Raw genomic sequence first — 57,671 nt, 5'->3', positions numbered from 1 at the left:
CGCGCAACACGTGCAGAATGATCGCGCCCTGGCTCTGCCACGCCACGGTCTCGGCCAGCGGCGTCGCCCCGTGCTCGTCGAGCATGCTCGGCCCGCCGACGCTCACGCTGTGCCCGTCGACCAGGCCGGTCACGCCGATCGCCGCCGCAGTCTGAAACTCGCTTGCCCGCGGCACGGTCAGACCACGCCCGCGGGCAGACGTCACGATGGCGCGAGCCAGCGGATGTTCACTGTCACCTTCCACAGATGCCGCCCACGCGAGCACATCGTCGCTCGAAAACAGGTCAGCGCCCGGCGAGGCGTCCGGCGAGGCGCCCGGCGAAGCCGCGCCAGCCTCAGGGACGCGCGCCGCGGCATCCGCCTGGCTGCTTGCGACGGCTACATGACTGACCGTGGGCTCGCCCTTGGTGAGCGTGCCGGTCTTGTCGAACAATACCGAGGTGACCTGGCGCATGCTCTCCAGGGCGAGGCGATCCTTGATGAGCACGCCGCCCTTCGCTGCACGCTCGGTCGCGATCGACACCACGAGCGGAATCGCCAGCCCGAGCGCGTGCGGGCAGGCGATCACGAGCACGGTGATCGTGCGCACGACGGCATCCTGTGGCTGGCCGAGCAGCGTCCAGACGATCGCGGTCACGACGCCGGAGCCGAGAGCGAACCAGAACAGCCAGCCGGCGGCCCGGTCGGCGATGCGCTGCGCCCGTGACGATGAGTTCTGTGCCTCGGTGACGAGCCGCTGGATTCCAGCCAGCGCGGTGTCATCGCCAACGGCGCTCACGCGCACCCGGAGGGCGGAATCGGTCGCGACCGTCCCGGCCACGACCTGATCGCCGGGCGACCGCTGCACCGGCCGCGATTCGCCGGTGATCATGGATTCGTCGACATCGGCCGTGCCCTCGGTGACTTGCCCGTCGGCCGGCACGCGCCCGCCCGGCCGCACCACGACGAGGTCGCCCAGCACCAGGTCGCTCGGTGAGACCATGACACTGTGCTCGCTAACGAGGCCATCACCCTCGACTCGCTCGGCCTCATCGGGCAGCAGCGCAGCGAGCGATTCCAGTGCGGTGGATGTCTGCGCCAGCGAGCGCATTTCGATCCAGTGGCCGAGCAGCATGATCACGATCAGCAGCGCGAGTTCCCACCAGAAATCGAGCTCAGCATCGATGAGGCCGAGGCTGGCGCCCCAGGAGGCGAGAAACGCGACCGTGATCGCCAAGGCGATCAGCAGCATCATTCCGGGCTTGCGGGCCTTCAGCTCAGACACCGCTCCGCTCAGGAACGGTCGTCCACCCCAGACATACATGACGGTTCCGAGAACGGGGGAGATCCAGGTCACGCCGGCGATGTCCGGAAGGGCGTACCCGACGAGCGTCCCGAACATGTGGCTGAACGTCACCACGGGCACCGCGATGACGAGCATGGTCCAGAACAGGCGCCGGAACTGCCCGACGTGATCGCTGTGCCCGCTATGGTTCATAGCGCTGTGGTCCATGGTGTCGTGGTTCATGGCGCTGTGGTTCATGGCCGCGTGATCCGGCTCCAGGTGCGCCGTGCTGACGTGCGTGTCGTGGTTCGAGTTGGGCTGTGTCATAACGTTCCTCGATTTTCGAATCTGCAGATACTCTCGAAGTATACCCCCTTAGGGTATACCGTCCTCAGTTTCGCTACCGATGAGCACCATGCCCACTGCAGTGCTCGTCGCCGTGGGCATGGTGCCAATGCACAGCGTGGCCCCACGTATCGCATTCGCACGCGTCCGGGCGGAACACGCATGAATGAGCACCACTCTGCCGCGCAATCGGGCAGGCTTACGTCATGGCGCAGAGCATATATACGGCACCCCCCGCCGAATCCCCGAACGACACCGCCCGTCGCACCGCGCTCACCCGTATGAAGCGACTCGCGGCAGGCCTGCTCGCCCTCATGGCCATCATCTTCACCGTCTCGTTCGCCCTGCAAGAGCGCTACCCCTGGCTCGAATACGTGCGCGCCGCCGCCGAGGGCGGCATGGTCGGCGCCATCGCCGACTGGTTCGCCGTGACCGCCCTGTTTCGCTACCCGATGGGCCTGCGTATTCCGCATACCAACATCATCGCCAACCGCAAGGACGAGATCGGCGCGAGCCTCGGCGAGTTCGTCGAGACCAATTTTCTCTCCGAGGCCGTCATCCGCGGCAAACTCGAATCGGTAGGACCAGCCCGCCGCATCGGCGCCTGGCTCAGCGACGACAAGAACGCTGCAAGGCTCACCGACGAGCTCGCTATCGCCGGACAGGGCGTACTCAACCTGCTCGGCGACAACGCCATCAAGAACCTCATCGAATCCGTCGCGCGCGAACACCTGATCCAACCAGAGTGGGGCCCGAGCCTCGGCCGGGTGGGGGAACGGCTGGTCACGAGCGGGCAGCAGCACGCGGCCGTCGACCTGCTGCTCGACCGCGCCGACGGCTGGCTGCGCGACCACCCCGAAGCGTTCGGTCGCGTCGTGTCGCAGCGATTGCCCACCTGGCTGCCCGGATTCGTCGACAAGCTCGTCGACGACAAGGCCTACCGTGAAGTATTAGCTTTTGTGGCGTCCGCCCGCCAAGACCGGCAGCATCCGGTGCGGAAGGCACTGGATGGCTACCTGGACGAGGTCATGCATGACCTGCAATATGAGCCGGCCATGATCAACCGCGTCGAAAACCTCAAGGCCGAGGTTCTCGACAATGCCAAGCTGCGCGAATTTGCCGGCGACACCTGGCAAGCCATCAAGGCCTCCCTCACGCAGGCGCTCGACGACCCGACGAGCGCGCTGCTGGTGGGCATCCGCTCGACTCTGCGGGATATCGGTAACCGCCTCACAGCGGACGCCGCGCTCGGCTCCCGCATCGACCGCTGGCTCGCCGATACCGCCAGTCATGTCATCTCCGCTTATCGCCACGAGATCGCCGGGGTGATCACCGAAACCGTGGAGCGCTGGCCGGCCCGAGAAACGGCCGAGAAGATCGAACTGCAGGTGGGCCGCGATCTGCAGTTCATTCGCATCAATGGGACCGTGGTCGGCGCTCTCGCCGGCCTGGCCATTTTCACGTTCGCGCACGCGGTGGCCGCGCTGTTTTGAGCTGGTAGCCCGAGAAGTAGCTGAAAATTACCCTCGGGGTATTTGGGCTTCCCCCCATTCGGGGCAGAATAATCTTTTCTGCTATTCCCGAAAGGCGCCAAATGCACGACCTGACCAGGTGGGCCGTCCGGCCGCTGATGCGCGTGTGGGCGGCAGTCGCCGAGCGTCAAGATCGCCATTTGCCCCGGCCCAGCGATGTCCCGCAGGCGCATGCTCCCGGAATCGACAGCGATCGGGTGCTCATTCTGGGCTGCGGACCGGCCGTCGGTTGGGGTGTGCTCAGCCACCAACTCGCGCTGCCCGGATCGCTTGCCCGGGAGCTGTCGGCGCTCACCGGCCGCGGAGTAGACATCGACCTCGTAGCCAGTCGCACCATGACAGCGGCGAACGCGCTCCCCGCGCTGAACGTGCAAAGGCTCAGCCGCTTCGACGCCGTCGTGCTGACAATTGGCGTCAATGAGGCTTTGACACTGACGAGTCGTCGCGAATGGCGCACCCGACTCGGAAAACTACTCACGGTGCTCCAACGAGAGGCCTCGCAGAGTACCCACTTCTACATTCTTGGGATCGCACCGATTCGGAGCATCGAGATCTTCAACCTCCCGCTCGGATTCATCGCCGATCATTCCGCAGCAGACCTCAACCGGGTCAGCGCGCAGCTGGCTGCTGAGGCACCGCGCACCACCTTTCTGCCCTTTTCACCCGGCGCCACTCTCACGCCCGACCGCCATCGAAGCCCAGTCGACTACCGGGACTGGGCCCTGCTGCTGGCCGGTGCCATGGCCGACACCCTCGACGCGGCACGCCTCGGCATCAATGAGGAACACGTCGGTCAACGACCAGCGGATGCTGCCAGTGCGGAACGCACCCGGCAGGCGGCCGTCGATAGCCTCGGTATTGTCGACACCCCGCCGGAGGCCCGGTTCGATGAACTCGTCGCTCTGGCACAGCGACTGTTCGAAACCGAGTCGGCGGTCATCAGCGTCATCGACCACGATCGGCAGTGGCACAAGGCGAGGGTCGGAGTGGCCGCACCAGAGATTCCGCGCGCTGACTCGCTCTGTGCCTACACGATTGCCGGAGACGGACCCTTCGTGGTGGAAGACGCCCAAAAGGACCAGCGGTTCAGTCAGAACCCGCTCGTGCTCGGTGATTCGCTCATTCGCTTCTATGCCGGATTTCCGATCGAATCGTCGTCGGGGGAGCGCATCGGATCGCTGTGCGTCTTCGATCCGGCCCCGCGTTCGCTCGCCGAGGTTGACCTGGTGCTGTTGCGCGAACTTGCGCTGCTGGTGCAGCGCGAGTTGCGGATACCGCCGAGCGGGGGTCCCGCATACCCTCCGGCGTAATCGGTGGTGGTGCTCGAGGCGGTGCCAGCCAGGTAGATCACTCGCAGCGCTCTACCAGTCATTTTTGTCAGCTGCGGGTAAGCTCGCGGCGTGAGCGAATCCTTCAGTCAACGCCTCCGGGCCCTCCCGGATTTTCCGAACGATCTCCCGAAATTCGATCCAGCCACTGCACCGGCCGATTCCGTTGACCTGTTCCTCGAGTGGCTCGAAGCGGCGCTCGCGGATGGGGTATCGCAGCCGCACGCTTTCAGTCTCGCGACGACCACCACAACCGGTCAGGTATCCTCGCGCATGATGATTCTGAAGAACATCGACGAGGGAGCCTGGCACTTTGCCAGCACGGTAGGTTCCCGCAAAGGCCGGGAACTTACCGCAAACCCGCAAGCCGCCATGAATTTCTACTGGGCGAAATTTGGTCGCCAGGTGCGTGTCAGTGGCGCGGTCACCCTGCTTTCGGCCGAGGCATCCGCTCGCGACTGGGATGAGCGTCCCGGCGCCGACGGCCGTGACAACCCCGATTGGCAGCTTTTTGCCCTGCATCCCGCGGAAGTGGAGTTTTGGCAGGCGAGCAGTGATCGCCACCACATTCGCCACCGGTACGTGCTGTAGATCCGGGCTCACGACATCCGTTCGCCCGACCAGGCGTGATCGTGGTGGTTAACGAAGATGCGCACAGAATCTGAGGGATTCGGTGCGCATCTTCTGCGCAACCTGCGCGATTATTGTGGGCCCCGTCGGGCTCGAACCGACGACCCAAGGATTAAAAGTCCTTTGCTCTACCAACTGAGCTAGAGGCCCGTAGGCTCTAATCTACCGTGGATTCACACTCAGCTTTTCTCGGTAGCGTCAAGGGCGACAAAAACACCACCCGATTACGCACTGAAACGAGGAGAACCGCCATGGCCGACAACTTCCACAAGCCCACTCTGTTCTCCGCAAACAAATTCGAAGCCTTCCAGGGTGGTGACGATCCCGCCGCTATCAGCCGGGTCGCCCACGAGACCGCGCAGGCCCTGCTCAATCGCGTGCGCAGCGACCCCGACCCCGAGACGGTCGAGCGCCTCGTCGCCTACACCGACGAAAATGGCATCGACGCGGTCGCCGAGCTGTGGTCGCGGGCCGCTCCGCGCAGCCTGCCGGGCGCGCTCTGGCGTATGTATCTCATCCGCATGCTGATTCGGCAGGACCCCGAAGGCTGTGCCTACCTCTACCAACGAGGAACGGATGCTGTCGCCACGATCGATCCGCTGGTCGCGGGCGCTGCCCTGCCCACCGGTCCTGCCGAGATCATGACCCTCGCGGACGAGATTCTGCGCGGACTATTCACCGGGGACTTCGCGGTGGCGCTGGATCGCGGGGCCGCGTATTGCCGAGTCACGGCGGTCGGGGCCACGAGCATCGCCGACGATCTCGAGCTGACCGAACCGCACCGTTCCTCGGAGCTGACCACCCGCGCGCTGCGCTTCTCCACGACCGCCGCCGAATTCGCGGCCTGTGCGCGCCTCTGGCGCCGCGACGTGCTCGAGTAGTCCCGCACGGCCTGGGCCCGGGCTGCATCAGGTGGGCCGGGCGGGCGTTGCCACGGCGATGGCATTTTCCGTGTGCGCCCGCGGCGAACATTCGACGCCGACCGCTTCGTTCGAATACACTGGAATCTGGTCGGGCCGCAGTAATCCCGGGTTCCATTATTCGCCGCTTCGAGCGGCCTCGCGCCGAGAGGTGCTCTGCGGCCCGACCTTCTTAATCTCCTCTACCCGGTGGGCGACGCGCGGGCCCGGCTGCGAGCATTCTGTTTCGCTGAGTACTTGTCAGATAGACCAATCCGTTAGCAACTTCGTACCGAACCCTAGTCATGGAACGGGACGAGACCTGACATGCTAGGTCTTATGACTGTTGATTCCGCCGGAGACCTCGCGCCGCCAGCCCCTGCCAGCAAGGAGGAGCTGCTTGTTCAAGTAGCCCGGGGCGATCAATCGGCCTTCGGAGAACTATATGACCAGATTGCTCCGCGGGTGCTGGGCCTGGTCAAACGTCTGCTGGTCGACCACGCGCAGTCGGAAGAAGTGACTCAGGAGATTTTTCTGGAGATCTGGCAGTCGGCCGCACGGTATGAATCAACGCGTGGTGGTGCGAGCACCTGGATTCTCACCATGGCACACCGCCGAGCGGTTGATCGAATCCGCTCGTCACAGGCCGGACGTGACCGCGATACCAAAATTGGAATCCGTGACCTGGCCGTTGCCTACGATCACGTAGCCGAAACCGTTGAAGTACGAATCGAACATGAGAGGGTGGAAAGGGCGATGACCCGATTGACACAGCTGCAGCGTCAGGCTGTCAGCCTCGCGTACTACGGCGGGCTCAGTCACAGCGAGGTCGCCGATAAGCTCCAGATACCTTTGGGCACCGTGAAAACACGGCTTCGCGACGGGCTGATCCGCCTGCGCGACGAATTGGGCGTGGCATCATGAGCCGGCCTAATGAGCAGCACCCCGCCGATCTTGCCGGCGCTTACGCTCTGCACGCCCTCGACGCCGACGACATGGCTATCTTCGAAGCGCATCTCGCCGAATCCGAGGAGGCGCGCATCGAGGCTGCTGAGTTGAAGGACATCGCTGTGGCCCTCGGCCTCGCCGTGGCACCCGTGCAGCCCTCGGCCGCCGTCAAGGCCAACCTCATGGCAATGCTCTCGTCAACGCCGCAGCTTCCACCGCTGCCCGCATCGCGAGCCACGAGTCAGGCCGCAATGGACGCTGCCGCCGACCATCGCGGAGCAACTCCCGCCGGTCCGCCGGCCGGGACGGCGACCCCGGGGATCGAAGGTGCTGCCTCAACTGGTGCTGCGACCACCGGCGCACCGCGACCGAGCCCTGACATCCATTTTGGCGACACTGCCAGCACGCCGCGCCCATCGACGGCGATCGAGCGGGCCCAAACGCGCTGGTTCAAGCGTCCGGCGCAGTTCATTCTGGCCATCGCGGCTGCGGTCGCCCTGTTCGTCGGTGGAATATCCCTCGGCCAGTCGCTCAACAGCAACCAGTTCGAGTCGCAGCAGGCGGCCAGTCTCGCGCAGATCAACGCGGCCAATGACTCTCAGCGCGCTGCGACCACCACCGTTGACGGTCAGGAAGTCACTCTGGTCTGGTCTACCACGCTCGGAATCTCCGCGCTGTTGGTCGATAACCTGCCCGCGCTGCCCGGTGACCAGGACTACCAGCTGTGGTACATGAACAATGGCGCTGCGACCCCGGCGGGAACCTTCGATTCCAGCGGCGACGGCACTGTCTGGCGCGTACTCGATGGCACGATGCACACTGGTGATCAGGTGGGCGTCAGCGTCGAACCCACCGGTGGCTCGGACCAGCCCACCGGCGACCCGATCGTCGCCCTCCAGAGCTAGCTGGCTCGGCATCCGCTCACCAGAGTGCGGAATGCCGAGCGTGCTGGGGCTGCTTGGCGAAGTAGGCTCGGGACATGAGACTGCCCTTCACTCTTTTGATCGACCCCGTGCCCGCTGACTCCCTGCAGCAGGACTTCGACCTCACGTTCCATGAAATGGACTCGTCCGCCCCGGCGCTGCGCGTGGGGGAGCTCAGCACCCAGCGCGGCGACGGAATCTTCGAAACCCTCGCCGTCGTCAACGGCTACCCGCAGGAGGTTGAGCCGCACATCACCCGGTTGCGTAACTCCGCCCGCATCTGCGAGCTGCCGATGCCGAACGTGCAGCAGTGGCGCGCTGCGATCGCATACGCGGTCTCGCGCGTTCCTCAGCGGGGTGAAATCGCGCTCAGGTTCGTGCTCAGCCGCGGCGTCGAGCACGGTCCGGCACCGACAGCCTGGCTGCACGCGGTCGCCGCGGCGGACTTCAGTATCGTGCGGGCGAACGGCGTGCGCGTAATCACCCTCGACCGCGGCTATCCGCGTGGCGTCGCCGAGCGTGCCCCTTGGCTACTGATGGGCGCGAAAACGCTCAGCTATGCGGTGAATATGGCGGCTATTCGCGAGGCGCGCCGTCGCGGCGCCGACGACACCATCTTTCTCACCACCGACGGCTTCGTCATGGAGGGCCCCACCTCGAGCGTCGTGCTGCGCTTAGGCGGCGAGTACGTCACGCCCGCGCCGAGCGGCGCCATTCTGCACGGCACCACGCAGCAGAGCATGTTCGACTACCTGCGCGCGCAGGGTGCGTCGGTACAGTATCGCGATGTCACCGTCGAGGAACTTCGCCAAGCGGATGCCGCCTGGCTCGTCTCCAGTGTGCGCCTGGCCGTATCCGTTGTCGCCCTCGACGGCGACCCGTTTCCGGCCGATCAGGCGTTCACGGATGCCCTGAACGCCTACCTGCTGGCACGCACGTCTTAGCGGTGATCGCCGCATCCGCTGGTGGGGGAGTGGCAGGAAAGGGTGCGGCATCCGTTTGTTGACACCCTCGAATTGGGCCGACGGGCCGCGCCCAGTATGCTCGGGGATGACCGAGAGGAATACATGAGAATTTCTGTCATTGGATGTGGCTACCTGGGCGCCGTGCACGCGTCGGCCATGGCCGAACTGGGGCACGATGTCGTCGGAATCGACGTCGATGCCGCGAAGATCGCCCAACTTGCCATCGGCAAGCCCCCCTTCTTCGAACCCGGACTTCCCGAGGTTCTCACGTCGGCTATGAACAATGGCCGGCTGCGTTTCAGTACCGACATAGCGGATGCCGCTGGCTCGCAGGTGCACTTCATTGCCGTGGGTACTCCACAGAAACCCGGTGGTTACAGTGCCGACCTGCGCTACGTGGATGCCTCGATCGAATCGCTCCTTCCGCACCTGTCCGACGGCGATCTCGTCGTGGGCAAGAGCACGGTGCCGGTGGGAACGGCCGCGCGACTCGCCGAGCTCATCGAAGCCGGTAGCGGCGCGTCGCTGGCGTGGAACCCCGAGTTTCTGCGCGAGGGATTCGCCGTGCAGGACACCATCAGCCCTGACCGGCTGGTCTACGGGGTCGCCCCCGGTTCACGGGGCGAGCACGCCACGGAGCTACTCAACGAGATCTACGCCACGGCGCTCGCCGCCGACACCCCCCTCGTCATAACCGACTACGCCACCGCCGAGCTCGTCAAGGTCGCCGCAAACGCGTTTCTCGCGACCAAGATCAGCTTCATCAATGCCATGGCCGAGATCGCCGAGGTCACCGGCGCCGATGTGACGCAGCTGGCGGATGCCATCGGCTACGACGGACGCATCGGTCGTCGCTTTTTGGGCGCCGGCGTTGGTTTCGGGGGCGGCTGCCTGCCGAAGGATATTCGCGCCTTCACCGCGCGCGCCGAAGAGTTAGGACGCGGCGAGTCCGTGGCCTTCCTCAAGGAGATCGACAAAATCAACCTGCGTCGTCGCCAACGTGTGGTCGATCTCACCGTTGGGGCGCTCGGCGCCTCCGTCTACAACGCCAAGGTTGCGGTGCTCGGCCTGAGCTTCAAGCCACACTCCGACGACGTGCGAGACTCACCGGCGCTCGACGTGGCCGTGCAGTTGCGCGGCCTCGGGGCCGACGTAGTGGCGACCGACCCGCAGGCCATCGATAACTCGAGGGCGCGGCATCCGCAGTTGCAGTATTCCCAGTCTCTCGAAGACACCCTGCAGGGAGCCGACGCCGTCGTGCTCGTCACCGAGTGGCCCGAGTTTCGGCATCTTGACCCGGTGTGGGCCGGTTCGCTCGTGAAAACGAAGACGGTGATCGACGGCCGCAACGCCCTCGACCCTGCGGCCTGGCGTGCTGCCGGCTGGACCTACCACGGCCTCGGTCGCCCGTAGCCTGAAGTGTCGTCTTCGATGTGATGCGTTCTGGGCTCACGTTACGCACGTGGGCCCAGGCACTCCACGATGCCGATCGAGGTTCTGTGCCCGGACCGCGGGGCGCCCCGCCCAGGCTCATTCCAATGGGGTTTCGGGGAGTGCTCCTCGCGGCCCTCAAGCGGATGCCGCTCAAATGGCCGCTGCCGGGAGCCCTGCTACTCGCGCCCGCTACGGTTGTGCGGCCCGTCGCCACGCCGGTATGGCGAAGAGCGCAATCTGGCTCACGAGAGCGACGACAGCGGCAAAGATGGCGCCAAGATGCACGTTGAGCGGGCTCCCCGCGTACATGGTGACTCCGACGAAGAGCAAGGCCAGGGCCAGAACCGCCAGAGACACCCAATTCTGCCTACGCATGCCGAGCAGAACCAGCGCCGCCGGAACGACGTACAGCATGATGCTCGCAACATTCATGGCGTTGACCATCTCCACCAGCGGCCCAAGGGGTACCCCGTCGAAAATGGTCCGGTAAAACATGGCCGCACAATGGAAAGCCAGACCGACAACGCCGCACACGAGCAGAACGGTGTCGACTACCGACAGTCTGACCGCGAGCCTGGCCAGCGGGAGCTGGGGCACCACTAGCCGCGCCAGAAGAATGAGAGCGGATACCCCGGCAAGCGTGAACGCAAATGCTGGGGTCATGCCGCGCCAACCACGGTCACCGGGCCGTGTGCACGTGGTTGCGCACTGGCTCGAATATCACTGCATGTCATGACTAACTCCGAGTCTTTATGGTTTAGCCGAAAAGATCTCCGAGCCAGCTTTCCTTCTTCTTCGGGCGATAACCATCCCGATGGTCGCGATCACGATCCCGGTCATACCCGCGGTCGCGGTCGTTGTCGCGCTCGCCATACTGTGGAGCCCGCGTGCGAGCATCCGGATACTGCTGCTGCGGGGGAACAGCGACAATCACCGGTGCCGCGTTGGCAGCCGGCGCTGGCGCCATCGCTGCGAATTCTTTTTCAGCACGATCAATGATCTTGTCCAGCTCACCGCGGTCGAGCCAGACTCCGCGGCATTCCGGGCAGTAGTCAATTTCTACACCGCTACGTTCGCTCATTACGAGGGTGGCGGAATCGGTTGGGCACTTCATAGGAGTCCTCCAGGACGTCATCGGTCTTCAACCCTAAGCAGTGAACACCGGCTGTTGCTGAGAGCCTAGGGGAGCAGGGGAACAGGGGAGCACGAGAGTAGGGGAGCACGAGAGCGCTTAGCGGTTGAGTAAAACCACGGCGGCGGGTTTGCCTCGGTAGCTGAGATTACGTCATAATCTCAGAGCGTGCCCGAAGGCCGGGCCGAACACGTACCAGTTCCGAAACCCGAGTCGGAGGCTATACATGTCCGTTCAGTCCACCATGGGGCGACGCGAGCGCGCACCCGACCGCCCCTCTGGCGGCAAATCCGCCACCCGCACCTTCCGCAGCGACATCGAAGGCCTGCGCGCGGTCGCCGTGGTCGTGGTCATTTTCGACCATCTGCTCGGCTGGCCATCCGGCGGATTCGTCGGTGTCGACATCTTTTTCGTGATCTCCGGCTTTCTGATCACCAGCCTTCTGCTCAAGGAACATGCACGCACCGGCCGCATCTCCCTGGTCGATTTCTACCGCCGGCGCATTCGGCGCATCCTGCCCGTCTCAGTGCTCGTACTGGTCGTCACCGTGGCGGTCGGATTCCTGCTGCTTCCGAGCGCCCGGGCTCTCAGCACCCTGTGGGATGGAATCTATTCGGCACTGTTTGTGGCCAATTGGCACTTCGCCGCAGTCGGCACCGACTACTTGCAGGCCACCAACGCCGTCTCCCCCCTGCAGCACTACTGGTCGCTCGCGGTAGAAGAACAGTTCTACTTCGTCTGGCCGTTCCTGCTCATCGTCATCTTCGCCCTCGCTGGCCGTCGAACGCTGAGCGCCCGGGCCCTCATCACGCTCGTCGCTGCAACCATCGGCGTCATCACCCTCGCCTTTCTGGCCTGGAGTTTTTTCGAAACCTCGACTAGCCCGGCCATCGCCTACTTCTCGACCGGAGCCCGCGCCTGGGAGCTCGGAATCGGCGCATTCCTGGCTGCCGCCGCGCCCGGCTTAGCGAAGCTACCTCTTCGGGTGCGCCCTGCGATCGCCTGGCTCGGCCTTGCCCTCATCGTCGCCAGCCTCGTGCTGATCAGCCGCGATTCACCGTTTCCGGCGCCCTGGGGCCTGCTGCCCGTTGCGGGAGCTGCTCTTGTGATCGCCGCGGGCATCGGGCAGTCCGAGCAGCAGCTGTTGTTCCCCCTGACCAACCCCGTGAGTCGCTACGTCGGCAAGATCTCCTACTCCCTCTATCTGTGGCACTTTCCGGTCGTGATTTTGCTGGCCACCGTGCTGGCCACCGATTCCCCGCTCTACCTGCCGCTCGCCGCCCTGCTCATGGTCGCCCTCTCGGTGTTCTCCTTTCACTACGTTGAAAACCCCATACGTCACTCACTCTGGCTCGAAAACTCCGTCACCCGAAAGCGAGAACAGATGCGCCGTCCGATCCCCCAGAACCGCACCGGGATCACCCCGGTCCAGGCCTGGATCGGTGCCCTCGTGGTTGTTGCTCTCGTTCTCGTCTCGGTTTCGTTCATTGCACTGCGGGGAGGCACGCCGTCCAGCCCGTCCGTGAACCCAGCCTCGGTCGGCGCGGGAGCTGACCTGGGAGTGGAGACGACCACCGAATCAGCCACCCTACTGGCCACCCGGCAGGCCACCATCGCCGCGGCCCTTGCCGCAACGGCCTGGCCCGAGACCACCCCGGCGTTCGACGCGCTCGGCGACAACTCCGGCGCCCCGGAATGGGTCGACGACAACTGTCTATCGGTCAGCGAGAAGAACGCCGCCGACTGCATTTACGGCGACCCGGCGGCGGCCAAAACTGCGGTGCTGCTCGGCGATTCCATGGCGATCAGCTACATGCCCGCCATTCGCTCCGCCCTCGAACCGCTCGGCTACAACGTGCGGTCTCTGACCATGTTCTCCTGCCCGGGCGTGAACATTTCGGTGGCGCCCAAGAACGCCTCCGATGCCTCGGCCGCCACCTGCGACAACCATCACGCCTGGGTCTACGCCGAGGTCGCCCGACTCTCACCCGACCTCGTCATCATGTCGAGCCTGGCCGGATCCATCGTGCGCCTCGCCAGCGGCAACGAAGGCGCTGAAGCTCTTGCCGAGTGGCAGACCGCGACCGCCGACACGCTCACGGCGTTGCAGGGGTCGACCGACCGTGTCGCTGTGCTCTCACCGCCGCCGGCCAGCACCCCGTTCGCCGAGTGCAAGACCCTCACGAGCGCCCCCGCCGACTGCGCCTACAGCCCGTCGAGCCTCTACCAGAAGGTCGTGGCCAGCGAGCAGGGTGCGATCGAGCAATTCGGTGACTTCGCCCAGTACGTGAACGTTGTACCGTGGCTCTGCGTCGACGACAATTGCCCGGCCTTCATCGCTGACACGCCGGTGTTCTTCGACGGCCAGCACTTCGTGCGTGAGGCGAGCGCCCAGCTCGGTCCGCTGCTCGCCGAGGCACTCTTTCCGCCGGCCGCCTAGAAGGCGCGAACGGCGCATCCGCTTGCCGCGGCGCTGGCCATGGCCGCGCCCGGTGGGGTGCCAGCTCCGATAACCGGCGCAGCGGCCAGTTGCCGGGCGCGATCATCCGCTCGGGCGGAGTGATCAGCGCTCTCTCGGCCGAAATTCGCGCGGCCAATCACTCGCGCGAATCCGCCGGATCGCCTTGACCTCGCCGATGGTTCCCCACTCGTCGAGGCCGAGGCGTGACAACGGGCGCAGCTTCTCGATAAGCGGATGCTCTCCGTCCAGCACCGTCGACGACACCGCGATGTGCGTGACCTCGCCAAACACGAGCGTGCAATCGCCCAGCTCCAGCGTGGAATGCAGGCGGCACTCGATCGCCGCCGGGGACTCGGCCACCCGCATGGAGGCCACGGTCACACTCGGCTCCCGGGTGAGCCCGGCGCGGTCGAATTCGCTCTCCGCCGGCCCAAAATCAGTGCCGGTCGCGTTGACCTCTTCGAACAGCGACTCCGGCGTGAAATTCACCACGAAATCTCCGGTCGCCAAAATATTGCGCACGGTGTCCTTGACGCCCACCGAGGTGAACTGAACGATGGCCGGCGTAACGGATGCCACGGTGAAGAATGAATGTGGCGCGAGGTTGTCGATACCCGCCGCCGACCGGCTCGACACCCATGCGATTGGACGCGGCACGACGAGCGAGTTCAACAGGCGGTAGAAATCGAGACGCGGCAGATTCCCAGGGTCAAAGTCAGTACGCACCGGTTCAGACTAACAATTCGCGTCGCTCTTCGGGCCAGCAGCGCAGCCGCTATCGCTCCGAGCGCGCATCCGCCGACTTGACCAAACCGAATTCGCCCTCCATACGCCAAGCACAAAGTTGCGGCTGCCCGCGCCGATAGAGTGGCCGGATGCCTATTCTTCCCCGCCTGGTGGCCTTCGACCTCGACGATACGCTCGCGCCGTCCAAGTCCGCGCTTGATCCGATCATGATCGACCTTCTCGTCAAGCTGCTCGGCGTCACCGAGGTCTGCGTCATCTCCGGCGGCCAGTTCGGGCAATTTCAGGCGCAGATCATCGACAATCTGCCCGAGATCAGTCCGGAGAAACTCGCCCGGCTGCACCTCATGCCGACCTGCGGCACCCAGTACTACCGCAGCGATTCGCAGGGCTGGAGCCAGGTGTACGCAGAGAACCTCAGTGAGGACCAGAAAACTCGCGCACTCGAAGCCGTCGAGCAGACCGCTCGCGACCTCGGCTTCTGGGAAAGCGACACCTGGGGCCCCATTCTCGAAGATCGCGGCTCGCAGATTACTTTCTCCGCGCTCGGCCAGGCGGCACCGATCGCCTCCAAAATCGCCTGGGACCCGGCCGGTGAGAAGAAGAATGTCCTTCGGAGCGCCGTGCAGGCACTGTTGCCCGACCTCGAGGTGCGCTCGGGCGGGTCGACCTCCGTCGACATCACCCGGCAGGGCATCGACAAGGCCTACGGAATGAAACGCTTGGCCGCCCTGACCGGTGTCGACCTCGAGGACATGCTGTTCGTCGGCGACCGCCTCGACGAGAACGGCAATGACTACCCGGTCAAGGTTCTCGGCGTCGAATGCATCGCCGTCGAGGGCTGGCCCGATACCGCGGCCCTGCTCACAGACCTGATTCCCCGCTACGTCGCCGTCTGACCGCTGGGCTCCTGCCCTTGCCCCTGCGCATAACTCCTGCAATTTTAAGACGAGAGCAGTAGCAGCCGCATACTTCCGGGGTGTTTGTCGTGGCCACCGTGAAATTGCAGGAGTTATGCGCGGCCAAGCCGATCCTTCACTCTCTCACCAGCAGCACTGGAACATCCGCCGATAAGAAGTCCACCGCCAACGTCGCTAGAGGCGCGCTGGCGCCCCTGCAGCAGGCTTTGCAGACCGATATGCTCGCAGACTACCGCCTCTAAAAAACTAGTGGCGATATCATCCTGAGTTTTTCTCGTGTACATTTCGCTTGTGAAAGAGATGCAGACCGAGAACCGCGAGTGGATCAACTTTGCCAAGGGCGCGGCGATTATTCTCGTCGTGCTCTACCACGCGTCGTTGTTCCTCAATGACCTCGGCCTGGCCGGCAGCACGCCACGGTTGCGGCTCGTGCTGGGCTTCTTTCCCATGCCGGTGTTCTTCTTCATCGCCGGACTCACCGCGCGGCGTATGCTCACGTGGAACCTGAAAGACCTCTGGCGTCGGCGCTTGCTCGTGCTCGTGTATTTGTACCTGCTCTGGTCTGTCATCCGGGTAGCGTTCTACCTCGTCGTGCCGCACCTGCGCGGCACCGAGCGATCCCCGACCGACCTGCTCAACATCGTCCTGCTGCCGGTTTGGCCCACCAGCAGCTACTGGTTCATCTGGGCGCTGGCCATTTTCACCCTGCTCGCCTGGCTTCTGCGGAAGCTGCCGATCAGGGTGCAGCTCCTTCTCGTGGGCGTCGTCGCAGTGCTGGCGACAACGCCGGGAGTGCTCGACCTCGACAACGTCGGCTGGGACCGTGTCGCCGCTAATTTTATTTTCTTCATCACCGCCGTCTACTTTCCCCACGTCATTTATCGCCTGGCCGCCCGCGTGCGCGTCTGGCACGCGGCTGTGCTTGTCGCTGCATATCTCGGCCTCGCCGTGCTGATCGTGCCGTTGCATCTCTCCCGTGTTCCGGGGCTGATTTTGCTCGAAAGCGTGGTCGCCGTCGCGATGGGCGTCACCCTGGCCACCCTGCTGGTTCGAGTGCGATGGTTGAAATTTATGAGCACGCTCGGCCAATACAGCTTTCAAATTTATCTAGTGCACCTGTTTCTCGTGGCCAGCGCTCTCGCGCTTCTGGCACCGTTTGCAGAAGCCCCCTGGCTCGAACGCGCCGGGAATGCCCTGCCGTTCCTGCTCGCCGCCATCGTGCTCGTCGCCTCGCTCTACCTCGCCAAGCTCCTGCGCCGGTTCTCGTTCCTCTGGGTGAGTCCGTTCCGCAAACGCCAGGCCACGTCAGTCTCTCGTCGGGCTCCTCTGAACCGTGACCTGCTGTGAAAAAATCCCGTCCGTTCGCGGCATCCGTTGGGCTGCTCGCTATCGGTCTTGTGCTGAGCGGATGCGCCGCTGCCCCTACCCGGCCGGATGCGCGCGTGCATAGCGACTCGGTCGTGCTGCAGAACGACCTGCAGTACGGCACGGCTCTGGGTCAGAAGCTGCTGCTGAACGCGTGCCTGCCCAAGAGTAAAACAGCACCCAGGGCGGCTATGGTCCTCATTCACGGCGGGGGCTTCGACAGTGGTAGCAAAGACTTCGGCGGCATGAAAGCGCTCTGCTCGGAGCTGGCCGACGGCGGCATCGCCGCCTTTTCGGTGGACTACCGCCTGGCGCCCAAATTTGCCTACCCGGCACAGGTGAACGATGTCACCGAAGCGCTCACCTGGCTGCGGGAACCAGCCCAGATCGCGCACTTCGGCATCGACCCCGAACGCATCGGACTGTTCGGAAGCTCTGCCGGTGCGATCATCGCTTCCTCGATCGGAACCAATGGCTCCGGCAGCTTGGCCGGCGATGATCGGGTTGCGGCGGTCGTGGCGATGTCGCCGGCGGTTGATCTCACCGAGCAGGGGCTTCTGCTCGGCGACCCTTCGACACCGGCGATCGCTTCCATTTTGCAATACCTTGGCTGCTCTGATTTCGCTGACTGTGCCAATGCCCGCGCGGCGTCACCGTTGTACGCCGTCGACAAGACCGACCCGCCGTTTTATATCGCTATTTCACAAAAGGAACTGGTTCCCCTTGAGCAGGGGAAGGCCATGGCATCAGCGCTCAAAGCGGTGGGCGTATCCGTCACCCTCGACGTGAAACCCGGTAAAAAACACGGATTGGAGCTCCTCGACGAGGCCACACGAGCGAGCATTCGTCAGTTCCTGGTCGATAATTTAGTTAACTCCACAAGACGAACTGGTTAAATCCTCAATACCGGCGGTCCAAAAGTGAGGATTTTTATGCCAACATAGGGACTTGTCGTCGTGCACCCGAAGCACGACGCATCAATCATGCGGGAAGAAGCGCCCATGGAACTGAAGCGGCTGGTTCGAATACTCCGAAAGCGATGGATTCTCATCGTTGCTTTCATCCTGCTCGGCGTGGTTGGCGGAGCAGCCGCAGCCCTGCTCACTCCCGTGCAGTACCAGGCTTCCACTCGTGTATTCGTCGCCGCGCAGATTCAAAACGGGTCAACTCCCGGCGATCTTGTACAGGGCAATAACTTCGTCGTGCAGAAGCTGCCGTACTACCTCGACGTCGCCACGAGCCCCCGCGTGCTCGACCCGGTGATCGCGAGCCTCGGTCTCGACGAGAGCGCGGTGAACCTGTCCGAGCGGGTCACGGCCACATCCCAGCCCGGCTCGGCCGTCATCGAACTGAGAGCTCTCGCCCCCACGGCAAATGCCGCGCAGCAGCTCGCGCAGGCCGTCTCGAAGAGTTTCACCGACGTTGTCATCAATCAGCTGGAAAAGCCCGCCGATGGCGGTGCGAGCCCGGTCACAGTTGGCGTGCTCAACCCGGCGGTTGCCCCCGACAACCCCGCGGTGCCTCAGCTCTACCTCAACCTCGCCGTCGGACTGCTCATCGGGCTGCTGGTCGGACTGGTCACCGCCTTCATCCTCGGCCTGTTTGACCGCCGCATCTATAACCGCGACGACATCGAGCGGCTGACCGTCGTTCCCGTGCTCGGAGGCATCCCGCTCGAAGCTCGTGCCAACCCGATCATCTCGCCAGACGGTGCGTTTACCGCCCGCGCCGAGGCATTTCGGGTGCTGCGCACCAACCTCGAGTTCGCCGATGCCGACGCCGGCCGCCGCAGCCTCGTCGTGACCTCCTCCGTTTCGGGCGAGGGCAAGACCACCACGCTCGTGAATCTCGCCATCGTGCTGGCCGAGAGCGGCGCAACGGTCGCCGTCATCGACGCCGACCTGCGCACGCCCCGGCTGGCCGACTACCTCGGCCTCGATGCCGAGCACGGACTGACCGACGTGCTCCTCGGCGACGTGCAACTCAAGGAATCTCTGCAATCGTGGGGCGCGCAGCATCCGCTCACAGTGCTGTCGTCGGGCAAGATTCCCACTAATCCGAGCGAATTGCTCGGATCGACAGCCATGGGTACGGTACTCGATGTGCTGAGCAGCAGCTACGACTATGTGCTCCTCGACGCCCCGCCGGTGCTTGCGGTGACGGACGCAGCCGTGCTCAGTCGCTGGACCGGCGGCACCATTCTGGTCGTCGGCGCCAACCGGGTACGCGAGCCCGAACTGCTGGCTGCCTTCGACGCCCTCGAAGCTGTCGGCACAACGCCCCTCGGCGTCGTGCTGGCCATGGTTCCCACCCGTGGTCCCGACGCGCTCGTGCGTGACGGAAGCTTCGTGGCCTCTTCCCGCCCGGCACCCCGAGTCACCCCGGCAACCGGCTCGGACACGAACGACTCGGGTCGCTCGACCCCGTCCGAGAGCGAGGCTGCGACAGCAGCCAGCCCCACCCGCGTCACCTGGTAGGTCCAACGTTCCATTGCGTTTGGCGTGCGTTCGAAGCAGTTCTGCGAGAGCTAAACCCGAAAGGAGACTCAGTGTCCGTGCACTCGTCTTACCCGATCGATTCGTCGCCCTCCCCGCAACGAAAGCTCCTGCTCGTCGCTTCCACGGGCGGGCACCTGGCCCAGCTGGTGCGGCTGGCCCCGGGGCTCGGTGCCTCGCCCAGCTCGCTCTGGGTCACCTTTGATTCCGTGCAGAGCCGGTCGCTGCTGGCCGGTCAGCGGCGTATCCACGTGCCGTACGTGCGTCCCCGCGATTACCTCGGCATGATGCGCGCGGCCAGCATCGTGCGCCGGGTGCTCAGGCACGAAACTTTCGAGGGTGCCGTGAGTACCGGCGCCGGTCTCGCCGTTGCGGCGCTGCCGCAGGCCGCAATCAGTGGTGTGCCGAGCCTGTACATCGAGAGCGTCTCCCGTGTCGAGGGGCCATCGCTCAGCGGGCGCATGCTCGCCGCCAGCCACCTGGTCAGCGTGCGCACCCAGCATCCGGCCTGGGCTACCAGTCGCTGGCGGACGCACCCGAGCGTGCTGTCCACCTACCATTCGTTGATCCGGCCCGCGCCGGAACGGCCCAGTCTGTTCGTCACACTCGGCACCATCGAGGGGTACCGTTTCGATTCCCTCGTCGACGCAGTTCTCGCGAGTGGCCTGGCCGATGAGCGCACCATCTGGCAGCTCGGTTTCACGACCGACCGCACCGACCTCCCCGGCCGGGTACACCAGATGATGCCGACCGCGCAGTTCGTCGATGCTGCCGTGAACTCCGACGTCGTCATCACCCACGCCGGTGTCGGTACCTTCATGGGGCTGCTCGAACTGGGTATTTTCCCTGTGATCGTGACCCGTCGCAAGCACCGCGGTGAACACGTTGATGACCACCAGATGCAGATCGCGGAGCTGGCCGAGTACCTGGGCGTCGCTCGAGCCGTTGACTCGCCCGACCTGACGGCCGACGTCATCCGCTTCGCTGCCGGTCGTGCCATCGACGCCGGTGTGCGCATCCCGCTGCCCAGCGACCGATGAGTCAGGGGGCTCCGGCCGAGCGGATGCTGCGCCAAATTTTTGTCCCCGCCCGCGGGCAATATGACAACATCGGCGATATTTTGCTGCGTCGCCAACTGCTCGACTGGTTACGGGGGAGTGGTCCGCTGCACGTCTATGTCGGCAAGGCACCCGACGGGTATGCCAGGGGGCTCGGCCTCACTCCGGGCGACGTGCAATATCGCTCGTTTCGACGCTGGTACGCGGCGGCGCTTCGCAGCGCGGCCCGCGGCCAAGCGTCGTACGTATTCAAACCCGGCGAGATTCAACTGACCCTGGTGGGCATGAAAGAGCACCTCGCCATGCTGCCGGTGCTTGCACTTGTTCGTGCCCGACACGGCCGCGTCGCCCGGGTCGGTGTGGGCAGCCGAAACTTCGCGCCGCTGCCGCGTGCGCTGATGGGACCCTCGATCGCGCTGTCGAACCTGTCGTTGTGGCGGGATGCAGCAACGGCCGGGTATCTCGGGCGGGGCAATGTCATGCCCGACCTTGCCTTTGCTGGTCGCGGCAGTGGTGTCGATTCGGGCGATATAGCGTGCCGCGACCTTCTCGTCGTCTCGATGCGCTCCGACCTCGACTACCCGAGCGCCGCCTGGCTTTCCGCTGTGCGCGCAGTCGCTGCCGAACACGGCCTGCAGATCTGGTGTGTCACCCAGGTCTTGCGCGATGATACGAGGTGCAGTCAACTCGCGGCCGATCTCGGAGGCGAGGCGCTGCGCTGGAATGGCACCGGCCATGACGAGCAGGAACAGCGTCTGCGTGCGCTCTATCGGCGGGCCGCGCTTGCCGTGAGCGATCGTTTGCACGTGCTCGTTGGCGCACTCACGGAGGGGGCGGTTCCGGCCGCGCTCCTCGTTGACGCGAAGTCAGACAAGATTGCGCGGCATTTTGCCGCCGCCGGACTACACGACGTGAGCATTGTCAGTGCGGGTTTGACCGCCGCCGAGATCACTGAACGGCTGCAGAACCTGCTCGGCCGCCGTACGGCTATCCTGGCCGGCCTGGCCGAGGCGCAGGACGAATTACACAACGTGCGCCGTCTGCTGGATCGGGTGCTGACCAGCGAGACCGCGCGGTGAGCCTCGCCGACGCGGGTGACACCGAGCCGATCGAGACACAACCGATCACCATCGTGCCGCCATCGACCACACCAAGCCCGCCCCTCGTTCCGACTGTCCAAGTTGTCCCCCTTGTCCCGACTGTCCAAGTTGTCCCCCTTGTCCCGATTGTCCCGATTGTCCAAGTCGCCCCGATTGTCCCGGCGTCGCCGGTTGAACGACTGACAGCGGTGCACATTGGGCGCAGTGGTGAGGTCGCCGGCGGTATGAGTCAGGTCGTCAACGGCTATCTGGCACATTCTTTTGCCGATTTCGACCTGCGTTTGGTGTGCTCGCGCGACGGCAGTGGCGGGGCGCGGGCGGCCTTGCTTGCGGTGTCCGCTTTCTGGAAAGTGTTGCGTCTGTCCCGGCCCGAGCGCACCGTCGTGATCGCGCACCTGTCGCAGGGGGGGTCCTTCGCGCGTGAAGGAGCGCTGCTCGCCCTCGCGCACGCGCGCGGGTTTGGCACGGTCGCTCAGCTGCACGGCAGTTCTTTTACCGACTTCGCCGAAAAACGGCCCGGTCTGGTGGGGAGCGTCCTGCGCGCGGCCGACGTGGTGCTGACCCTGTCGGCCGAATCGCGCGACACGGCGGCTGAATTCGTACCGGGGGAGCGGGTTGTGCTTGTGCCGAACGCCGTCGCTGACGGCGTGCGCCGCGACATCGAACCGCTCGTGGTGTTCGGCGGTGCGGTCAGTGTCCGCAAGGGTGTCGACGTGCTCGTGGCGGCGTGGCAGCGGCTCGCGCCCGAGTATCCGCTGTGGAAACTGGTGATTGCCGGTCCCATCGTTGACCAGCCTGCCGTACCGCTGGTGCGCGGCGAATTCGTCGGGGCGCTCAGCCACGAGGCACTGATGAAGTTGCTCGAGCGTTCGGCGATCGCCGTGTTGCCCTCTCGCGACGAGGCGATGCCCATGTTCATTCTCGAAGCCATGGCTCGCAGCAACTGTGTGGTGGCGACGCGGGTTGGCGGCGTGCCGGCCGTGCTCGCCAACGGTGCTGGGGTGATCGTGGAACCCGGCGACGCCAACTCGCTCGAGGCAGCGCTACGGCACGCGATAACGAATGCCGCCTGGCGCGTAGAAAAGGCGGATCTGGCCAGATCCGCCTTCGAGACTACCTATTCGGCGGCCGCTGTCTTTCCGCTGGTCGAGCGCAGCTGGAAGGCTGCGCTCGACCGACGATCAGACCGTGTTGCTAGGAGATACAGGCCTGGTTAGAGAACCCGGATCCCGCCGCCGTAACGGTGTTCGAGCAGTAGACCCTGGTGCCGCTGGTACCCTTGGTTCCCTGCTCGTGGATGAAGAAGCCGTAGCCGGCTGCGCCGACCGGGGCGGTGTTGCCGTAGAAGATGTTGCGGAGGCCCCAGCCGGCGACGCTTCCGTTGACCGCGAAGCCGTGCATGGTGCTGTTCTTGCCCTGGTTGTTGTAAACGCTCCAGTCGTTGCCCTTGACTTTGACCCATTCCTCGGCGCGCTGCATAGCGTTAGCGCCATCGATGATGTTGTCGCGGATGATCCCGTTGGAGGTGCCTTCCTTGACCTCGATCGGCTGGGCGCCGGTCAGGCTGATGTTGTTGGCCATGAGCAGCGTGCGGTCGGTCTTGTCGGGCTGGCAGCTGGTCTGGGCGCACCAGTTGGCGTCTGAGGTTCCGATGTAGATACCCTCACCGTAGAACGGGTCGCGCTTGCCGGTGTTTTTGATGGTGTTGCCGACGACTTTGCTGTCGGTGGTGAAGGCACGCAGGTGGATGCCCTCGTAGCCGATGTTGTCGACGAGCGTGTCCGCAATGGTGACGTTGTTGCTGCGGATGACGCTGATTCCCTTGAGGCTGTTGGTGACGGTCATTCCGGCGATCACGAGGTTGGAGGAGTTGGAGATCTGGATGCCGTGGTTGTTCTGGATGCTGCCGACATTGATCACGGCGCTGCGCGGTCCGCAGATCCAGACCGGGTTGGATGCGGTTCCGTTCGCGGTCATGTTGATCTGCTCGTTGTAGGTACCGGGGGCCATCTTGATTACGGTCCCGGGCTGGGCCTGGGAGACGGCGGTCATGAGTTCCCTGGCCGTCGCCACATTGACGGTGGCGGCGGGGCAATCCGCGTAGCGCGGGGTGCTGATCGGAGCCGGAGTCGGCGCAGTGCTCGGCACGGCCGACACGATGAACGCGTCGACGATGCTGCTGGTACCGGTCGAACGGGCATCCTTCTGCCCGGTTCGGGTCACGGTGATGGTGTGCGTACCGGCCGACAGGCTCGTGGTGCTGAACGCGTTCTGCTTGTAGGCGGTGGTCGCAGAATACCCGTTGACCGTGGCGACGTTCGTACCGTCGATCGCGACGGTGCTCGTGCCCGAGCTGCTGGTCAGGCGTGTGATGAAGGCGATGCTCGAGCCCTGGAAGGTGAACGAGGCGCTGCCCGCCGTGGTGGTGAACTGAACTCCGCCGCCTGAGTCGCTGGTCGAGCCGGAGGTGCGCCAGGTGCCGTTGTACGTGACCGACGCGGAGTCGCCCTCGAAGGTGGTCGAACCGGCCGGAGCCTGCACGGGAGCGGTGGCAGCGGGCGCGGATGCCGGTGCTGGTGCCGGTGCCGGTGCCGGTGCGGGAGTCATCGTCCCGGTAGGCGCCAGGGTGACGAAGGCGTCGACGATGCTGTTAGTACCGGTGGAGCGGGCATCCTTCTGGCCGGTGCGACTGACCTTGATGGTGTGCGTTCCGCTAGAAAGGTTTGAGGTGCTGAACAGGCTCTGCTGGTACCGGGTTGAGGCGGAGTAGCCGTTGACCGTGGCGACAACCTTGCCGTCGATGGCGATTTCACTCGTGCCGGAGCTGCTGGTCATACGCGTGACGTAGGCCACCGTTGAACCGGTGAAGGTGAGTGAAGCGCTCGACGTGGTCGAGGCATACTTGATGGATCCGCCGTTGTCTGACGGCGAGCCCGTCGTCAGCCAGGTACCGGAATACTTCACCTGCGCGGAGCTGCTATCGACGACCGTGGTGCCGGCGGGAGCAGTGGCGGCGGAGGCTGAAGCGACGTCGAGGGGGATCATTGCGGTGAGGGGCACGATCGCGGCGATGACGACGGCCGCAATGGTGGCACGGCGTGAGGCACGAGGGAACAACATTATGAAACCTTCCGAATGTTCAAGGAGGGATGGTTACGTCCGTGAACCCGACGGGTTCCGACGCATATGATCTTCGTGATTTGTGGCGGTGGTGCTTCCGTGATCACGTCGTCAATTAGCGTCTGAACTGCTGCGCGTTAGCCGTGTGCAAATGGGTTTGTGGGCGCAAAATACGCCGATGCGGCGGTTCTTCAGCGCGCGGACGCGCGCGAGAAAGTGAGGGTCGAGTCGAGCGACCGCCAGCGAGAAACTGAGACGACCTCGGGGATTTCGCCCTGATCAGTGCTATTGCCCATTGTGGGTAACGTCTCGTAGAAAGATGCTGGACTTTCGGGCGGCCCCAAGCGGTCACCGTGAGCGGGCATCGGCCATTCCTGAGAAAGTGCCTAGAGTGAAATTCAAACTGTTGAATTTTGTCGCGATGCATAATTTCGCACCTGCGGCCGCGCGAAAAACGACCCCCAGCGCCCCGGCGGGCATGCTGAGGGTCGTGTGCAGTCGGTTACGGAGCGCAGGCGATGTTGGTCAATCCTTGCCCGGCGCGGGTGATCGAGTTCGAGCACGACACCGTGGTGTCGCTGGAGCCCTTGCTGCCCTTCTCGTGGACGAAGAAGGCGTAACCCCCGGCGTTCACCGCACCCGAGTTGTCGGTGAAGGTGTTGTGAAGACCCCAGCCGGCGACGCTTCCGTTGACCGCGAAGCCGTTCAAGGGGCTGTTGGCGCCGATGTTGTCATAGATCATCCAGTTGTTGCCCTTGACCTTGACCCACTCGTGGGCAGCGCTCATGCCGTTGGCTCCGTCGATCACGTTGTCCCGAACAACGCCGTCGGAAGTGCCCTCCTTGACTTCGATCGGCTGAGCACTGGTGAGGCTGATCTGATTGCCAAGCACGAGAATGCGGTCGGTGCGGTCGGGCCGGCAATTGGTCTGGTCGCACCAATTGTTTTCGGACGTACCGATATAGATGCCTTCGCCGAAGGGTGCGTCCCGCATTCCGGTGTTTGAGATGGTGTTGCCGACCACGGTGCTGTCGGTTGTGAAGGCGCGCAGGTGAATGCCCTCGTAGCCGATGTGATCGATGCGGGTGTCGGCGATCGTCACGTTCGTGCCGCCGATGACGCTGATGCCTTTGAGGCTGTTGGTCACGGTCATACCGGCGATCACGAGGTTGGACGAGTTCTTGATCTGGATGCCGTGGTTGTCCTGGATGCTGCCCACGTTGATGACGGCTTCGCGCGAGCCGCAGATCCAGACCGGGTTGGCAGCGGTGCCATTAGCGTGGATGTCGATCTGGTCGCGATAGGTTCCGGCGGCCATCCTGATGACGGTGCCGGGGTGGGCGCGGTCGACGGCCGCAGTGAGTTCGTCAACGGTGTGCACCGTCGTCGTGGCGGCGGGGCAGTCGGCGTAGCGGTGCACGGCCGGCGACGGCGCGAGTGCAGGGACCGGTGCTGGTGCTGGTGCTGGGCTGGTCGCGGCATTCACCACAAAGGCGTCCACGATGCTATTGGTACCGCTCGCGCGTGCGTCACGCTTGCCGGTGCGACTGATCTTGATGGTGTGGGTACCGCTCGAGAGGGTCGTCGTGCGGAACACGGTCTTCTGGTGCACGGTTCGCGCGGAGTATGCGTTCACCGTCGCAACGACCGTGCCGTCGATCGACACGGTGCTCTTTCCTGAACTTTTCGTGGTGCGCGTGATGAAAGCGACGCTTGTTCCCGTGAACGTCGTTGATGCGCTGCCGGCGCTGGACTGAAACCGCACGGATCCACCGCGATCGGCGGTGTTGCGCGTGCTGCGCCAGGAGCCGGTATAGCTGATCTTTGCCGAGGAGCTGTCGATGACTGTGCGTTGGGGGGCGGCAGCGGCATCGCCGCCCGGGCTGGGGATGGCCAGGGAGGCGAGAACGGCAACGATGACGACAGTGCAAGCGGCAACGGCGATTGCGGTGTGGCGGGCGGATGCGCGTGGGTGGAAAATGCGGGAAACGGGTTTGCGGGGGTGACCGATACCAAGAAAGAACACGGTCGGATCCTCTCGAGTCGAGGTCGCGGACGGACAGGTGTCGCGGGTGGGAATTCTCCTGAGTGCCGGTTGCTGGCTTGGTCGTTACGAGATGCGACGCGTATTCAGTGTTCGAAGACCGAGATCGTAGGGAACTGTTCGGGTTGAACTTCGAGGTCAGCCTATCGAGAGCCAAAGTCGAATCCGTTTCACCTTCCTGTGAAAATGCTTAAAATCACATGAAAGATTCTGGGATTATCCCGGTCGCTGTTGTGGGTCTGGGCGCGCCTCGTCACCGCCGATGAGTTTCAACCCGACCCAGGTCAGGCGACACCCCGCTCGGCTGTGAGGCGCAGCACCCGACGATGCAGCGGAACACTCAGCTTTGCCGTGCCGGCCAGCACCAGCCGCCTCCAATCGCGACGGCGCGCGGCTAGCAATATGAGCCGCCAGGTCAGGCGGGAACGCAGCTCGGAGACAATCTCGTCCCGTTCGTCGGCATCGTACGGGCCGGTCAGCGCGTCCTTCAGCCCGGAGAGCAGCACGTAGCGCAGACGAAAGTAGCCGTACGAGTTAGAACCGATGATGCGGGTATCCAGGGTGATAGCCGCGTTCGTGACGGCCTGCTCGACCAGCAGGAGAGACTCGGCCCGGCGCGACCCTGAGCGGATGATCGACCCACCGCGCACGACATAGGAATAGAGCGAGTCGCTGATGAACGCCACATGATCGGCCGCAGCGAGTAATTGGGCCACCATGGCCAGGTCGGAGTGCACCCGGGTCGGGGTGAACTCGATCTCGCGGGTAAGAGAACGGCGGAACAATTTGTTCCAGAGGTGCCCGGTCAGCTCGCCATCGAGCAGGAGGACAAAAGCCTGTGCGCCCGTGATCGGCTTGTTCAGAAGAGGCGCAACCAACGGGCGGCGCCGGCCGGGGTAGACATACGCCGCACCGCAGACGATCACGTCGGCGCCCGTAGACCTGGCCGCCGCCACGAGTTTCTCCAGCGCAGAGTCAGCCCACTCGTCGTCACAATCAACGAACCACAGAAACTCGCCCCGACTCTCGGCCACCGCCCGCGCCCGCGCCCGCGCGACACCGCCATTTTGTTCCTCGCGAAAGTAATGCACATCGGCGTTTGCCGCAGCCGCCCGCGCGCCGATGGTAGCCGTCGTATCCGTTGAGCCGTCGTCGACCACGATGATCTCGAAATCGTCCATGGTCTGGCCGAGGAGTCGTTCGATGGCGCTCTCCAGAAACTTGGCGGCGTTGTAGGCCGGCACGATGATGCTGACAACCGGTGAGCCCCCAGCGTGTGCCCCGGTCATGAGGTGAGCTTTCCAATGGAGCGGGTCAGCTCCCGTAGGGAAGCGCGCGCCTCGACGACGTGGCGCAGAATCGGCTCCCGGCGGCTGAGGACGTCTCGAGCCCGGCGCTCGAATGCCGCGGGGTCGGGTAGCGTCCAGCCGATCGTGGCGCCTTTGATACCGACCGCGTCGAGGGTGCGAGCCGCCTTCGACGGGCCAGCATCGGCGATCACGAGCGGCAGCGCACCCTCGGTCAGGCCGATCACGGCAGCGTGTAGTCGGTCGGTCACTACGAGCAGTGACCGCTGGTAGACCGCCCGTAGTTTCTGCTCCTGAGCGAGATGGTCTGGACCGTCCCAGACCATGGCCGTGCCGCCGAGCTTGTCGGCCAGTTCCTCGGCAAGTGGCCCGTCTCGTTCGATCTGCGACACCGCCACGATCTCGAGTTCGAGGGTATCGGCCAGGCCGCGCAATGCCGCCAGCCACGCATCGTCGGGGTGCCGCCCGTTGTAGCGCACCGATACCGCCAGTAGCGGGCGAGAAGCGGTGGACGCGAGCAGTTCGGCATCTGCTGCCCCCGTAGCAAAGGCCCAGTCGGGAGCGATGCGCCCCAGGCCCATCGCGCAGCGGCTGTAGGCGTCTCGCCAGGCCACGAGGTCGCACAGGCGCAGTGTCGCCGCCACCGGAATGCGCCAGCCCGTCTTCTGCCGCACGCCGAACCCGGCGTGCACGGCGTGCCCGCCGCGCAGACGGTTGAGCGCGAGGTGGGGCGCAAGACGCACGTAGCGCAGGGCATACGACCGCTGCAATTCGATTTCGCCAGCGTTGAACGCGTAAACGGATGCCTCCCGGAGAGTCGACCGCGAAATCTCGCGTCGCCATTCTGCGCTGGTGCGGTACACCCGGTCTTCGTCGTGCAAGCCGAGCCCGCTCAGGTAGAAGTCCGATCGGGCCCCGACGAAAACCTGCAGTTCGCCGGCGCCCCGAAGTGCATCGAGAAAGGCCCGTCGCAGCACGGTATCGCCGACATTGTCAATCTGGCCCATAGCCGAGGCGAAGATTCTCATGCGCGTTCCACGACCCGAAGCAAGACCCGTTCCAGGTCGCTGCCGCTCGCTTCCTCCGAAAAACGAGCCAGCCAGGGTTCGATGTGCTCGAGCGGGAGGTCCACCGCCCGCAGAATGGCGTCGGCAAGGTCCGCCGGATGCGCGGACAGCGCGAGTTCGCCCGTGATGCCGGGCACAATCGCATCCGCTACCCCGAGCGCCCCCGAAACGGCGACCGAGGGATAGCCGGCCGCAGCCGCTTCAACGAGCACGTTGCCAAAACCCTCCCGGCTCGAGGTAAGCAGCGCCACCGAGTTGTCGGCGAAGTGGTCGAACCAGTTTTCGACCCAGCCGCGATGGTGAAAGGCCACGTTCTCCTGCCGAGCCGCGGCCTGTACGTCGTTGAGCAGGGGACCGCCGCCGAACGAGACGACCTCGACGACCACGCCGCGACGGGCGAGCTCGGCGGCGGCCGCGATCGCGAGCAGCGGCCGCTTCTGCGCCACGAGCCGGCAGGCCAGCACAATCTGAATGCCGTTGGCTGATCCTGGGCGGCGTTCGGATCGCGCCACGATCGTGGTTCCCCCCGGCTCGACCAGTTTCGTGCCGTCGTCACCCCCGACCTGGACGTGGGCCGCCGTCGTGCCCAGCCCGCGCCGGGTGCCGCGTAGTTTTGCCGTTGCCGGGTTGGCGACGACGGTGATGCGGTCACCGCGCACTCCGAAAGCGGCGACCATCTCAGCGGCGACCGGATGCGAAATGGCGATCACGTGGTCGGCCCACGGATACAGGCGCTTGGCAAACCAGATTTTCACCCGGTGGGCAAGATTCGATCCGGGCAGCCCGAGCGATACCAGGTTACGTTCACTCACGAGCACACGGGGGCGCAGACGGGCTGGCATCAGCCGGGCAGCGGTCAGCAGCACCAGGTTGGGGTGGGCCTGCAGCGATATCGCCACGTCGGGGTGCCAGTCGAGCAGGCGGCGCCGAAGCGCAGTGGCCTTCTGCAGGTGGCCGCGCTGCCCGGAAAGGGAGGATGACGCCACGCCATCGGGTAGGTATTCCGGCTTCACCGCGGCGGAGGTCAGCACGACAGCCACCTCGTAGCCCTGATCGGCGAGCCAGCCCATCCAGGTGCGGGCCACAAATTCTGCCCCACCACCGTGCAGTGACGGAATCACGAAGAGAATGCGGCGCAGGGCAGGATCGGCGCGCGCATAGTCGGGTGGGGTTTGCGAGGAGAGCGTCATGCGGGACCTTGTCTGTGGGAAGTCGGGCTTGGGGCCGTGAGGGCAGGGGGATAAGAATATGTGGCATTCGGCAACCCCGAGAAGTTCAGAGCGGCCAGGCGCCGCACTTCGGGCAGCCGCGCAGCCAAACGGTCGCGATACCTCTTCCGATCGGCCAGCACCGATAGCGCCACCGGAATCATGCGTCGAGCCAGGCCGGCGCCCGGCTCGATGCACAGTTCCTGTGTGTCAAAGAGTCGCATCATGCCCGCGACCTTGCCCTGGGTGGATAGCGCAACGGCAGGAACCTCGTGGAACATGGCCTGCACGGCGAGGTGCATGCGCCCGGTCAGTACGATTTCGGCGCCGGCACACAGCCCGCGCACTTCGGCCGGGGTGAGCAACCGGTTCACCAGTATCACCTCGTCCGTAATGGGCAGACGATCGAACACGGCCCGGCAGGCGGCCATGTCGTCGCCGCTGGTGCGCATGACGTGTGGCAGCAGCACGACCTGAAGCCCCGCCTCCAGGAGTGCCGTTACGATCCGGGCGTACTCTGTGGTCTGGTCGAAACTGCGGCCGACCAGTGCGCTAGCGTTCACGACGGCATAGCGGGCCGGCGTGGCTCCGAGATATTCCGTTTTGGCGAGGGCGCAGCTGGTCCGGGCAGCGAACACGGCGTCGGCGACGTCGACCACGGTGTGGAATCGATCGGTACGGGCGCGTTCGCTGGAGGTGGGGTCGCGCAGTTGTAACCGCGTTCCCATTCGCCCGGCCCGGGCGAGCGAGCGGCGCACCCCCACGTTGGCGTGGCCGTTCCAGCTGAAGCCGAGGATGCGCGCTTGCACGCCGACGCTGCGCGCGAGGCTCGCGACATCCGCTCGCCGGGCGGAGGCACGCACGCTATACGCGCCGTCCATGATGTCCGCGCCAATCACGGTCAGGGACAGGGCGCGGCCGAGTATGGGGGCCAGCATCGCCATGGCCTGCCGGTGTACCCGCCCTTTTCCGTAGATCAGGTGCGGAATCGGGACGAGTTGCGCCCGCCAGGCGTGCTGCGACGGAATCTGTACGTCGGTCGGCCGCCGCACGAGCACCTGAACTCGTCCCGTCACATTTTCGAGAAAGGCTTCGATCATGGCCTGGTCGCCGATATTGCCCTCCCCGGGTGGGGCGACGAGCACGTGAACGCGCTCACTGCGCGGATCGAACGGGCGCAGCCGGTTGGTCGCGCGTCTCAGGGCGGCACGATCGCGCAAAAAGGGCAGGGTGGATGCCGCGGCCAGGCCGTGCACCACCCGGTCCAGCCGGCGGATGATGCGCAAGCGTGTGCGCCCTGCTTTTCGGGCAAGGGAGGAGGCAGGCGCCGGGCGCTCGGTGTCAACGGTCGCGCCGATGGGGCCCTCTTTCGACGACTTCGCGGAGCGCAGAAAGCTGCGGGCCTGGGTGATCCCGCGCACATCCCGGCGAAAGGTCGGCCAGATCAGCATGACGAAGCCGATCGCCGCGAGCAAGGCGATCCCGCCGAGGGCGACGCGCGCGAATGGCAGGTCGATCGGGATCCACTGCACGGACGTCCAGCTGATTCCGGTCGCGAAACCGTAGCCGAGAACTGCGCGCGCGCCGGCTTGGAACATCGATCGTGCGGGAGCATTCGTAACCCGGCTGATCCACCACAGGCCGATCGGCCAGATCAGCGCGACGCCGATCGAGTACCCGGCAGCGACGCCGTAAACGCCCCAGAGTGAGCCGACCAGCACGAACACCACCAGCAGGGGCCGGGTGGTGAGGGCGAAATACAGGTTCTGCTTGGTGGCACCCTTCGACAGGAACACCCAGTAGGTCGCATAGGCAGCAGCCTCGAAGAACCCGGCAATAGCGAGAATTTGAAAGATCGGAGCCGAACCGAGCCAGCGGCTGCCGAGGGCGATGCTGATGATCGGCAGGGCCTGGGCGCAGGAGAAAGCGAGCACAATGGTGACCGTGTGCAGCATGATGGTCTGCCCGAGCAGAATGAACCGGTCGTACTTGGGTTGGTCGTCCTGCAAGCGGGCCAGCACCGGCAGGGCCACCCGGGTGGACGGACCGTTGATCTGGTTGAGCGGCAGCAGTAGTAGCTGGAAGGCCCGGTTATACAGGCCGAGCGGTCCGGCACCGAGCGTGGCGCCGATCACAATCGTGTCGGTGTTGCGGCTGGCATAGCCGAGCAGCTGCGTGCCGGCCAGGTTCGACCCGAAAACGATCAGGTGACGCATGGGCGCGGTGCGGTGATACCAGCCGGGAAACCAGTTGGTGACCGGAACGAGAATGATGATGGTCAGAATACCCTGGCTGATCTGCTGTCCAGCAAGAGCCCAGTAGCCGAAACCGTTCAGCGCCATCACGATGCCAACCGCGAGAGCGCCGGCCTGTGCACCGATTTCCGACCCGGCCAGGGCGACAAAGTGAAAATTGCGGTTGAGATCAGCACGAAACTGGGTGGCGAGGCCGTTGAGCAGAAACGTCCCGGCGAGCACCTGGGTGAGCAGCACGAGTCGATCGTCGCCGTACAGGGCGGCGATGAGGGGACTGCACAGCACCGCGAGCAGCATGAGAGCAAGCCCGATCACGCTGTTGATCCAGAACAGGTTGTCTTTTTGGTGCCGGGTCAGGTCGCGCACCTGAATGGCCGCCGACGACAGCCCGAAGTTGCGCAGTACCTCGCCGACCCCGATGATCGCAGCGACCGAGGCGACCAGCCCGTAGTCGCTCGGGTCGAGCAGTCGGCCGAGCACGACGATGCCGCCGAGCTGCACGCCGATGCGAATGAGCTGGCCGACCAGGGTGGTCGATGCGCCCCGCCCCGCGGTGCGGCCGAGACCCGCCGTCGAGCGGGGCTTCTCGGGAATGTCGGCAACATCGGGGACGTCGGGAATGTCCGGGGGATGAGGCGGCATCGGCGCGGTCAACGGGTATTCCGCCCAGCGCGGACCGTGCGCCCGGTCAGCTGTAGGGCACGCAGATAGGTTTGATAGCTTTGCAGGCCGAGCGTTTTCCAATCCCGTCCGGAGAGTTGTGGGCGCCGGTGGGCACCGGCGGCGCGCATCCGCTTGAGGGTGTCGCAGAGAATCTCGGGTGTGAGCTCGCCGTCATAGAGGTAAATCCAGTCGGGCCCGACTTCGTCGGCCAGGGCGAGGTTCGACGGCGTCGACGGCACGAGCACCGGTCGATCGAGCGAGAGTGCTACGAGCAACACGCCTGAATTGTGCATTTCGCGATAGGGCAGGACAACCAGCTCGGCCAATCCGACCTCAGCCACCAATTCTTCGTCGGAGACGAAGCGCAACACCGAGCTGATGCGCGGATCCTGCGCGGCCTCGGTGCTGATGACTGTTTCGAGCCCGCTTGATGGTCTTCCGACTATGCGCAGGGTCAGGTCAGGGACCGGCAGTGCCCGGAATACCTGCAGCAGCGTTTCAACCCCCTTGTACGGCCGAATCAGGCCGAAATAGAGGATGCGCCCTGACACCGATTCGGGCAGCGTCATGCCGCTGAAACGGTCGCGATAGTGCCCGTGCAAAATGGTGACCGCCCGAGACTCGGGTTCAACCGGTGTGGTCGGGTTGAGACGAATTACGAGTGCGGTACGGGCGTCGAGTGCGTTCAGCGCGCGCGTTTCAGCGCCAGCGCCTGCTTCGTGCGGGGTCAGGTTGTGTGCGGTGCGCACAATAGGGATGCGCTGCATTCGCACGCGCAGCAGTAGCGCGTACAGCGCGCCGCGACGCAGCCGAGCCTTGAGCGGTCGCGGGGCGCGAATGAGCAGTTCCGGCCAGTGCACGTGAAGTATGTCATAGCGGCCGAGCAGCGCAGTGCGCCAGGAAAAGAATCGCATGGTCACGGCAGCCGGTGCGCCGTCGACCACTTGATTGACGTACCGCGTGGTGCCGTCCGGCGGACTCAGCGATTGCAACACGGTGATATTCTTCGCGCCTGTGGTAATCACGCCCATACCCCTCACGGACCGGTGAGAACCGGCATTAACTGAGAATCTGTCGGTTTAGCGTAGCGTGCGAGCCGTCCCTGCGTTAGAGCCTCGCGTACCCCCGTTTGGGGAGCCGGATACCCTCCGCGCGCTCGGCGCACGGCCGGGTTCGTGCGGGCCAGCGGCATCCGCTCGCGTCGGATTCAGGGCCAGGATGAGCAGGCAGCCAAGCAGTAGGTGCATCGGGCGCAGGGCGTCAATAGCGTTGAAGCCGGCGATACATACGGTGTACGCCAGGAGCGCAGCTGCCGCGCCGACGGCTCGGCGCGACAGCGCGTGAGCGACGGCCGAGCCGATCATGAGCAGGAACAGTACGACACCGGGCAGACCGATGCTGATCAGCAGTTGCAATAGTGAATTCTCGATGGTGACGTCGTTGAACAGTCGCCCGGTGATGCCAGAGGTGCCGGGGCCCGACCCGATCCAGCCGGTGAGGTTGGCCGCCTGCACGGACACCCAGACACCGAGGTCGCGGGCCTGCGACGACAGTTCGGCTTCGATCGAGTTGTTGCGGGCAGTGAACGCATCGAACTGGAACAATCCCACGACCGCGACGACCATGAGCATGGCGAGCAAAGCGAATTTTCCCCAGTGCTTCTCTCCCCGCAGAAGGAGCGAGACCGTGTACGCGAAGCCGACAGCGATTGCCGCGGCGAGAATGGCGCCGCGCGAGACGGTCGCGACGAGGCCCAGACCGCTGAAAACGGCCGCGGCCAGGGCGGGCTTGGAACTCTCCTGCAGCCAGATGCCAATGGCTAGTGCGCAAGCTACGGCAAGGAACAGGGCGGCGAAGAGCGGATGCCCAAACGATGCGTCGGCCCGATACACCGACCAGTGTTGATGGTCGCTGAGGCCGAGCGCCGTGAACAGGGTGCCCCAGATCGGATTGAAGCGCAGCACGCTTTCGACGACGGCGTAGGCACCGAGCCAGGCGCCGAGCAGTAGCCAGGTGCGGCGAATCCAGTACGCCTCCCGAGTGCTGGTGCCAATACACAGGGGCAGTAGAACGGCGGCGCTGAAGCTGATCATCCAGCCGAGGCTCGCCTGCAGATCGGTCGTACGCGCGAGGGTGAACAGTGTCCAGACCAGAAAGATCAGGGCGAAGTAGCGGGTGGCTGACCGAAAGGGGGTGGGTGGCGTCGCGGGCTGGGTATCTGTTTTCGTTGGGAGCAGGCGACGCACTGCCCAGATCACGATAATCATGGTGGTCAGCGGCAGGGCGCCGGTCGGGCCGTCCTGCGGTAGGACGCGGGCCGGAACCAGTGCGAACGTGACCAGTGCAACCGCGGGAAGGATATGCACCGGCAAGAGGAGCAGGGTGGCAGCGGCGGCGAAGGCGAGCAGCGTCAGCGGAATCAGAATGATGCCGACGGTGGTGATGAATCGCGGCAGAACCACGCTCGCCACAATGACGAGAAGGGCGGCGAACGCAATCAAAACGACCGGCGTGCTTCGCAATCGGCGCAGAGTGGAATCGAACATCGGCCGCCTTGGGTTGTCGTGGCGCAGGGATGGATCGGGTGTCGCGCAGCGCTAGTGGAATAGCCGCAACGATAACACGTGAATTTTCCTCAGCGCCAGCGCGGCTGCTCGAAAACCGATACTTTGAGTGGGTCGCTGAAAGCCTGAACCACCAAAGAAGTGGAGTTTTACGGTGAAATTGTCCCGTCTTACCTATAGATTTCAGCGAAGCACCCGGGGCCGGGTTTACGCCATGCGTGCCCTGGGCGTGCAGATCGGCGCCGGATGCCGCATCCTCTCCGACATAATCACGTCGGAGCCGTGGCTCATCTCCGTTGGTGACCGCGTGACGATCAGTTCTGGCGTGACATTCATCACCCATGACGGATCCGGCTGGCTCTACCGGGATGAGCGCGGGCGCCGCTACCGCTTTGCGCCGATTCGGGTAGGCTCCGATGTCTTCATCGGCGCCGGTGTCACCGTGCTGCCGGGCGTGCAAATCGGCGACCGGTGTGTGGTCGGAGCAGGGTCGGTGGTCACAGCATCCGTGCCGGACGGCACCATCGTGGCCGGCGTTCCGGCCCGGCCGATTAAGTACTGGCCCGAGTTCCACGCGGGGCTTGCCGCGTGGCCGGCCGCGGCTGACATGGTCGGCGAAACGTACCGCCAGCGGGTCGACTCAATCGCCGAGGGGTTTCAGGTCAACAAGCCGGCGTAATCCACGCCTTGACGAAACCGGCGCTCTGGTAGACGAACTGGTAGGCCCATTTCAGCGGATCCATCAGCTGCCGGGCGCCGACCACAGCGAGGGAACCGGCGTAGCACCGGCCGATCTGCATCCGGGCTCGGCTCACGTGGTAGCTCGAGGTGACCACGATCACCCGATTCCATCCTTGGACGGTCGCGAACGCGGCAATCGCTTCGGCTTCACCGCGGGTCGTGGTCGGGTGCGCGTCGAAGCACTGCACTGTGATCATCGTGCCAGGCACCGGAACGGCTCGCGCGCAGAGATGTGCCGGGCGAGTGTCACCGCCGAATGCGTCTGAGATGAAAATCTGGCCGCTGTATCCGGATTCGGCGAGATCCACGGCCTTCGCAACGACGGCTGCGCTGCCGAGTCCTCCAAGAACGACGATCGCGTCGGCCGGGCCTGCCGGGTCCTCGCGGGGAAACATGACGGTTCGAGTCGTGACGGCCAGGAGCCCCACGATCAGCAGCGCCAAGCCGGTGAGTGCGACCAGCACGCGCTGTCGCCGGCGAGCTCGTCTCAATCGCTTCGTGGCAGCATCCGCTCTGGGGATTCTGCCGCCTCGGCCGAAACGGACGCCGCCGCTTTCGCCGTTACGTTCCCCGCGGGAGCGCGACCGGAGAACCAGGCCGGCACAGCGAATCCGTAGCGCAGCACCGGACGGTCACGCACAAGGTGCCAGAAAGCCAGGGCGGCGGCGACCGCGCCACCGGCGACGAGCAGGGGCAGCACCGGGCCGAGGCGGTCGAGCCAGGTCTGGCCGCGGGCGAGCAGCAGCAGGCTGGTCAAGGCCGAGACGAACAAAACGTGCACGACGTAGATCGGCAGGGTGTTGCGGCCGACGTAGGTCAACCAGTCGAACGCCCGGAACCCCACCAGAAACCGGGCCACGAGGAGACCGGCACCGAGGGCCAGCAGGCTCACCAGCGCGAGGGCGCCCGTAATGAACGGTACCCGGGCGTCGACGATGAGAATCACGCCGGCCAGAACCAGGAAGGTTGCGCCGAAACCGAGGCCGAGCCAGAGGGCGCCTAACTGGCTGGGCCGATTGACGAAGGTCAGGATCCGCTCGCGCAGGTAGCAGCCGAGAAGGAAGAACACGAAGTATCGGCCGATGCCGTTCCAGGCGATGTTACCGGTGTCAGCGCGAGCGAAGAACAATACCGACAGCACGGCAGCAACGCCGATTTGCACCCGCCAGTCGATGTGATTTCGCATAAGTTTTGAGGCAATGAAGAACAGGGCGAGGGCGTAAAGAAACCATAGGCCGTTGCTGGGTCGCAGCGGGGCGAGCAGCAGATCGACCGGGTTGGTCTCGTCAAAGCCCGCGGGGTTTGGCAGCAGGGAGAAATAGCCGAAGCGGATGACTGTCCACAGCAGCAGTGCCCAGACCAGCAGGCTCAGTCGGGTGCGCCAGAGAGTGGGCCAGGTACGTGTGATGATCGACGCGGCGAACAGGCCGGAGGCGAGAAAGAACAGGGGCATGCGAAATACGATAAAGACGAGGTTGATCTTGTTCCATATGTCGGGGGCCAGGCCGGAAAGAACCGTCCACTGCACCGCGTGGGCCAGGGCGACGAGCAAAATCGCAATACCCTTCGCGCCGTCGACCCAGTCGACCCTGGTGCGATCGATCTCGCTGCCCACTGGTACCTCCCTATCAGACCGACCACTGCGCGAAGGTTTTGATCATGTCGGTGTGGGCAAAGCCCGGCGTCTCGTGGCCGAGCGTGTGGTACATCACTTGGGTATCGGCGGCGACCGGCTTGATCTTATTGATCAGGGCGAGGCCGTTTCTGCTCGGCACAACGACGTTATCGGGGTGGGCATCATCGGAGACGAGCACCTTGACGCGGCTGTTGGTCCACGGGGTTGCGCTGATGCGAGCGGGGTTGGTTGCTTTGATCAGGGTGGGGTCGTTGCCGTAGGCGTCTCCGACGCGCGCCTGGTTCTTGGTGTCGTAGGCGTAGAGCCACTCGTTGTCATAGAGCCCGTTCACCATGTACAGGCCGCGGATGTATGGGATGAGCTTCTTGCCGTAGGTGTAGCAGCCGAGCGATCCGCCAAAGGAGGTGGCGCGCAGAAAATTGCGCCGCACGGTGTAGAGCGCGCTCAGGTAGGTCCACGCATTCTTCTGCGCCGTCGTGGCGATGGAGTTGGTGTACTGGGTGCCACCGGCGTTGATACAAATGGCGATGGTGTTCTGATCGACAACCAGCTCACCGGGATACTTGTACCCGCCGTTGAGCGCGTTGTGCGAGCTGGATGCTGCATGGTAGAACCAGACGGCACCGACGGCGCTCGCCGAGTTCATCGAGATCGTCTGCGGAATAAACAGGCGGGCCCGATCACCGCCGATGTCCACTTCAATATTGTCGTAGAGCTTTCTACCCTTCTGGGTGAGCACGTTGGAGAGGCGCGACACCTCTCCCGGCAGTTTCGGGGCGGTGGCAGCAAACGCATCGGGTGCACCGAGCGCACTGAAACCGAGTGTGGCTGCACCAGCCGTTGACAAAGTGAGAAATCCTCTGCGATCCATGCTGAAAAAGTTAGCAGAGTGAATCGCTGAGGTCCAATGCGAAAGTTATCGAAGTTGGATTGTGCGGCGTAAGGGGCGCGGCCCCAGAGTGAGACGAAGCACGATCAGTGCCAGAACCGTGCCGAATACCGCTCCAAGAGTGTTGGCCACGATGTCGTTGACGGTCGCGAAACGTTCGGGCAGAAAAACGAGCTGGCCGAGCTCGATCATGGCGCTGATCAAGGCTCCGATCACCGGGCCAAGCCACGAGCGCCGCGCCCCGGCAAGCATCACGACAAGCAGGCCGATAGGAATGAACAGCGCGATGTTGGCGGTGAACTCAATGGTGTCGTAGCCAAACCGATTCGGCATCCCGTGCCCGTGTAACCAGGTCACGAAAGCCCCGATCGACCCGTTCACGTTCCGGTCGACGGGCGTAGGCCAGAATGCGATCAGAGTGAGAATGACGAGGTAGGCCAGCATGACCCACAGGGCGCAGCCACGCAGCCACCTGTGTCGACGTCGTTGAATCGCGGTCACGACAACTCCTGGTTACTAATCGGTCCTGCACTTCTCGGCGGCTGCGGTCACGCTTCGCGACGAAGACTTCCCAAGCGCCAAAAGGTACCACGAGCAGTACGCCGGCAGCGAGGGTGAGGAAAGTCCAGAGTGGCCAGCCCTGATCTTGGCTCTCAATCCGAGGGACCAGGAAGGCGACCAGGCCGGCTGCCGACAGCGTCATACGACACAACCCCCCACTCGATTGGAGTGAGGGGTTGTGTCGTACTTTCGGCCATTAGTATTTACTGCGGTCGGGGTAACAGGATTTGAACCTGCGACCTCGTCGTCCCGAACGACGCGCGCTACCAAGCTGCGCCATACCCCGATGGCCCGTGGGCCTCACTCAGTATAGGCGCTCACACCCTCCCGCGACGAATTGAGTCGGCAGTTAGGCGGAGGTGAGGGTGAGCAGCGTCGCCTCGGGCGGGCAGGCGAAGCGTACGGGCGCGTAAATCGAGGTGCCGAGGCCGGCCGAGACGTTCAGGAATGCCGTACGCAAGCCGTGGTTCCACAGGCTCAAGCCCTTGACCTGGCGCCGCGGAATATCGCAGTTGGTCACGAGCGCGCCGACACCCGGCACGCAGACCTGGCCGCCGTGGGTGTGGCCGGCCAGGATCAATTGGGCGCCATGGTTCACAAAAGAGTTCAGTACCCGCTGGTAGGGCGCGTGAGCGACACCGACGGTGAGTGTGGACCGCGGGGCCGCGGCTTCTTCAGGGTCGGGCCAGACATCGTCGCCGAGCGGATCGTTGGCCCGCAGGTCGTCGATCGCACGCGTGATCAGGTCGAGCCGGTCCCGCCCAATGTGCGGGTCGTCGACGCCGAAGAACTCCACGTGGGTGTCTTTCAAATCAAGAGAGTCTGCGGCGTTGTTGATGTCCGTCCAACCGAGATCGGCGAACACCCGGCGCAGCGCATCGGTGTCGAGCTCTTCCCGGCGAACGGTGCGTCGGCTCGACGGCCCACCGAAGTACGTGAACGGGTTCTTCAACTGCGGTCCGACGTAATCGTTGGAGCCGTTGACGAAGACGCCGGGAATACCCCGGAATGGTGCGAGGGCATACTCGATGCCGCGAACACCGTCTTCGTGACCGAGGTTGTCACCGGTATCGACGACGAGGTCGGGCTTCAGGGAAGCGAGGCTGCGGACCCACTCCTGCTTGTTCTTCTGCCATGGAGCCATGTGCAGGTCGGAGAGGTGCAGCACTCGAATAGATGTCGACCCCGGCGCGAGCACCGGAACGTTCACCTCACGCAGCGTGAATCGGTTCCGCTCCACGAGCGCGCCCCAGGCGAAGGCGGTCAGGCCGACCGCGCCCGCCGACGCCAGCAACGCGCCGACGAGTCGTCCGCCCTCGCCGCGCGGGCGAAGCGCGGTCATTCGTTCTGGCCGTTATTGCTGCCATTGTCCTGACCGGGGGCGGGGGCGGGGGCAGGCGCGGTGTACTTGCCGATGACGATGGTCACGGCGTCGCCGGAGCGGCTGGCCGTTCCCTCGCCCGGCTGGATAGCCATGACCTTACCGTCCTGTGCCTTGTTCGTCGTTGGCTGTTCAGTCTTGGCCACGGTGAAATTGAAGGGGGCGCCGGTCAGTGTACTGCGCGCATCCGCTTCGTTCTTGCCGATCACTGAGGGGATCGTCACGCCCGTGCCATCGCTCGAGCGCACTGTGACGGTGGCACCGCGAGTGGATGCCGACCCTCCGGCCGGATCGGTACTGGCCACGGTTCCGGCCGGCAGTTCTGAGCTGGTCGCACCACCGTCGACGAAGAAGAACCCGGCCGCCTCCAGAGTGGACTTCGCTTCCGCCATCGACTTGCCGCGCACGTCCGGTACCGGGACGGCCACCGCGTTGATCACGTTGGACGAGGCTTCTGGAAAGGCGTCTCCGCCGTACTTGGCGTTGGCGACACTCATGACATCGGGCCAAACATAGTGGCGGACGTCGGCTGCACGGACGCTGTTGAATTTAGTGAAGCGCTGATTCTTGAACGGGCCATCCACGTTGACCACGCCGACAACGGTGGCAACCTTGCTGCTGGCACCGCTCATCCAGGTGTCTTTGGCCTCATCAGTGGTTCCGGTCTTGCCGATGATCGGTTCCCGGGGCGAGGTGCGCACGCCTGAGAGGGCGGCTGTTCCCCCGCCGGTCGTCGTGGTCGCCATGGCGTACTGCATTCCGGCGGCCACCTCCGGGGAGACTGACTGCGTGCAGGTGGACTTGGGGATCGGCAGCTCGGCTCCGTCAGAACCGATCATGCTGCGAATGACAATGGGGGTGCAGGTCATGCCGTTGTTGGCGATGCCGGCGAACGCCACGGCCATACTGAGCGGGGCGACGTAGTTTGTGCCGATGACCGATGACGCATTCTGGCCGAGCGCGCCGCCATCTGCTGCGTGCACGCCGAAGGCCTCAGCGGTTTTCTTGATGCCGCACAGGTCGAGCTTCTTGGCCATGCCGATGAAGCCGGTGTTGATCGATCGGGTGGTCGAGCGCAGCGCCGATTCGTTGGGGCCGCCCTCGCCGCCATCGTTGCCCGGGCTGAACTTCGTGCCGTAATTCTGGGGCCCGAGGCAGCTGTCCTGGAATGTTCCCCAGTTCGCCTTGACTCGTGAGTCAACCCGTTCAGTCAGGGCGTGCCCCTCTTTGAGCCACTCGGCCAAGGTGAAGACCTTGTACGTTGAACCGGGCTGAAAACCACTGGAACCGCCCGTAGCGCGGTCGGTGTTGTAGTTGATGCTCGTGAAGTTGCTGCCGGCGGGCTGCTCCACCTGGCTGTAGTCCTTGTTCTGTGCCATGGCGAGCACTTCACCAGTGCCCACCTTGACACTTGAGACGACCCCGCCAACATCCCAGCCGGGATAGGTCTTGGGGACGTACTTGTTCAGGGAAGTCTCCGCGGCACTCTGCAGTTCGAGGTCGAGTGTCGTGTACACGTTGAACCCGCCGCGCTTGAAGTTAGCGAGGCGCGTGTCAGCATCCGCTCCGAAGGTGGGATCGGACTTCAGAATCTTGGTGACGTAGTCACAGAAGTAGGCGCTGCCTCCGGCGGTCTGGCAGCCGGTGCTCGGCACGGTGATCACGGGCTCGATCGGCGCTGCGATGGCGGCGTCGTAGTCGACCTGGGTGATCTTGTCGTATGTGAGCATTTCGTTGAGGATGTAGTCGCGGCGATCCTTGTTGGCGGCATAGCCATTGGCCGCGCCGTTGGTCTCGCTGTCGGGACGATCGAGCTGGAACTTGACCGGGTTGTTCACGATCGCCACGAGGCTCGCAGCCTGCGGCAGCGTCAGGTTGAGCGCGGTCGTGTTGAAGTAATAGCTTGCAGCGGCTTCGATGCCGTACACCGATCCGCCGTAGCCGGCGATGTTCAGGTAGCCGCGAAGGATGTCTACTTTTTCGTACTTTTTCTCAAGGCCGATGGCCAGGCGCATCTCGCGCAGCTTGCGGTCAGCGGTGGGCTTGGTGGCATCGGCGTAACATGACTTCGCCTCGTCGGCGTCGGGCATTACCGCGCACTTTTGAATCAGCACGTTCTTGACGTACTGCTGGGTGATCGAGGAGCCACCACGGGTGTCGCCGCCGGCCATGGTCTGCACTGCACCGTTGAAGCTGGACTGGATGTCTACGCCGCCGTGCTCCATGAACCGCGGGTCTTCACCGGCGATCGCAGCATCCTTGGCGAACTGGCTGATCGCGTCGGACGCGACATCGACTCGGTTCTGCTCGTAAAACGAGGCCAGGAGCACGCGCGTACCCACCGGATCCTCCGCGTTGGTCGACGCGTAGATGTTGCTCTTCTGGGAGAGCCGATCGATGGAGAGGTACTCCGGCAGGCTGTCGAACACGTTGATGGTGTTCGTAGCGGCCATGCCGGACAGGGCAACGGCTGGGGCGACGGCGGCGGTCACGAGAATACCGGCAACGGCACTCATCCCGACGAGTCCCAGGAACCCCCCCAGAGCCCCGCTCACGGTTCGATTTTTGGCAGACATAGAATTGAGCGTAAGCGACAAATCTGAATGCCCGCCTCAATAGGAGTCACATGCCCGTCTGGGAATACCTCACAACGCCGTTGATGATCCACAACACGGCCGCCATTTTGAACAACTGGGGCTCTGACGGGTGGGAGCTCGTGCAGGTCGTAACCGGCCCTGAAGGTGGCCTGGTTGCGTATCTGAAACGCCCGCTCGCCCCCAAGGAAGACGCATAATTATGTCGCATATCGAAGCACGCCTGGCCGAACTGGGTCTGGTCCTTCCAAGCGTCGTGCCACCGGTCGCCGCGTATCTGCCCGCCGTGATCAGTAACGGTTTCGTCTACACCGCCGGCCAGTTGCCCATAGTCTCTGGCGCGCTGCCGGCCATCGGCAAGGTCGGCGACGGCCACGGCCTCGTTCCGGCCGCTGACGCCCAGGAGTACGCCCGCACCTGCGCGCTCAACGGCCTCGCCGCCATCAAGAGCGTGATTGGCTCGCTCGACCGCATCACCCAGGTGATCAAGGTCACGGGCTTCGTCGCCTCCGACCCTGCGTTCACCGGTCAGCCGACCGTCGTCAACGGCGCCTCTGACGTGCTCGTAGAGATTTTCGGAGACATCGGCCGCCACGCCCGTTCCGCCGTCGGCGTTGCGGTGCTGCCGCTTGACGCCCCGGTCGAGGTCGAGCTCATTGTTGCGTTCGCGTAGCTGACCCGCGCCTACTGGCGGTTCGCGAGCCGGGACATCCGCTCTGAAACGGATGCCCCGGCTCGCGTGCCATGGACCTGCGCCGGTTGCTCGACAAATCGGGTCATCAGCTGGGCGACGACCAGGCTGAGCGGTACCGACACGAGAGCGCCAAGCCACCAGCGGCCGGGTCCGGCGAGCACTGCCAAGGCCACCACCATGGGAAAGTGCGCGAGGTACAGGCTGAAGCTGATGGATCCCAGCCAGTCGAGTGCTCGGCGCGTCCGCGGCGCACGAACCCGGCCGCGCTCCGACACCGAGGCGGGCCAAAAAGCCACCGTTGCCACGATCATAAACGCCCCGGTTACCCGCAGCGAGAGAGTGACGTCGTTCCACACTCCGCTGGCCAGCGGGCGCAGCATCCAGTAGGCCACGAGCAGAGACGGGCCGAGCGCGGTCAGCGTGCACCCGAGTATTCGTCCGTTGGCGCTCTCGACCAGGCGGTCGCTGCAGCCTTTCAGTTCGTCATAGTTGGCCGCCAGAAGGGCGCCGAGAGCGAACGGCGGCAGGTACATGAGCGGCTGGGTCGTCGTGACATAGCCGATGCTGGTCAGTGCACACAGCACAGCGACCCAGAGCACAATGCGGCGAATCGGGCTGCTGGCCGGTTTGCGGGTGAACGCTGCGAGGGCTACGAACATCGGAAGCAGCAGGGAAAACCACATTTCCCAGACCAGGGACCACAGCGGCGGATTGATGTCGGGCCGCCGGGTTTCGCCTATTATGCTGACTTCCCGCAGCAGGTTGCCGAGGCCCAGGTCGGGCGTGTCCTGCCGGGCCAGCCAAGGCCCGCCAGCCGCGCCGACTGTGCGCGGCACCAAAACAATCCAGATGACCGCTAGGCCCACCGACACCACGACGGGGACGGTCAGACGGATGACGCGGCGCACGTAATAGGCGCCCCAGTCGTAGCGTGGGCCGGACTCGCGGGCGGCCAGCGGGGAACGCACGAGCACGAAGCCGCTCAGCACAAAGAACACCAGTACGAACTCGGGCCCGGCGAGCAGAACCTTCAGTGGGGACAGCGTGGCCCACCACCCCGCGGAAAAGAGCGTGACGCCGACGCTCGACTCGTAGGCAGCGGCGATCTCCGGCACCGTCATGGACACATGGTGCGCCAGAACGACGAGGGCGGCCACCCCCCGCAGCGCATCGAGGCGGCCCAGGCGACCGCGCACGGGTGCCGCTGCTTCGGTCATGCCCACACAGTAGGACCCGTTGCTGGTTTCCGGGCGGAAACGCGCATAACTCCTGCAAAGTGAGAGTTCTGCTCAGAACATCCCCTGCGAAATCGGGGAACTGGCGAACTGCTGCTGGGAATTGCAGGAGTTATGGTCTCGGGGGCAAGCGTGACGGCCGCCTTGTGCGAATGGAAGACGGCCGTCGTTGGTTGTGCCGGTAGTGGTCGACTATTTTTTCATTTGCGCGGTGATGGTGTTCATCACCATGGTGTCGGCGAGAGTCGTCACGTCGCCGACGTCGCGCCCCTCAGCCGCGTCGCGCAACAGGCGGCGCATGATCTTGCCGGAACGGGTCTTCGGCAGCTCGTCGACGATGTAGATGTCACGCGGGCGGGCAATCGCCCCGATCTGCTGGGCGACGTGGGCTCGCAGAATGCTGACGATGTCCTCGTGCGATGCGATCTCGGCCTGGCTGAACTTGATCACCACGAACGCGACGACCGCCTGGCCGGTGGTCTCGTCGGCGGCACCGACGACGGCGGCTTCAGCCGTGAGCGAATGGGCCACGAGGGATGACTCGATCTCGGCGGTGGAGAGGCGGTGTCCCGAAATGTTCATCACGTCGTCGACGCGGCCCAGCAACCAGATATCACCGTCGTGGTCGAGTCGAGCGCCGTCGCCGGCGAAGTACAGTGGGCCGTCCTTCGCGCCGATGGTGCCCTCAAACTTGTCCCAGTAGGTCTCCTTGAAGCGCTCCGGGTCGCCCCAGATGCCGCGGAGCATCGCCGGCCATGGCTGCGTGACCACGAGGAGCCCGCCGTTTCCATGGCCGACGTGCACGCCGTCGTCGTCGAGTACGTCGATCGTGATTCCGGGCACCGGCACCTGTGCCGCGCCCGGCTTTGTCTCGGTGAGCCCCGCGAGGGCCGAAACCATGATCGATCCGGTCTCGGTCTGCCACCAGGTGTCGACAATCGGAGTCAGGCTGCTGCCGATGACCTCGCGGTACCACATCCACGCTTCGGGGTTGATGGGCTCGCCCACCGAGCCGAGCACACGCAGGCTCGACAGGTCGAACTTCTGCGGAATCTGGCGTCCCAGCTTCATGAACGTACGAATGGCGGTCGGCGCTGTATACAGAATCGAGACCTTGTACTTCTCGATGATTTCCCACCAGCGACCGGTGTGCGGAGAATCGGGGGTGCCTTCGTAGAGCACCTGGGTCGCACCATTGGCGAGCGGACCGTACACCACGTAGCTGTGTCCGGTGATCCAGCCGACGTCGGCGGTGCACCAGTAGACATCCGTTTCGGGCTTGAGGTCGAACACGTTCTGGTGGGTGAACGCATTCTGGGTCAGGTAGCCGCCGCTGGTGTGCAGGATGCCCTTGGGTGCGCCGGTCGTGCCCGATGTGTACAGAATGAACAGCGGATTCTCGGCGGGGAAGGCCTCCGCCTCATGCTCGGGAGAGGCTGTCTCCATGGCATCGGACCACCAGATGTCGCGGTCGTTCCACTGCACGTCCTGGCCGGTGCGCTTGACCACGAGCACGTTCTTCACCGAGGAGTCGTTGGTCTGCAGGGCGGCGTCGACGGCCGGCTTGAGCGCGCTGATTTTGCCCTTGCGGTAGCCGCCATCGGCCGTGATGACGAGCACGGCGTTGGCGTCATCGATGCGGGAACGCAGGCTCTCAGCGCTGAACCCACCGAAAATGACCGAGTGCACGGCGCCGATGCGGGCGACGGCGAGCATGGAGATGACGGCCTCGGGGATCATCGGCAGGTAAATGGCCACACGGTCACCGGTGGTGACGCCGAGCCCGATCAGCACATTGGCGGCTTTTTTGACCTCGGTAGTCAATTCGGAGTAGGTGTAGCTGCGGGAGTCACCGGGCTCGCCCTCGAAATACAGCGCAACACGGTCGCCGTTGCCGGCGAGAACGTGACGATCGAGGCAGTTGTACGCGACGTTGAGTGCGCCGTCTTCAAACCATTTCGCAAATGGCGGATTGGTCCAGTCGAGAATCTTGGTGAATGGCTTGTGCCAGTGCAGCAGATTACGGGCCTGATCAGCCCAAAACGTGGCCGGGTCCTTCTGCGAGACTGCGTACAGGTCTTGTGTCGCTGTCGTCTGTGCGGCGAACTCGGCAGTGGGCGCGAATCGACGCGATTCGTGCAGGAGGGTGTCAATTTTAACCGTCATATGTGTAATTCGCTCCTTTGCGGTACGTGCATGCAGGACATTGCCAGCTCAACTGAACCCTACCGGTTTCCGGTCAATCTCTGTATACACAAACGAAATACTGAGAAATGAACCCTCGTTTTAGGGTGATTTTGTACCCCCCAGCCGAGTGTCCTCACAAATGAGGACATTGAACTTGCAATCTGGGCACGTCTGCGTAAACTAAACACGTCTGAACGAAAGTTTTGACCGGCACCACGTACGGTTCCCCCCAATCTGCGTGGTGCTAGGCGGCACCTGTTCCCCCCAATAGGTGCCGCCCCTTTTATTTAAGCGATTGAGCAACTCAGCTTGTGGTTGAGGATTCATACTGGTGTGGCTCCTCCCCAGATGCGTCGGCCAACCGGCTGTCCACGGATTGTGCCGAGGAGACTGTCACCGGGCCGGCTCGCCCTACCGTCGAGGCATGGGCCAGCCTTTCGTTGCCGTACCGTCCTACGCCGTGCCGGTTTCTACCGCGCCGGTTTCTGCCGTGCAGTCCTACGCTGTACCGGCATCTGCTGTGCCGTCCTCGACCGCCGTGGACGATCCCTGGGCTGTGCGGTCGAACACTTCACATTCGATCGTTGCACGGCCACCAGCGAATTCCGCTCGGCATCGCACAACGACAACGGATGCCGTTGGCACCGTGCCGCGGGTCGGCGCAGCGGCAGCAGTCTCGGCGGCAGTCTCGGCAGTGGTCAGCAGCGAGCGCCTGGACGTGCGCGCGCTGGGTCCGCTGGCTGACTATGCCTCAGCCCCGAACACCACGGACCTGTTTGTCAACGGGGATTCCGGGCTCTGGATCGACGCCGGACACGGTCTCGCCTTCGTACCGGCGTGGCACCTCGACGAGGCCGAGGTGCGTGAGCTGGCTGTGCGCCTGATCGCACTTGGCGGGCGACACATCGATGAGGCGAGTCCATGCGTCGACGTACGGTTGGCCGATGGGATTCGGGTACACGCCGTGCTTCCGCCGGTATCGAGCACGGGAACACTGCTGTCAATTCGGCTGCCGCACGCTGCCGACCGCAGCCTCAGTGCACTCGCTGACGCCGGCTTGTTTGGCGTGGGCGAGGAATCTGCTGCCCGGTTGAATCGGCTGCGTGCTGCGGTGCACGGCCGTCAAAACCTGCTCATCACCGGTGCCGCAGGGAGTGGAAAGACTACGCTGCTGGCGGCCTTGTTGGGCGAAGCGCCAGCCGACGAGCGCATCGTGGCGATCGAAGACGTGGCGGAGCTGCGCATTCGGCATCCGCACGTTGTGGCCCTCGAGGCCAGGCAGGCCAATTTGGAGGGGGCGGGGCGTATCGGCCTGGAGGCGCTGCTGCGGGAAGCGCTGCGTATGCGCCCGGATCGGCTCGTGCTCGGCGAGTGCCGCGGGTCGGAGATTCGCGAGCTGCTCGCCGCACTCAACACCGGGCACGACGGGGGAGCGGGCACGCTGCACGCGAATTCGCTTGAAGACGTTCCGGCCCGACTCGAGGCGCTCGGTTCACTCGCCGGAATGAGCGCTTCGGCAGTTGCTCGGCAGACGGTGAGCGCTATCGGGTTGGTGCTGCACCTGGAACGCACCGACGGGGTGCGCAGGCTTGACGCGGTCGGCCGATTCGCCCTCGATGGCCGTGACCGTCTCTCGATCGAAGCGATCTGATGCTCCGCGATCGATCAGCTACGATTCGGAAAACGGGCGACGATGCGCCGGGCTGATGCGGTACCGCCGATCGAGGAGGTCGCCGCGGTCACGCAACGGCTGGCCGTACTGCTGTCGGCCGGTGTTTCCCCGGTGTCAGCCTGGGGTTATCTGTTACCGGCGCACGACGCGGCTGCGGCTGCGGCTGGAGCGCCTTGTGCCGACCAGCAGAGTGTCGGCTTGCCGCCGGAGCTGGGTAGACGGGTGAGTTCAACTCGTCGGGAGGTCAGAAGGAAGCAGGGGTCCTTGCCCGCGGAGGACGCCGCGGCGGTTCCAGGCGCCGTACCGATCACGCCTCGGACGGTCGATTCGAAGCACGCGGGCACGGGCACCGCGCCTATCCTTCGTGCTGCAGCGCGCGCCGCGGCTCGGGGCGACAGCGTGGCCGATGCGATCGCCGGCCAGGCGCGCCGGCAACGCTGGGAGATTTCGCCGAGGATCGTCGACGCGCGGGCATCCGCTGGGCGGCCCGCGCGGGGACATGGCGACGCGGCGGGCCAGGCCGAGAGCGCCTGGCTCGGACTCGCCGCGGCCTGGCAGGTGGCCACACAGGCTGGTGCGCCTTTGGCCGGGTGCCTGCGTGAGCTCGCTGGATCGCTGCGCGAACTCGCCCAGGTGCAGCGCGATCTGGACGTGGCGCTGGCCGCGCCGCGGGCCACGGCACGACTGGTGATGGTGCTGCCGGTGATCGGCGTCGTCTTCGGCAGTTTGATGGGTTTCGATTCCCTGCACACCCTGTTTATGACCGTACCGGGGCTGGTCTGTCTCGGTGGCGGCGCTCTCCTGATGCTCGCCGCAGCAGGCTGGAATCGTGCGCTGGTGCGCCGGGCCGGCCCTCCCGACCTGACTCCGGGGCTGCGACTGGAACTTATGGCAATTGCCATGTCCGGCGGCGGGTCGCTCGACCGTTCGCGGGCGTTAGTGCAGGCGACCGCCGAGCGATACAGCATTGCCTCCGGCACTGATGGTGGTTCCGTTGACCGGATACTTGGCCTGTCGACGCGTGCGGGAGTTCCCGCAGCAGAGCTGCTGCGCAGCGAGGCCGAACAACTGCGTCGCGATGCCCGCAGCGCGGGACAACGACGGGCCGCAACTCTTTCGGTGACGCTCATGCTGCCGCTCGGCCTCTGTGTGCTGCCCGCGTTCATGCTGGTGGGCGTGGTGCCGTTGCTGCTCAGCGTGCTCTCCTCCACCCTGACGACATTCTGAAACTCTCCACGGATAAGCGGATACCGAGGCATGCGCCGACGGATGGGAGCAGAGTGATTGTGCTCGTGCCGCCCAACCCGCGTCGATGGACGCCGAAGGAGACGAGTCTGTGTATACAAAGACCACCCTGAAAACCCTGGCCGACGAAGCCGGAGCCGCGACGGCGGAATACGTTGTCGCCACGATGGCCGCGGTCGGGTTCGCCGGGCTGCTCATCGTTATTCTACGCAGCGACGAGGTGCGGGGAATGCTCACCGATCTGGTGCGACGTGCCCTCAGCATCGGGTAGCGCACGTAGCAGGGGCAGCACGACCGCCGAATTCGCCACGGTGCTGCCGGCGGTCGTGCTCATTCTGGCCTGCTGCCTCGGTGCCGTGCAAGTGGTCGGCGTGCACGTGCGGCTGACGGATGCCGCTGCCAGCGCCGCGCGTGCGCTGGCCCGTGGCGACACGGCAGCGCGCGCCACTGGCCTCGTCCTCCAAAGCGTGCCGGGGGCCAGCCTGGCTTCGCAGCGTCGCGGCGATTTCATCTGTGCTCGAGTTACCGCGCACAGCCTGCCGGGGATTTTTGCCGGGTTGACCCTCGAGGCACACTCGTGTGCACTGGCCGGCGGCCAATGAGCGCGCGCGATGACACGGCGAACGCGCCAGGCGCCGCCGGGAAGGAGGCCGAGCGGGGAGCGGGGTCGATCCTCGCCCTCGCGGTGCTCGCTGCCACCGTGTTGCTGACGACGTTCGTCGTCTTGGTCCTCGGACTACTGACGGTCGGCCGGTCCGTCGCGAGCGCGGCCGATGCCGCCGCGCTCGCCGCCGCCGACACCGCTTCCGGCGCGATCGCGGGCTACCCGTGCGAGGCCGCACAGGCAGTAGCGTCGCTGAATGGGACTGCCGTCACGCGCTGCACGGTGACGGGGCTGATCGCATCCGTTTCGGTAGGGCGGCAAGTGCAGGGCATAGATATCGTCGCGAGCGCCCGGGCCGGGCCGCCGCCCTGATGGGACACCCGGTGCGCCGCGCCGGGACGAATTAGGAGAGGAGCACTTCGAGATAGTGGTACTCGACCGCGCTCGGGCGACCGGGGGAATCGGAATCCTCAAACTCCAGGCCGGCACCGCGCGCGTAGAGATAGCGTTTGCCGGAGTCGGCAGGAATCTCGATGCGGGGCCGAGGATCGCCCGAGTCGAGGAAGGTTGTTGTGATTGTTTTGCCCTGAAGGGGGCCATCCGTCAACTTCGCGGTGTATGTGGCCGTCATTGTACCCATAGGACTATTCTGCACTGGGGGAGGCAAACGGCAAGGGTCTGGGGTCGCTCCGCACCTCGCTCAGAGCGAACTGGGCGGTGACTGGGAGCGCCGTGTGCGCGAGCATGACGCGCCGAGACGCGCCCGTCAATTAGGCAGGCACTCCATTCCGGTGTGTATGGTGTGCCTTGGCCCATCATGTGGTCACTACGTATAAAGAGGAGTCTGGTGCCAGGCACTAAGAAGCTGGTCATTGTTGAATCACCGACCAAGATGAAGTCGATCGCCGCGTATCTCGGCGACGGCTACGAGGTGTTGTCTTCGGTCGGTCACATTCGCGATCTGATCGAGCCGAAAAACCTGCCACCTGAGCTCAAGAAAGGTGCCCTCGGGCGATTCTCGGTCGACGTGGAGAACGGCTTTGAACCGTACTACGTGGTCTCCGACGCCAAGAAGAAGACCGTCAGTGAACTTAAACGGGCCCTCAAGAATGCGAACGAACTCTTGCTCGCAACTGATGAGGACCGCGAGGGCGAGGCCATTGCCTGGCACCTGCTGCAGGTGCTGCAGCCCAAGGTTCCCGTCAAGCGCATGGTTTTCCATGAGATCACCAAAGACGCTATCCTCGCCGCTAAAGACAACACCCGCGACCTTGACACCGCCCTCGTGGATGCGCAGGAGACCCGCCGTATCCTCGACCGCATCTACGGTTACGAGATTTCCCCGGTGCTGTGGCGCAAGGTCGGCCCTGGCCTGTCCGCCGGCCGTGTGCAGAGCGCCGCGACCCGCCTCGTCGTCGACCGGGAGAAGGAGCGCCTCGCGTTCGTCTCCGCTGGCTACTGGGACCTGCTCGCGCGACTGGCGGCATCCGCTTCGCAGGCTGACCAGGCATTCGATGCGAAGCTCGTACGACTCAACGGTGAGCGAATTGCTACCGGTGGCGACTTCGACGACTCCGGTGCGCTGAAGCCCAGCGTGAAGGCCGTCACCCTCGACGCCTCCGCCGCAAACGCCCTGACGATCGCTCTGAAAAGCCCCGGTGTGAAGCTGGAGGTGACCAAGGTCACCTCCAAGCCATATCGTCGCAGCCCGGCCGCACCGTTCACGACGTCGACCCTGCAACAGGAAGCGGCGCGCAAGCTGCGCTTCACCGCCCGCCAGACCATGAGCGTTGCCCAGTCGCTGTACGAAAACGGGTATATCACCTACATGCGTACCGACTCGCCATCACTCGGGCAACAGGCTCTCACCGCCGCCCGCACGCAGGCCGCGACGCTCTACGGCGCTGAGACGGTTCCGGAGGCCCCGCGCGCCTACAAAGGCAAGAACAAGAACGCTCAAGAGGCGCACGAGGCCATTCGCCCGTCCGGCGATACTTTTCGCACCCCGGCGTCGCTCGCGTCGAGCCTGCGTGGCAATGACTTCAAGCTGTACGACCTGATCTGGAAGCGCACCGTCGCTTCGCAGATGAAGGACGCCACCGGCTCGACCGCTTCCGTCACTATCGCGGCCGGCCCGACCGGCGCATCGGAGCACGCCTCGGCGTCGGGTGCGCTCGCCGAATTCTCGGCCAGTGGAACCGTCATCACGTTTCGCGGCTTCATGCTCGCCTATGAGGAGTCGAAGGACGAGGAGCGTAACGCTTCGACGGACGCGACCGAGTCCAAGCTGCCGCCGCTCGAAGAGGGCCAGAACCTAATCCTGCAGGGCCTCGAGGCCAAGGGTCACGAAACGACCCCCGCCGCTCGCTACACCGAGGCCAGCCTGGTGAAGAAGCTCGAAGAGCTCGGTATCGGCCGCCCGTCGACGTTCGCCTCGATCATCTCGACCATCACCGAGCGCGGCTACGTCACGCCGCGCGGCCAGTCGCTCGTTCCCAACTGGATCGCGTTCTCGGTCGTGCGCCTGCTGGAAGAGTTTTTCGGCGATCTGGTCGAATACGACTTCACCGCCGAGATGGAGGACGACCTCGACCGTATCGCCGGCGGCGAAGCCAACCGCCTGGATTGGCTCACCAGCTTCTACTTCGGCAGCGACAAGCACCGGGGCCTTCGCCAGGTCATCGACAACCTCGGCGAAATCGACCCGCGCGTGATCAACTCGGTCGCTATCAGCAACGACATCACCCTGCGTATTGGCAAGTACGGTCCCTATCTTGAGGTCATCGACCCTGACGCGGCAGCGGATGCCCCGCCCCGCCGAGTCAATATCCCGCCGGAACTCGCCCCCGACGAACTGACCGCGACCAAAGCGCGGGAGCTCATCGACGCCCCCGTTGTCACGGACCGGGTGATCGGACTCAACCCCGAGAACGGAAAGGAAATCGTCGCGAAAGACGGCCGATTCGGGCCGTACGTCACAGAGCTCGCGCCGGCAGCAGCAGAACCCGATGTTCCGGTCGTTGTGGCTGCCCCCGTCGAAACGATCGACCCCGCCACCGGCGAGGTCAGCGTCGCGAAGCCTAAGCGCAAGCCGGCCGCGAAAAAGGTGGCCTTAGCCGACAAGCCGCGTACAGCATCCATTTTCAAATCCATGGACCTGGCCACCGTCGACCTCGAAACGGCGCTGCGCCTACTCGCCCTGCCGCGCATGGTCGGGCTCGACCCGGAGACCGGCGCCGAGATTATGGCCCAGAACGGCAAGTTCGGGCCGTACCTGAAGAAGGGCATCGATACCCGGTCGCTCACGAGCGAAGACCAGATCTTCGACATCGACCTGCCGGGCGCGATCGAGCTTTACGCGCAGCCGAAGTACGGTGCCCGCCGGGCGTCGAGTGCGCTGAAGGAATTCGAAGCACCGGACCCCGAAAGTGGCAAGGCGATCAAGATCAAGGACGGCCGGTTCGGCGCGTACGTGACCGATGGGGTCACCAATGCGACCATTCCCAAGTCGGAGGATATCGAGGAGATCGACTTCGACCGGGCCGTTGAGCTGCTCGCCGACAAGCGGGCCAAAGGCCCGGCCGCGCCGCGCACGAAGGCACCGGCCAAGAAAGCTGCCGTCAAGAAGCCAGCAGTCAAGAAGGCACCGACCGCAGCGGCGAAGGCGGCTACCGCGAAGAAGGCGGCCGCGACTCGGGCCGCAAACGCGGCAGCCAAGGCCGCGTTGAACGGCACACCCCTGATCAAAAAACCGGCCGTGAAGAAGCCGGCCGTGAAGAAGCCGGCCGTCAAGAAAGCGGCCGTGAGGCAATCGGCCAGTTCGGCCGCTGAATCCGCTGCCACGACGACGGTCACGCCGACGGCGTCGTGACCGGTCTGTTCATCACCCTCGAGGGCGGCGACGGCTCCGGTAAGACTACGCAGGCGCAGCTGCTCTCCGACTGGCTCGAAGAGCGGGGGCGCACTGTCGTGCGCACCCGTGAGCCTGGGGGAACGGATGTCGGTACCCGGATTCGCGAGATCGTGCTGCACCACCGCGGCGAGGTGGACCCGCGCGCTGAGGCGCTGCTCTATGCAGCAGATCGAGCCCAGCACGTGGGCACCAAGCTGCGTCCGGCGCTCACCCGCGGTGACGTGATCGTGCAGGACCGTTATCTGGATTCCTCGGTTGCCTACCAGGGGGCCGGGCGAGTTCTCGGCGCCACTGAGGTGCGAGACCTGTCGCTCTGGGCGGCCGAAGGTCTGCTTCCCGACCTGACCGTGCTGCTCGACCTCGACTCGCGCGCAGCCCGGGCCCGGCTCGATGCCGACGATAAAGTCTTCGACCGGCTCGAGGCCGAGAAGAACGACTTTCATGCCCGCGTGCGCGCTGCGTTCCTCGCATTGGCAGCCGCCGAACCCGACCGGTTTCTGGTGCTGGATGCCGCAGCCCCCGCCGCTGATATCGCCGCGAGCATCCGCGCACGGGTGGCGCCCCTCCTGTAACCGTCGGAGCCGACTACTGCCCTGCGCGACCGGAACCATGATCCATCGCCACGGGTCCGCGTTCCGGCCCGGGCCCGGGAGGCGGGGGAGGCGCGTCGACGGCGGTGTCGGCGGGGCGGGTTACCCTTGACTCATGGCAGTGTGGGACAACCTAACGGGACAGGCCGACGCGATCGCCATCTTTCGGGCAGCGGCGCAGCGGGCACCGTCCGGTACCGGTTCCGCCACGGCCGAATCGACTTCCATGACGCACGCCTGGCTCATCACCGGCCCGCCGGGTTCCGGTCGCTCCAACCTTGCCTTTGCTTTCGCGGCGGCACTGCTGAGCCCTGGTACCCCTGACGGCGACCGTGCGGCGGCCCGCCAGGTCGACGCGCGCACCCACCCTGACCTCAGTGTGCTCAGTACTGAGGGCGTCATCATCCCGATGAAGACCGTCAAGGAGGCCGTCGCCCGCTCACAGTACTCGCCGTCGGTCGGTCGGTACCGGGTCGTCGTCGTCGAAGATGCCGACCGCATGGTCGAGCGCACGTCGAACGTGCTCCTCAAGGCTCTCGAAGAGCCACCCGAACGCACGGTGTGGATTTTGTGCGCGCCGAGCGAGGCAGACTTGCTTCCCACTATTCGGTCCCGGGTGCGCACCGTGCGCCTGCGCGTCCCGAGTGTTGCTGATGTCGCCGACCTGCTCGTGCGCCGCAATGGAGTCGACCCGGCCATTGCAGAGCTCAGTGCCCGGCTCGCCCAAAGCCACATCGGTATGGCCCGGCGGCTTGCCACCAATGCGGATGCGCGGGCACGACGTGAGGAGACCCTGCGCGCGGCCCTCGGTATCCGCTCGGTGTCGTCGGCCGTCAATACGGCCGCCCGGTTGCTCGCGATCGCGGGTGACGATGCGAAGGCGATCACCCTCGAGCTGGATGCCGCAGAGCGCGACGGAATGCTGCGCTCGCTCGGAATCGAAACTGGGCAATCCGTACCGCCGGGGCTGCGCGGCCAGATCAAAGATCTCGAAGACGACCAAAAGCGGCGGGCGAAACGCAGCCTGCATGACGGCATCGACCGCATTCTGGTTGACCTTGCTTCGTTGTACCGGGACATCTGTATGGTGCAGCTGGGCCGGGAACAAGCTGTGATCAACCGTGAGTTGCTCGCCGAGCTGCGTACGGCGAGTGTGGCCAGCGCTCCAGCAGCCACGGTCGCCACGATGGACGCGATTGCTGTGGCACGCCAGCGTATTCAATCCAACGTCGCCCCGGCCCTCGCCCTCGAGGCGATGCTCGTCTCGGCGATCCGTCGCTCGCAGTGACGTCGCCCACAGTTACCTCACCCACAGTCACTCCCAGCCGCTTTCGGTAGCCTGAACCGCAGCATCCGCTTCACGCTATGAAAGAGGAACACGTTGAACCGACGCAATCGCGCTACCAGCATCGCGGCCGCCGCACTGACCCTGACGCTTGCTCTCAGCGGATGCACCACCCTCTTCGCGACGAATTCCGCACCCACTGAATCCACCCCCACCGGCGAGCAGGTAACGGACGACCTCGATCCGTTCTACAGCCAAGTGCTGCAGTGGAAGGAATGTGGCGAGAACCTGCAGTGCACCGAGGCCACTGCGCCGCTCGACTACACCGACCCGGCCGCCGGGGATATATCGCTCGCCCTGGTACGTCACGTCGCCACCGGCAGAGAGCGGATCGGCTCGCTGTTGGTGAATCCGGGCGGGCCCGGTGGTTCCGGCTATGACTTCGTCAAGGATTCCCTTGACTATGCGACCGACGACACCCTGCAGGCGAGCTTTGACATCGTGGGATTCGACCCCCGCGGCGTCGGGCGCTCCTCGGCGGTCTCCTGTTACGACTCCGCGGCGATGGACGAGTACGTCTACGGGCTGACGACCGCAGAGCGCGGCACGGATGCCTGGATTGCCGAGCTCACGGCCTCCTCCGACGCCTTCGCGGCGGCATGTGCCCAGCAGA

The 57,671-nt window shown here is 64.7% G+C and carries 49 protein-coding genes and 2 tRNA genes (2 of these 51 cut by a window edge); 28 read left to right on the top strand and 23 right to left on the bottom strand.

Translation table 11 applies throughout. The features are described 5' to 3' along the window. Positions 1–1,591 carry the 5' portion of a heavy metal translocating P-type ATPase gene (locus tag E3T27_RS11375; protein ID WP_134572854.1) on the bottom strand. 611 nt of this gene lie to the left of the window's left edge, so only the first 1,591 of its 2,202 coding nucleotides appear in the window; the start codon lies at positions 1,589–1,591; the stop codon falls past the left edge of the window. 224 nt (positions 1,592–1,815) lie between these two features. Here E3T27_RS11375 and E3T27_RS11370 point away from each other — a divergent pair, with 224 nt between their 5' ends. From E3T27_RS11370 to E3T27_RS11360, 3 genes are all read left to right on the top strand, one after another. Beyond that, positions 1,816–3,102, top strand: coding sequence for a DUF445 domain-containing protein (locus E3T27_RS11370; protein ID WP_134572852.1), 1,287 nt, complete (start codon positions 1,816–1,818; stop codon positions 3,100–3,102). A gap of 101 nt (positions 3,103–3,203) precedes the next feature. Next, entirely contained in the window at positions 3,204–4,451 is a 1,248-nt protein-coding gene (locus E3T27_RS11365) for a GAF domain-containing protein (RefSeq protein WP_134572850.1), read from the top strand. 90 nt (positions 4,452–4,541) lie between these two features. Then, complete coding sequence (locus tag E3T27_RS11360) at positions 4,542–5,060, top strand: pyridoxine/pyridoxamine 5'-phosphate oxidase (RefSeq protein WP_134572848.1); 519 nt, start codon at positions 4,542–4,544, stop codon at positions 5,058–5,060. A 116-nt stretch (positions 5,061–5,176) separates the two neighbouring features. Here E3T27_RS11360 and E3T27_RS11355 read toward each other — a convergent pair. After that, a tRNA-Lys gene (locus E3T27_RS11355) sits at positions 5,177–5,249 on the bottom strand. A 101-nt stretch (positions 5,250–5,350) separates the two neighbouring features. Here E3T27_RS11355 and E3T27_RS11350 point away from each other — a divergent pair. The 5 genes from E3T27_RS11350 (at position 5,351) to E3T27_RS11330 (ending at position 10,247) form a co-directional block, all read left to right on the top strand. Then, positions 5,351–5,980, top strand: a complete 630-nt coding sequence (locus E3T27_RS11350; RefSeq protein WP_134572846.1) for a DNA-directed RNA polymerase subunit beta — start codon at positions 5,351–5,353, stop codon at positions 5,978–5,980. Positions 5,981–6,325: 345 nt separating this feature from the next. After that, positions 6,326–6,922, top strand: a complete 597-nt coding sequence (locus E3T27_RS11345) for a sigma-70 family RNA polymerase sigma factor (protein ID WP_134572844.1) — start codon at positions 6,326–6,328, stop codon at positions 6,920–6,922. Further along, entirely contained in the window at positions 6,919–7,851 is a 933-nt protein-coding gene (locus E3T27_RS11340) for an anti-sigma factor (protein ID WP_134572842.1), read from the top strand. The genes E3T27_RS11345 and E3T27_RS11340 overlap by 4 nt, the downstream gene beginning before the upstream one ends. Positions 7,852–7,925: 74 nt before the next feature. Then, a complete protein-coding gene (locus E3T27_RS11335; protein ID WP_134572840.1) occupies positions 7,926–8,813 on the top strand; it encodes an aminodeoxychorismate lyase in 888 nt (295 codons plus the stop codon). 123 nt (positions 8,814–8,936) lie between these two features. Next, positions 8,937–10,247, top strand: a complete 1,311-nt coding sequence (locus E3T27_RS11330; protein ID WP_134572838.1) for a UDP-glucose dehydrogenase family protein — start codon at positions 8,937–8,939, stop codon at positions 10,245–10,247. Between the two features lie 210 nt (positions 10,248–10,457). Here the strand turns inward: E3T27_RS11330 and E3T27_RS11325 are convergent, their stop codons facing one another. After that, the gene (locus E3T27_RS11325; RefSeq protein WP_134572836.1) at positions 10,458–10,931 is read right to left on the bottom strand and encodes a hypothetical protein; all 474 of its coding nucleotides are present in this window, start codon (positions 10,929–10,931) and stop codon (positions 10,458–10,460) included. Positions 10,932–11,025: 94 nt separating this feature from the next. Then, positions 11,026–11,382, bottom strand: a complete 357-nt coding sequence (locus E3T27_RS11320) for a TFIIB-type zinc ribbon-containing protein (RefSeq protein WP_134546051.1) — start codon at positions 11,380–11,382, stop codon at positions 11,026–11,028. Between the two features lie 244 nt (positions 11,383–11,626). Here E3T27_RS11320 and E3T27_RS11315 point away from each other — a divergent pair, with 244 nt between their 5' ends. Then, positions 11,627–13,840 (top strand): acyltransferase family protein, encoded by a 2,214-nt coding sequence (locus tag E3T27_RS11315; protein ID WP_134572834.1) that lies wholly within the window; start codon positions 11,627–11,629, stop codon positions 13,838–13,840. 123 nt (positions 13,841–13,963) lie between these two features. On the opposite strand, the gene E3T27_RS11310 is transcribed toward E3T27_RS11315, so the two are convergent. After that, entirely contained in the window at positions 13,964–14,587 is a 624-nt protein-coding gene (locus E3T27_RS11310; protein ID WP_134572832.1) for a flavin reductase family protein, read from the bottom strand. A gap of 149 nt (positions 14,588–14,736) precedes the next feature. On the opposite strand from E3T27_RS11310, the gene E3T27_RS11305 reads away from it, so the two are divergent. The 7 genes from E3T27_RS11305 to E3T27_RS11270 all read left to right on the top strand — a co-directional run bounded on the left by E3T27_RS11305 (position 14,737) and on the right by E3T27_RS11270 (position 22,760). Further along, on the top strand, positions 14,737–15,504 hold the full coding sequence (locus E3T27_RS11305) for an HAD-IIB family hydrolase (RefSeq protein ID WP_134572830.1): 768 nt from the start codon (positions 14,737–14,739) through the stop codon (positions 15,502–15,504). A 321-nt stretch (positions 15,505–15,825) separates the two neighbouring features. Next, positions 15,826–16,872, top strand: coding sequence for an acyltransferase family protein (locus E3T27_RS11295; protein WP_241992233.1), 1,047 nt, complete (start codon positions 15,826–15,828; stop codon positions 16,870–16,872). Further along, complete coding sequence (locus tag E3T27_RS11290) at positions 16,869–17,786, top strand: alpha/beta hydrolase (protein ID WP_134572826.1); 918 nt, start codon at positions 16,869–16,871, stop codon at positions 17,784–17,786. Before E3T27_RS11295 ends, E3T27_RS11290 begins: the two co-directional genes overlap by 4 nt. 105 nt (positions 17,787–17,891) lie before the next feature. Further along, positions 17,892–19,367: a tyrosine-protein kinase domain-containing protein gene (locus tag E3T27_RS11285; protein WP_166786195.1), complete on the top strand. Its 1,476-nt coding sequence runs from the start codon at positions 17,892–17,894 to the stop codon at positions 19,365–19,367. Positions 19,368–19,438: 71 nt separating this feature from the next. Further along, a complete protein-coding gene (locus E3T27_RS11280; protein ID WP_198416528.1) occupies positions 19,439–20,425 on the top strand; it encodes a glycosyltransferase in 987 nt (328 codons plus the stop codon). Continuing rightward, complete coding sequence (locus E3T27_RS11275; protein ID WP_134572822.1) at positions 20,422–21,522, top strand: polysaccharide pyruvyl transferase family protein; 1,101 nt, start codon at positions 20,422–20,424, stop codon at positions 21,520–21,522. Before E3T27_RS11280 ends, E3T27_RS11275 begins: the two co-directional genes overlap by 4 nt. Then, on the top strand, positions 21,519–22,760 hold the full coding sequence (locus tag E3T27_RS11270; protein ID WP_134572820.1) for a glycosyltransferase family 4 protein: 1,242 nt from the start codon (positions 21,519–21,521) through the stop codon (positions 22,758–22,760). Before E3T27_RS11275 ends, E3T27_RS11270 begins: the two co-directional genes overlap by 4 nt. Here the strand turns inward: E3T27_RS11270 and E3T27_RS11265 are convergent. The 8 genes from E3T27_RS11265 to E3T27_RS11225 all read right to left on the bottom strand — a co-directional run bounded on the left by E3T27_RS11265 (position 22,738) and on the right by E3T27_RS11225 (position 35,753). Next, the gene (locus E3T27_RS11265) at positions 22,738–24,663 is read right to left on the bottom strand and encodes a right-handed parallel beta-helix repeat-containing protein (RefSeq protein ID WP_166786194.1); all 1,926 of its coding nucleotides are present in this window, start codon (positions 24,661–24,663) and stop codon (positions 22,738–22,740) included. The genes E3T27_RS11270 and E3T27_RS11265 overlap by 23 nt on opposite strands. Positions 24,664–25,165: 502 nt before the next feature. Beyond that, positions 25,166–26,689, bottom strand: coding sequence for a right-handed parallel beta-helix repeat-containing protein (locus E3T27_RS11250; protein ID WP_134572814.1), 1,524 nt, complete (start codon positions 26,687–26,689; stop codon positions 25,166–25,168). 302 nt (positions 26,690–26,991) lie between these two features. Then, on the bottom strand, positions 26,992–27,996 hold the full coding sequence (locus E3T27_RS16590; protein WP_166786193.1) for a glycosyltransferase family 2 protein: 1,005 nt from the start codon (positions 27,994–27,996) through the stop codon (positions 26,992–26,994). Then, positions 27,993–29,042, bottom strand: coding sequence for a polysaccharide pyruvyl transferase family protein (locus tag E3T27_RS16585; RefSeq protein WP_166786192.1), 1,050 nt, complete (start codon positions 29,040–29,042; stop codon positions 27,993–27,995). Before E3T27_RS16585 ends, E3T27_RS16590 begins: the two co-directional genes overlap by 4 nt. Beyond that, positions 29,039–30,271, bottom strand: coding sequence for a glycosyltransferase (locus E3T27_RS11240; protein WP_134572812.1), 1,233 nt, complete (start codon positions 30,269–30,271; stop codon positions 29,039–29,041). The genes E3T27_RS16585 and E3T27_RS11240 overlap by 4 nt, the downstream gene beginning before the upstream one ends. After that, positions 30,268–33,186, bottom strand: a complete 2,919-nt coding sequence (locus E3T27_RS16580; protein WP_166786191.1) for an oligosaccharide flippase family protein — start codon at positions 33,184–33,186, stop codon at positions 30,268–30,270. The genes E3T27_RS11240 and E3T27_RS16580 overlap by 4 nt, the downstream gene beginning before the upstream one ends. Positions 33,187–33,194: 8 nt before the next feature. After that, the gene (locus E3T27_RS11230; protein WP_198416527.1) at positions 33,195–34,232 is read right to left on the bottom strand and encodes a glycosyltransferase; all 1,038 of its coding nucleotides are present in this window, start codon (positions 34,230–34,232) and stop codon (positions 33,195–33,197) included. A gap of 54 nt (positions 34,233–34,286) precedes the next feature. Further along, the gene (locus E3T27_RS11225; RefSeq protein WP_134572810.1) at positions 34,287–35,753 is read right to left on the bottom strand and encodes an O-antigen ligase family protein; all 1,467 of its coding nucleotides are present in this window, start codon (positions 35,751–35,753) and stop codon (positions 34,287–34,289) included. A gap of 172 nt (positions 35,754–35,925) precedes the next feature. Between E3T27_RS11225 and E3T27_RS17195 the strand changes: the two genes are divergently transcribed. After that, on the top strand, positions 35,926–36,450 hold the full coding sequence (locus E3T27_RS17195; RefSeq protein ID WP_277612403.1) for an acyltransferase: 525 nt from the start codon (positions 35,926–35,928) through the stop codon (positions 36,448–36,450). Here E3T27_RS17195 and E3T27_RS11215 read toward each other — a convergent pair. The 7 genes from E3T27_RS11215 to E3T27_RS11185 form a co-directional block, all read right to left on the bottom strand. Beyond that, positions 36,434–36,976: a YdcF family protein gene (locus tag E3T27_RS11215; RefSeq protein WP_134572806.1), complete on the bottom strand. Its 543-nt coding sequence runs from the start codon at positions 36,974–36,976 to the stop codon at positions 36,434–36,436. The two genes, E3T27_RS17195 and E3T27_RS11215, sit on opposite strands and share 17 nt — an antisense overlap. A gap of 23 nt (positions 36,977–36,999) precedes the next feature. After that, a complete protein-coding gene (locus E3T27_RS11210; protein WP_134572805.1) occupies positions 37,000–38,127 on the bottom strand; it encodes an acyltransferase family protein in 1,128 nt (375 codons plus the stop codon). Positions 38,128–38,140: 13 nt separating this feature from the next. Beyond that, positions 38,141–39,019 carry a twin-arginine translocation signal domain-containing protein gene (locus E3T27_RS11205; protein ID WP_134572803.1) on the bottom strand — a complete coding sequence of 293 codons (879 nt, stop codon included), beginning with the start codon at positions 39,017–39,019 and terminating at the stop codon, positions 38,141–38,143. A gap of 45 nt (positions 39,020–39,064) precedes the next feature. Continuing rightward, the gene (locus E3T27_RS11200) at positions 39,065–39,538 is read right to left on the bottom strand and encodes a VanZ family protein (protein WP_134572801.1); all 474 of its coding nucleotides are present in this window, start codon (positions 39,536–39,538) and stop codon (positions 39,065–39,067) included. 272 nt (positions 39,539–39,810) lie between these two features. After that, positions 39,811–39,884: transfer RNA gene (locus E3T27_RS11195), tRNA-Pro, on the bottom strand. A 63-nt stretch (positions 39,885–39,947) separates the two neighbouring features. Continuing rightward, positions 39,948–40,940 (bottom strand): metallophosphoesterase, encoded by a 993-nt coding sequence (locus E3T27_RS11190; RefSeq protein ID WP_134572799.1) that lies wholly within the window; start codon positions 40,938–40,940, stop codon positions 39,948–39,950. Then, the gene (locus E3T27_RS11185; protein ID WP_233201021.1) at positions 40,937–43,534 is read right to left on the bottom strand and encodes a transglycosylase domain-containing protein; all 2,598 of its coding nucleotides are present in this window, start codon (positions 43,532–43,534) and stop codon (positions 40,937–40,939) included. The genes E3T27_RS11190 and E3T27_RS11185 overlap by 4 nt, the downstream gene beginning before the upstream one ends. 71 nt (positions 43,535–43,605) lie before the next feature. Between E3T27_RS11185 and E3T27_RS16575 the strand changes: the two genes are divergently transcribed. Continuing rightward, on the top strand, positions 43,606–43,773 hold the full coding sequence (locus E3T27_RS16575; protein WP_166786190.1) for a Sp36 family protein: 168 nt from the start codon (positions 43,606–43,608) through the stop codon (positions 43,771–43,773). 2 nt (positions 43,774–43,775) lie between these two features. Then, positions 43,776–44,246 (top strand): RidA family protein, encoded by a 471-nt coding sequence (locus E3T27_RS11180; RefSeq protein WP_134572797.1) that lies wholly within the window; start codon positions 43,776–43,778, stop codon positions 44,244–44,246. 11 nt (positions 44,247–44,257) lie between these two features. Here E3T27_RS11180 and E3T27_RS11175 read toward each other — a convergent pair whose 3' ends face one another. Both E3T27_RS11175 and acs read right to left on the bottom strand, forming a co-directional pair. Further along, entirely contained in the window at positions 44,258–45,484 is a 1,227-nt protein-coding gene (locus tag E3T27_RS11175) for an acyltransferase family protein (protein ID WP_134572795.1), read from the bottom strand. Between the two features lie 210 nt (positions 45,485–45,694). Continuing rightward, complete coding sequence (acs, locus tag E3T27_RS11170; protein WP_134572793.1) at positions 45,695–47,668, bottom strand: acetate--CoA ligase; 1,974 nt, start codon at positions 47,666–47,668, stop codon at positions 45,695–45,697. 445 nt (positions 47,669–48,113) lie between these two features. Between acs and E3T27_RS11165 the strand changes: the two genes are divergently transcribed. The 5 genes from E3T27_RS11165 (at position 48,114) to E3T27_RS11145 (ending at position 51,582) form a co-directional block, all read left to right on the top strand. Next, positions 48,114–49,340 (top strand): TadA family conjugal transfer-associated ATPase, encoded by a 1,227-nt coding sequence (locus tag E3T27_RS11165; RefSeq protein ID WP_134572791.1) that lies wholly within the window; start codon positions 48,114–48,116, stop codon positions 49,338–49,340. Between the two features lie 285 nt (positions 49,341–49,625). After that, the gene (locus tag E3T27_RS11160; RefSeq protein WP_134572789.1) at positions 49,626–50,588 is read left to right on the top strand and encodes a type II secretion system F family protein; all 963 of its coding nucleotides are present in this window, start codon (positions 49,626–49,628) and stop codon (positions 50,586–50,588) included. Between the two features lie 85 nt (positions 50,589–50,673). Next, positions 50,674–50,877, top strand: a complete 204-nt coding sequence (locus E3T27_RS11155; protein ID WP_104127989.1) for a DUF4244 domain-containing protein — start codon at positions 50,674–50,676, stop codon at positions 50,875–50,877. Further along, complete coding sequence (locus E3T27_RS11150) at positions 50,858–51,208, top strand: TadE family type IV pilus minor pilin (RefSeq protein ID WP_134572787.1); 351 nt, start codon at positions 50,858–50,860, stop codon at positions 51,206–51,208. Before E3T27_RS11155 ends, E3T27_RS11150 begins: the two co-directional genes overlap by 20 nt. Then, entirely contained in the window at positions 51,205–51,582 is a 378-nt protein-coding gene (locus tag E3T27_RS11145) for an Rv3654c family TadE-like protein (protein WP_134572785.1), read from the top strand. The genes E3T27_RS11150 and E3T27_RS11145 overlap by 4 nt, the downstream gene beginning before the upstream one ends. A 31-nt stretch (positions 51,583–51,613) precedes the next feature. Here the strand turns inward: E3T27_RS11145 and E3T27_RS11140 are convergent, their stop codons facing one another. Next, complete coding sequence (locus E3T27_RS11140) at positions 51,614–51,850, bottom strand: hypothetical protein (protein ID WP_104198336.1); 237 nt, start codon at positions 51,848–51,850, stop codon at positions 51,614–51,616. 207 nt (positions 51,851–52,057) lie between these two features. On the opposite strand from E3T27_RS11140, the gene topA reads away from it, so the two are divergent. From topA to E3T27_RS11120, 4 genes are all read left to right on the top strand, one after another. After that, positions 52,058–55,081, top strand: coding sequence for a type I DNA topoisomerase (gene topA / locus E3T27_RS11135; RefSeq protein WP_134572783.1), 3,024 nt, complete (start codon positions 52,058–52,060; stop codon positions 55,079–55,081). Further along, a complete protein-coding gene (tmk, locus tag E3T27_RS11130; protein ID WP_241992222.1) occupies positions 55,078–55,695 on the top strand; it encodes a dTMP kinase in 618 nt (205 codons plus the stop codon). The genes topA and tmk overlap by 4 nt, the downstream gene beginning before the upstream one ends. A 133-nt stretch (positions 55,696–55,828) precedes the next feature. Continuing rightward, the gene (locus E3T27_RS11125) at positions 55,829–57,001 is read left to right on the top strand and encodes a DNA polymerase III subunit delta' (RefSeq protein WP_134572779.1); all 1,173 of its coding nucleotides are present in this window, start codon (positions 55,829–55,831) and stop codon (positions 56,999–57,001) included. A 93-nt stretch (positions 57,002–57,094) separates the two neighbouring features. Continuing rightward, positions 57,095–57,671, top strand: partial view of an alpha/beta hydrolase gene (locus E3T27_RS11120; protein ID WP_134572777.1) — the beginning only. Its footprint extends 959 nt past the window's final position; the window shows 577 of its 1,536 coding nt (coding positions 1–577); its start codon is at positions 57,095–57,097; its stop codon lies beyond the right edge, outside the window.

This window comes from Cryobacterium lyxosi (genome assembly GCF_004403345.1).
Classification (GTDB): domain Bacteria; phylum Actinomycetota; class Actinomycetes; order Actinomycetales; family Microbacteriaceae; genus Cryobacterium; species Cryobacterium lyxosi.
This window is presented reverse-complemented; position numbering and strand designations above follow the sequence as displayed.

What these genes read in the sequence shown, in the direction of transcription:
- E3T27_RS11155 (WP_104127989.1), top strand. Translation starts at nt 50,674, where the DNA reads ATGGACGCCGAAGGAGACGAGTCTGTGTATACAAAGACCACCCTGAAA.
- E3T27_RS11175 (WP_134572795.1), bottom strand. Translation starts at nt 45,484, where the DNA reads ATGACCGAAGCAGCGGCACCCGTGCGCGGTCGCCTGGGCCGCCTCGAT.
- E3T27_RS11265 (WP_166786194.1), bottom strand. Translation starts at nt 24,663, where the DNA reads ATGTTGTTCCCTCGTGCCTCACGCCGTGCCACCATTGCGGCCGTCGTC.
- E3T27_RS16590 (WP_166786193.1), bottom strand. Translation starts at nt 27,996, where the DNA reads ATGACCGGGGCACACGCTGGGGGCTCACCGGTTGTCAGCATCATCGTG.
- E3T27_RS11370 (WP_134572852.1), top strand. Translation starts at nt 1,816, where the DNA reads ATGGCGCAGAGCATATATACGGCACCCCCCGCCGAATCCCCGAACGAC.
- E3T27_RS11275 (WP_134572822.1), top strand. Translation starts at nt 20,422, where the DNA reads ATGAGTCAGGGGGCTCCGGCCGAGCGGATGCTGCGCCAAATTTTTGTC.
- E3T27_RS11165 (WP_134572791.1), top strand. Translation starts at nt 48,114, where the DNA reads ATGGGCCAGCCTTTCGTTGCCGTACCGTCCTACGCCGTGCCGGTTTCT.
- E3T27_RS11190 (WP_134572799.1), bottom strand. Translation starts at nt 40,940, where the DNA reads ATGACCGCGCTTCGCCCGCGCGGCGAGGGCGGACGACTCGTCGGCGCG.
- E3T27_RS11330 (WP_134572838.1), top strand. Translation starts at nt 8,937, where the DNA reads ATGAGAATTTCTGTCATTGGATGTGGCTACCTGGGCGCCGTGCACGCG.
- E3T27_RS11145 (WP_134572785.1), top strand. Translation starts at nt 51,205, where the DNA reads ATGAGCGCGCGCGATGACACGGCGAACGCGCCAGGCGCCGCCGGGAAG.
- E3T27_RS16580 (WP_166786191.1), bottom strand. Translation starts at nt 33,186, where the DNA reads ATGCCGCCTCATCCCCCGGACATTCCCGACGTCCCCGATGTTGCCGAC.
- E3T27_RS11340 (WP_134572842.1), top strand. Translation starts at nt 6,919, where the DNA reads ATGAGCCGGCCTAATGAGCAGCACCCCGCCGATCTTGCCGGCGCTTAC.
- E3T27_RS11205 (WP_134572803.1), bottom strand. Translation starts at nt 39,019, where the DNA reads ATGGATCGCAGAGGATTTCTCACTTTGTCAACGGCTGGTGCAGCCACA.
- E3T27_RS11335 (WP_134572840.1), top strand. Translation starts at nt 7,926, where the DNA reads ATGAGACTGCCCTTCACTCTTTTGATCGACCCCGTGCCCGCTGACTCC.
- E3T27_RS11365 (WP_134572850.1), top strand. Translation starts at nt 3,204, where the DNA reads ATGCACGACCTGACCAGGTGGGCCGTCCGGCCGCTGATGCGCGTGTGG.
- E3T27_RS11240 (WP_134572812.1), bottom strand. Translation starts at nt 30,271, where the DNA reads ATGACGCTCTCCTCGCAAACCCCACCCGACTATGCGCGCGCCGATCCT.
- E3T27_RS11225 (WP_134572810.1), bottom strand. Translation starts at nt 35,753, where the DNA reads ATGTTCGATTCCACTCTGCGCCGATTGCGAAGCACGCCGGTCGTTTTG.
- E3T27_RS11315 (WP_134572834.1), top strand. Translation starts at nt 11,627, where the DNA reads ATGTCCGTTCAGTCCACCATGGGGCGACGCGAGCGCGCACCCGACCGC.
- E3T27_RS11125 (WP_134572779.1), top strand. Translation starts at nt 55,829, where the DNA reads ATGGCAGTGTGGGACAACCTAACGGGACAGGCCGACGCGATCGCCATC.
- E3T27_RS16575 (WP_166786190.1), top strand. Translation starts at nt 43,606, where the DNA reads ATGCCCGTCTGGGAATACCTCACAACGCCGTTGATGATCCACAACACG.
- E3T27_RS11305 (WP_134572830.1), top strand. Translation starts at nt 14,737, where the DNA reads ATGCCTATTCTTCCCCGCCTGGTGGCCTTCGACCTCGACGATACGCTC.
- E3T27_RS11285 (WP_166786195.1), top strand. Translation starts at nt 17,892, where the DNA reads ATGGAACTGAAGCGGCTGGTTCGAATACTCCGAAAGCGATGGATTCTC.
- E3T27_RS11345 (WP_134572844.1), top strand. Translation starts at nt 6,326, where the DNA reads ATGCTAGGTCTTATGACTGTTGATTCCGCCGGAGACCTCGCGCCGCCA.
- E3T27_RS11325 (WP_134572836.1), bottom strand. Translation starts at nt 10,931, where the DNA reads ATGACCCCAGCATTTGCGTTCACGCTTGCCGGGGTATCCGCTCTCATT.
- E3T27_RS11320 (WP_134546051.1), bottom strand. Translation starts at nt 11,382, where the DNA reads ATGAAGTGCCCAACCGATTCCGCCACCCTCGTAATGAGCGAACGTAGC.
- E3T27_RS11295 (WP_241992233.1), top strand. Translation starts at nt 15,826, where the DNA reads ATGCAGACCGAGAACCGCGAGTGGATCAACTTTGCCAAGGGCGCGGCG.
- E3T27_RS16585 (WP_166786192.1), bottom strand. Translation starts at nt 29,042, where the DNA reads ATGAGAATCTTCGCCTCGGCTATGGGCCAGATTGACAATGTCGGCGAT.
- E3T27_RS11350 (WP_134572846.1), top strand. Translation starts at nt 5,351, where the DNA reads ATGGCCGACAACTTCCACAAGCCCACTCTGTTCTCCGCAAACAAATTC.
- acs (WP_134572793.1), bottom strand. Translation starts at nt 47,668, where the DNA reads ATGACGGTTAAAATTGACACCCTCCTGCACGAATCGCGTCGATTCGCG.
- E3T27_RS11140 (WP_104198336.1), bottom strand. Translation starts at nt 51,850, where the DNA reads ATGGGTACAATGACGGCCACATACACCGCGAAGTTGACGGATGGCCCC.
- E3T27_RS11180 (WP_134572797.1), top strand. Translation starts at nt 43,776, where the DNA reads ATGTCGCATATCGAAGCACGCCTGGCCGAACTGGGTCTGGTCCTTCCA.